Origin of the sequence: Bacillus cereus group sp. BceL291 (assembly GCF_051776705.1) — a bacterium.
Classification (GTDB): domain Bacteria; phylum Bacillota; class Bacilli; order Bacillales; family Bacillaceae_G; genus Bacillus_A; species Bacillus_A cereus.
Map to the genome: position 1 here is coordinate 57,672 of NZ_JBPWAP010000005.1, position 57,671 is coordinate 115,342.

Below are 57,671 nucleotides of genomic sequence, written 5' to 3' on the forward strand. Positions count from 1 at the left end.
TGCAAGGGTAGATATGTATAACTATCCAGAAACAATCGTGAATAATGGGATACACCCTGGTAACGAATATACAGTTTCTGCTCACTTTAGAACGTCTATGATAAATGGTGTACGTAAAACAGGGAAACCACGTTTACAAGTATGCTGCGTTAAATTCCGAGACAATGTAAGTTACGATATATGGAATGAACAAAAGATGGACTTTCCTGAGCCGTCTACATTCTACGGAGAAATCAGAAGATATTCTTTTACTTTCAAAGTTCCAACAAACTATATTCCGCAACAACACGCATTGATTATTAAAGTTTGTTCTGGAAATGCTGACATGAGACAAGGGACAGCGATTTGTGTAAGTGGTGTAACGCTATACAGTGGCAAATATGCATCTATGTATAATTGGGATCGTGCTGCAGCAGAAAGAGCAGATGGCATTCAGCCGTTTAACGCACTTGCTGTAGGTGGTGTAAATAATAATATATCTCCAGCACCAGACGGACAAACGTTTGATATAAGTACTGAAAAAGAAGTGAAAATCTTTAGGAATATACGAGCAATGCAGGGAATTAATTTAGGTGGCGGTGGATTTCAACAATGGGGTCATATTCGTTTTACAGACGGTAATATGGGATCGGGTTTTTATGCGAGTACTCCAAGTGGTTGGAAATTTAATGCACTTGGATAGAAAGGAGAAGTAAGAATGAATGAGAATCAAATGATGCCACTTCAAGCAGGTGAAAGCTTTCCTTTTATGGGGAGGCTGGTGGATGCAGAGCGCACAGAGACAGGGATTTTTGTTCAAATACCTGCTGATATGTTAAATAATGCAGGTCTTCTAAATGGTGTTAGCAGGGTTGAAGTATGGAGAGAGATGGATGGGACAGTAAAGTTTCGAATTGCTACGCTGTGTGAAATATGTAAACGCGGAGCGCGTCTGTACACACTGGATATGGGATTTGCGAAAAAGAATATTTGTTTAGAGTGTTATGCATCACTTACAGGGAATTACCCATCTCAAGAACCGCCAACATCAACTAATGAAAATAACACACAAACAGAGCAGGAGCAGCAATAGCTGGTCTTTTTTTTATTGCTAAAAAAGGAGATGAAAAGATGGATCGTATTGATGTATTGTTAAAAGCTTTTATTGCCACTTTCGGTGGCTTCTGTGGTTACTTTTTAGGAGGGTGGGATACAACATTGAAAGTTCTAGTAATCATGGCAGCAATCGACTATATAACGGGAGTAATTGCAGCAGGATATAACGGAGAGTTAAAAAGTAAAGTTGGTTTCAAAGGCATCGCCAAAAAGGTGGTGCTTTTTCTTTTAGTTGCAGCAGCTACTCAAGCAGATGCAATTGTGGGTTCGAATAGTGCTCTTCGTGAAGCAACAATCTTTTTCTTTATCGGAAATGAGTTGCTTTCACTTTTAGAAAATGCAGGGCGTATGGGAATACCTTTGCCTTCAGCTTTAACAAATGCAGTCGAAATTTTAGGTGGTAAACAAAAACAAGAAGAGAAAAAGGGAGATGTTCTATAATGGAAATTAGAAAAAAATTAGTTGACCCAAGTAAATATTGTATAAAGTGTCCTTATACAATGAATCCGGAATTCATTACAGTTCACAATACTTACAACGATGCTACAGCAGAAAACGAAGTAGCTTATATGATTCGTAATGATAATCAGGTTTCATTTCATATTGCAGTAGATGATAAAGAAGCAGTACAAGGAATCCCTTTAGAGCGTAACGCCTGGCATACTGGCGACGGTAATGGGAATGGTAATCGTAAATCTATCGGAGTTGAAATTTGCTACTCTTTAAGCGGTGGAGATAGATACTATAAAGCGGAAGACAATGCAGCTATCGTTGTAGCTCAACTAATGAAACAGTACGATATTCCAATTAATAAAGTCCGTACACATCAATCATGGAGTGGGAAGTACTGTCCTCATCGTATGTTGGCAGAAGGACGTTGGGATAGCTTTATTGAGAGAGTCCAAAATGCATACAATGGAGGTAATAAAGTAACTCCTACGCTTATTCCACCGTCAACTAACGGGACAGGTATTGCGTATATTGAGGGGAATGGCATTAACCTGCGTAAAGGTCCAGGTACTGGATACGGGGTTATTCGTCAATTAAGTAAAGGTGAGTCCTACGAAGTATGGGGACAATCAAATGGATGGCTAAACCTTGGTGGCGATCAGTGGATTTATAATGATTCATCATACATTCGTTTTACTGGAGAAAGCACACCAACAAGTTCGCAATCCGTCAATAAAGGCGTAGAAATAGTTACTATTACAGCAGATGTATTGCGTGTTCGTAGAGGTCCAGGAACTAATTATGGCATTGTAAAAAATGTGTACCAAGGAGAACAGTATCAGTCGTGGGGATATAGAGATGGTTGGTATAATGTGGGTGGAGACCAATGGGTTTCAGGTGAATATGTGAAGTTTGAAGATTAAAGTAAGAGCCGTCATAATGACGGCTTTTTTTATTTTATAGCAATTATTTAACTACTAACTATTGATTTGAATAAACAGCTATGGTATAATTATATATGTAAGGGAGGTGAGAAACATGGATTGGGACTTAACAGAAAAGGTTCTTAAAAATCTAGCTTACATAGTAGGCATGGTGGTAGGAATGATAACAGCAAAGAAAAACTTAAACGATATGAAAGATAGAAAGGAGAAGAAAAAGGAAGAAGAAATAGAAAAACGCCTAGCCCGCAAGACTAGACGCAAATAATACAACGGGGGAAGAAATTCCCCCAACCTTAAAAAATATTATAACATGATTACAAAATTAAACAAAATCCAATCCATGTAAAAATGAAGTTAGATCGAAATACTTTGGTATTAGCATTATTTTTAGTATTAGTGGTTACAGTAACAAACTATAAGAAGCCTGAAGTAAGTGACTACTTAGGAATTGCTTCCACAATAATTTTAGCTATAGCGCTTGTTATTAATTTAATTTCTCTATGGAAAAAAGGCAGGGAAGAAAAATGAGTATGGACTATAAAATAAGTCGTGAAGAAATAGAAAAGTTAGTTAATCAAGTAGTTTTAACAGCAAATGAAACCGTAAATTTATTAGGTGTCACAACCCAAAGATTACATGTACTTGTAAAACAAGGGCGAATTGTTCCTATTAAAGTAGTTGATAGGGTTTCGTTGTACTTTCGTGAAGATGTGGAAAAACTGGCTGAAGAATTAGGGCAATTAAGAGAAAAATATCGACCATATGAATAATTTGAAAGCCAACTCTCTTATGAGTCGGCTTTTTGTTGTTATGTAGCTAGAATTTACTTTTAGATAATGCTTTTAATATAGGATTAATGATTTTACTAAGTAAACGAAAAGCATTGAAGATTGAACGAGTAATTGTCATAAATTTAGAGTTCTTTTTCATTTAATATGTACCGCCCTTAAAATTCAATTATAGATCAGAAATTTTTCTAACTTCTTTTTCCTTCGCTTTAAATTCCTTTTTATATTGCTTGTAATCTTGTTTACTAACTCTAAATTTTTCACCAGTAGCCACATTTTTCACTAAATATGTTTTAGTTATTGAGAAATAATAGATTAAAAATAATATACAAGATATCGAGAAAGTCGGAATACCTAAGATAAACGCTATAATAAATAACACTATATCCAATCCTGTAAACATTCGTTGCAAGACAATTCTCTTTCCAGCAGCGGCTTCCGATTGCTGTAATTGTTGCATGCGTTGTAGTGATGCAATAGTATCATAACTCATGAAAAAACCTCCTTGAAAAATAATACCTAAATCATACCAATTTCATGCAACAACTGTAAATATTACATTCCCATAAATTCCTTATCGAAATAGAACTTGTCCATTAATTTATTTACAATTCCGTTGAAATAAGCGAATGTACCTTTCTTCATTTTTACTCCAGATTTAATTTTCATAACAAACTCTTTAATAGCTTTTAAGCCAATAGTAAGTTCCTGGTCTTTAGTAAATGCTTTATCACCTGTAGAGAAGTTTGTAACTTTATTACACTGTCTTACGACCTTCCACAGTTCTTGAATTGTTTTAGATTCACTGTAAAAAGAGCTAACTAAAGAAATAAAACGTTCTGGTACCCAGTGAGCAACAAAGTCAGCTTGTTCAATATTCTCTTTTGGAGTATTGCTATTCTCATTACTATTACGTTTGTTTATATCTTTTATATTTTGTTTTAATGAAACAGGTTTTGTTTTAATGGTAGGACACTTTGTAGGACTTTTTGCATCTGCCTTGTTGGACACTTCTTCCACAATTGGTTGAATGATAATAGCATTAGAAGTTTGAAGCATGTCCTTTTTACGCTTCATTGCTATTTGTTTAATCATCTCTAAATCCACAAGCTTCTTCATTAAACGTTGTACAGTTTTATATGAAACTTCCATCTTTTCGGCTATTCTATTTTTGCATAGGAAACTAACGCCTACATATTTGCAGCTGTGGCGTTTTAAAATTTCAAGTAATGTAATAAGTTTAGATTGTACATCCGTACGCTTAATAGACATACGGATATCATCTCTGTATGTACGTATAGTTTTGTTTAGTTCTTCCACATCGTTGAATGATGATAAGTTGTGGAAGGATTCTTTAGTTGCGATAACATCGATACGTTTTCTTTCCATATTATACGTCTCCTTTGTGGAAACAAAAAAGCAACGTCACCAATTTGGTAAACGTTGCTGAATAAACCCTGCATGATGTAAAATAATTCATGAGAGTATAGCAAGTGTTTACCTGGCGTAATCAGGTGGACGGTATATAGAGTGTTGGTAGCACTTTATATACAGGCTGTGCTCTTTTGTTTTGTCTCGAATTCTTTCGGTATTCAAGACTGGCCACTTGCGGGGCTGGGAAAACAGAGATGTTGTTTTACGGAATTAACGAAGCGCTTCAAAAAGGAGAAAGAGTTTGTATCGCAACGCCGAGAACGGATGTTGTTCTGGAATTAGCACCGAGATTGCAAGAAGTATTTCCATATGTAAAGGTAGCGGCTTTATATGGAGGGAGTGTGGATAAAGAAAAAGATGCAGTACTAGTCGTTGCGACTACGCATCAATTATTACGTTATTATAGGGCGTTTCATGTCATGGTTGTAGATGAGATAGATGCGTTTCCATATTGTGCAGATCAAATGTTACAGTACGCGGTAAAACAAGCGATGAAAGAAAAAGCGGCGCGTATTTATTTAACTGCGACTCCAGATGAAACGTGGAAGCGAAAACTTAAACAAGGTAAACAAAAAGGTGTTATTGTTTCTGGACGATATCATCGTCATCCTTTGCCAGTTCCTTTATTTTGTTGGTGCGGGAATTGGAAAAAAAAACCTCATTCATAAAAGAATTCCTCGAGTTTTACTACAGTGGTTACAAACATACTTAAATAAAAAATTCCCTATTTTTTTATTCGTCCCCCATGTGCGATATATAGAAGAAATAAGCTTGTTGTTAAAACCATTAAACAATCGAATTGAAGGTGTACATGCAGAAGATCCAGGGAGAAAAGAAAAAGTAGCGGCTTTCAGAAAGGGAGAAATCCCATTATTAGTTACAACGACAATTTTAGAGCGAGGCGTAACGGTGAAAAATTTGCAAGTCGCAGTTTTAGGGGCGGAAGAAGAAATATTTTCAGAAAGTGCGCTCGTACAAATTGCGGGCCGAGCAGGGCGGAGCTTTGAAGCACCGTATGGAGAGGTCATTTATTTTCACTATGGCAAGACAGAGGCGATGGTGCGCGCGAAAAAACATATTCAAGGTATGAATAAAAATGCGAAAGAACAAGGATTGATCGATTAATGCATTGTTTACTTTGTGATGAGTGTTTTGTAGAAAAGATTAGTTGGTACACTTTTTTTGTAAAGTGTCATAGAAAATATATATGTGATAGATGTGAGCAGAAACTTTCCTATATTATAGGAGAAATTTGCATGGAGTGCGGGCGACCTTTAGAATTTGTTCCTGCCTCATTTCAAGAAGACGGTATTTGTATAGATTGTATAAGGTGGACGAAAGAGGAGAAGTATCGTTCTTTTAAAAACCGTTCGTTATATATGTATGATGATGAGATGAAAGAAATAGTAGCACAGTTTAAGTTTCGGGGGGATGCGGAGTTAGTGCACATTTTTTATCGTCCTTTTCGAAGTTTATTTCAAAAGTATTTTGCCAATGTTTCAACCGTTATCGCTGTTCCGCTTAGTAAGGAAAGGGAAATTGAACGTGGTTTTAATCAAGCTGAGTTATTAGCAACTTGTTTGCCTGTCAAAATTTCTTATCCATCATTAAGAAGAAGGGAAACAGAAAAGCAAAGTAAGAAGACACGTAAAGAAAGGGTGTCAGGAAGCAATCCTTTTTATTTTCAGGGAGAAGAGATGTTTTCTGAGCAACATATTTTACTCGTTGATGACGTGTATACGACAGGGATTACAGTTAGGCAAATCGGAAGTTTGTTATATGAAAGAGGGGCAAGAGAAGTATCTAGTTTGACACTTTGTAGAAGTTAATATGGCAGTGTCGAAAGGGATAATAAAAAGGCGATAAGTCTTCTTTGACTTCATATGTTGTCATTCGTTATAGTCAAAATATGGGGCGAATGCCCTGATTTTTAGAGTGAAGGGAATGGAATGAACATGCAAGGAAGAGTGAAATGGTTCAATGCAGAAAAGGGATTTGGGTTTATTGAGCGTGAAGATGGTGACGATGTATTTGTCCATTTTTCTGCTATTCAACAAGATGGATATAAGTCATTAGAAGAAGGGCAACAAGTAGAGTTTGACATTGTAGATGGAGCACGTGGACCACAAGCAGCTAATGTTGTGAAACTGTAGGGTATATTGTTTTTGGAAGAGAAAGCTGCGTTTGTGGCAACGTTATATATATGTAGTAGAACCTCTTGTTTTTCGCAAGGGGTTTTTGTTATAGGATAAGTTGTCAAAAAGTTGTTTCTTTTCTGTAACGAATTGTCCACAGTTATATTCGTTATTCACGATGTTAATAGGATAAAATAAAGATAGAAACGATGCATCTTTTCATTTCAACAAAAAACGATAAAAAAATCGCAATTCCACTAATTTTTTTAAAAAAGTTAGAAGGAGTTTTTAAGCCAATGTCGAAATTATAATACATAGGCTTGAAAGGAGGAATTCATCTATGAAATTCAACATTCGTGGTGAAAATATTGAAGTAACTCCAGCATTAAAGGAATATGTAGAGAAAAAACTAAGTAAGTTAGAGCGTTATTTTGATACATTCCCAGAGATTAAAGTTAATTTAAAAGTATACTCTGACAAGCAACGTGTCGAGGTAACAATACCATTTACTGATTTATTACTTCGTGCAGAAGAAACTAATAGCGATATGTACGCTGCTATCGATTTAGTAGTTGATAAAATTGAGCGACAAATTCGTAAACATAAAACAAAAGTAAATCGTAAGTTACGTGAGAAAGGTTCTATGAAAACGAACTTTATCCTTCCAGAAGCAGTAGCTGTTTTGGATGAGGTAGAAGAAGATGAATTAGAACTTGTACGTACAAAACGATTCGATTTAAAACCGATGGACGTTGAAGAGGCAATCCTACAAATGGATATGCTAGGACATAATTTCTTCGTCTTCACAAATGCTGATACAAACGAAACTAATGTTGTATATGGCCGTAAAGATGGGAAATACGGTTTAATCGAAACTAAATAATAATTCGAAAGCGCAGCCGAAATGGCTGCGCTTTTTTTGTATTTTTCGCAGCAAGGTTAAAAAAGTTTTATAAGTAGCCGATTTCATTAAGAAATGATTTTTAGGCGGTATTTCCTCAAAACAGCAGGAGAAAATTCGAAATTTAGAGAGGTGAGTTACTCTTTATTATTTGGAACAAGCATAGGAATATAGCTACCTTTACAAGTAATTCTTTGCTAGGGATATAGTATTGTTTTTAAAAATTTAACGAAATGTTCGCAAGTGTAAAAGTAATATTAAATATTCTGAAATCCATTGAAGGTGTGTTGAGGTGTTGTTACCATAATATTGTATTATATTGATTTTGTTCCTTCAGTGGAAAAATACAATCAATATAATGCTACAAATTATCGGAGGTGCTTTTAGTGGGCATTAAGAAAAAAAGTCGTTTTATGTTTGGATCTGTTTTATCGTTAGGTATTTTAGCTAGTACTTTCGCTTTAACCGAACCGGCTAAGGCTAGTACAAGGGATGACCATGTGAATTTTACCTTTAGACTTTGGAGTCCATATGATTATACTAATGCACGTCCTAAAGAGACGCCTACCTCTATGTATATGCGTGTGAAGAGCAGTGAGAAGGGCGGAGGTTCTTTCAATGTTTGGACAGAAGCAGATAAAAATAAAAATGCAGAAGATAGAAAATGGGTAAATGTTTCAGGTAAGCATGAAGGAACAGTGATACCAGGTAGAACATATCTTTTTAAAAATTAAGCATATGAAAACCATGGGAAAAATGTGCCTGTGAGATTTGGTGGTTATTCTAGAGAAAATAATGCTTATCCTACTGCTTGGAGTCCTGATAGTGTAAGACCTAGTGGACCTTACATTGAATATTGATTTAGAAATTATAAATTGAAATTATTTATTTTATAGTGCTAGAAAAAGTCGTATAGTTTCAAATCCGGATTATACGACTTTTCCTGCTATTTCATTTTTAAAATAGGAGGAGCTGTAATGAGGTTTATTTCAAAATATATTTTAGTTTGTTTTTTTATATTGAGTATTAGTTTCTTAGTTTCTTGTCAAAAGAAAGTAGATGAACCTATTGTACATATTGAAGATACTTTAACGGAAAAAGATAATTTGAAAAGTATTGAATTAAAAGGAATTAACAAAAATACTATTTTTGAACAAGTGTTTTTGGAAAGTGAAAATGGTGATGATTTCTTTCAAGGACAAATAGAAAAAAATGATAGTTTAATAGAGGATAAGCTTTCAAATAAAAAATTGAAATTAGGAGTTATACCAGAAAATTATTATGTTTTTTTGACGGGTGTTACGAATAAGAAAAAACCAACGTATCTCTTGGGACGGATTGAACAAACTGATGGAGAAGTAATTCAGTGGAAACAAGAAGTTAAGAGTGTAAAAAGAAAAGGCGCAAATGATGTTTATCAGTATGAAGTTGAGTTTCCTAAATTTGAAGGAGAGAGAGCAAATGTTTCTTTTCGTTACATTTGGTTAAATAAAGAAAAGAAATGTTATGGTGTTGCGGATCAATTGTTCATATTAAAAAAGATTTAAATTTAATGGTTTATGGAGGAGCTATAGATGAGTTACTTTTTAGGAAGGATTTTAAAAGGTAGGATGTTTTGGTTGTCTTTATTTATTATGTTAGTAATTGTTATTGCTCAATATATTGCTATGTTTGTGACAACTAAAGGATTTAACGATGCTGGGATTATAAAGGTATCCCCATATTTATCTAATATTTTATATTTTAATAGATTATCGTTTTATAGTGAGTTTTATTTACTTATATTTCCTATGCTTTCCGCAATGGCTGTAGCAGGGATTTATAGAATTGATAAAAATTATGGATTTATTTATCCTGTTATTTCTAAGATGGGAACATGTTATTATTTTAAGCTGCTTTATTTTATTAATTTTATTGTATCTTTTTTTATTATAAGTGTCCCTTTACTATTTAATTTTTATTTATATGTGATGAATTATCCAACAGTTGCTCCGCATCCAATATTAAATTATATGGCTTCTACTGTTTCGCCAACAGCTCAATTTCATATAGTTTATTATAAGTACCCTACTTTATATTTTCTAATGTATGTATTTTTAAATGGTTTATACGGTGCGGTTTTTTCGAGTTTAGCTTTATCAGTTTCGTTTTTTATAAAACGAGTTTATTTTATTTATTTAGTTCCATTTATTTTACATATTTTTTGGCTTGGTATTGGAAAAGGGATTCTCAATCCTAAAGATTATTTAATTAAAGATTTTGGCTTTTTTGAATTACAAATTTTTCTTAGTGTACTGTTATGTATTTGGTTTTGTTCTGTAGTTCTTTATTTACGGGGGAGTAGGAAGCATGTTCTTTTATAATGTTATGAAAGAAACTATAAGGATGAAATATGTTTGGTTAAGTATTCTTTTTGTACTTAATGTTAGTATCATTGGTTGCTTGTTCAATTATTTTGAACCCGGAATTGTAAAAGAGAAAATGAACGAATTGGAAGCTTTGTATAAGGTTATGTCGTTGTATAATTTGTCGACTATATTTATTCCTTTAACAATTGTTTTTTCTGTATATTCTATGTCGAACTTTTTTAGTATTTATGTTGTTTACAGAGTGAATAATGCATTGAAATTAGTTTCTATATATTATTTAAAATTATTCGTTTTTGTTTACTTTTTTGCTGGGAGTATGATTTTACAGTTGTTTTTGATGTCAACTATGATGGCTGTAACTAGTGTTGATGTAAATTATCCATTATTATTTTGCATTCAATTATTTGCGAGTGTTTTTATATGTATGATAAGTGCTTTATTGCAATTATTTTTACCTAGTTTACTTGTAATAATATGTATGATTACTGCTGTTTTATTAGATAGATTTATATTACATGGATTTTTATTTACAAATGTTTTTTATATAAATGTCTTTGAAGATGCTACTGGTTTATTTATACGCTTATTTGGCTGTTTTTTTATCTTTTTTATAAGTGTATGGATTTTATCTAAAAAAAGTTATATTTCTATGAATGATGAGACAGAGGTGGTCTAGTTTACATTATGATCTTATATTATTTGTTAAAAAGAGATTTATATGTAAGGTTTCGAGATTCCATCAAGATAATGGCTTTTTTATTCTTAATTTACGCTATTATTGCAATTGCTTTTTTATACAATCAGCCTCTTAGTAATGGTAAAGAATCTGTATTAGTAGATGTTACCTTTTATCGATTTTTTCATGGAGTAGACTTTGTGGATTTATCTTATTTTTATAAGGAGGGGCGATTTTCTATCCCTTTTTATTGGATATTCTTTCAAATCACTCCTTTGTTGCTTGTAGGGAATTTTGCTTTTTCAGATATTCAACAGAATGGTCTTTATTTATTTCCTCGTGTTAAGAAGAAGCATTTTCTATGGTTAACGAAAATACTATCTTTGTTTTTTTATATAATTATTATTTGGATTGTTATGTATTTTATTTGGTTTAGCGCTTACTATTTGCTTTCTTTAGGCGAGTATAATTTTTTGAATTTATATAGTCAATTTCCTTATAAGATATTAGGTACTATGCTAATTCAAATAATTATAAGCTTTTTATTAGCTTTGATTTTTGAGTTTTTAACTTTTTATATACCAATAATTATTGTTTTTGTACTAATGTTGTTGTACCTATTTTTGTCTATTTTCTTTCATAGTATTTATTTTTTAGGATCTTTTGTTATGCCAAATCGTTGGTATTTTGTTGATCACAGTTCAATTCAATTGACTTTAGGTAATAATCAATCTATTCAATATAATGATTTACTTCTAATAGGAGTAGTAATTGTTGTTGTAATGATTTTATTAGGCAGTTTTTGTTTTAAAAAACTAGATGTGATAGGTGAATAATTTATGGACAATTATATTAAATGTGAATGTATGACGAAAAGATTAAAAGGAAATATTGTGTTAGATAATATTAGTTTGTCAGTAAAAAAAGGCGAATTTTTAGTTTTGAAGGGGCATAATGGCTCTGGTAAAACGATGATTTTACGCGCTATATCAGGGTTAATGCGTTTGAGTTCTGGAGTTGTTTATGTAGATAATGAAATGATTGGAAAACAAAAGCAATTCCCTGATTCTATGGGGATATTGATTGAATATCCGAGTTTTATTCCAGGGTATACTGGTTTTCAGAACTTGAAATTTTTATCATCGATTAACAATAAAATCTCCGATGAGGAGATTTATAATATTATTCAAAGGGTTGGACTTGATAAAACAGATAAGAGAAAGTATAAAAGATACTCTTTAGGTATGAAACAACGTTTAGGGATAGCGCAAGCTTTAATGGAACAACCAAAATTACTGTTATTAGACGAGCCAACTAATGCTTTAGATAGTGATGGGATAAAAGATGTTTTAGATATTTTGAAAGTAGAAAAAGCCAAGGGAACGACTATTGTTGTAGCCAGTCATGATGTGCATGTTCTAGATAATGAAATGGTAGATCGTATTGTACATGTTAATAATGGAAAGTTGGTAGATTAAGAGTGACGAGAAAACATATCTTAATAAGTATTGGATTGTGTCTGTTGCTATGTATATTTGCTAGTTTATTTAGATTTAAAACATTAAATCTAAATAATGAATCTTATAAAGTGGTAAAAGATGAGTTTTTATCTAATAGAACTTTTGAAGATGAGCGAGGAATTACGTTTCATGCACTTGATCCTCTTGATCCTACAAAAGTTTATGATCCCTATGAAGACCGTGAAGTAGTGACGTATGTGTTACCTTTAGATATTACAAATACAACAAATCGAGATATTAACTTGCTTAGTAATAAGTCTATTTCCGATACAATGTTTTATTCTAAAATAGGTGAGTTTTATAATTTAATCCCTTATTCAATGGAATTACCTAAAAAATATCAGTTTGATCCTGTAATACCTGCTGGTAAAACAGTACGAGGGTATATAGGGACAAATTATTTTATAGGAGATGACCCTTATAAAAATTATAAAAACTTTTCAAATGAATCAACTAAAGTGAAATTCATTTCTTGTATAAAGGATAAGAAAGGGAAATATCATGAATTAGAAATACCGATAAATTAATAAAATTTATGATTGATACAGCTATATTTTAATGGTGTTTGTAGATCTTGCAACATAACAATATCTTTTAAAGTCGGAGTTTTTTTGTAGGTGTAAGTATCTATGGATGCTGCACCTGCAAAGTTTCCGGCTTTTTGTAATTGTCGATTTAGATTTTATTAAGGAATTTCTGGTAGTCATATTCTTTAAAAGGAAACTTGAAAGAATATGACTTAGATTTAATACGAAATTTGTAACGTGAAATTGAAATAGCGAGACAGAGAAAAGGAACGTAACAAATGAAATAAAAACTTTTTCTGAATATAAGGCCCGACATCTTGCCGATTGTTGTCATAGTTATGAGACAAGTGTTACAATTATCATTAGGTATATACATTTTAGTTTTTTTAATTAGGAGAAAAATTGGCATAACATACATTTGATTTTTATAACGACTGATTGTAATAGAGAAAAAGAAAACAATCGGAAGTTTTATTTTAATAAAAAGAGGAGCGTATTTCCTATGATCGGTATTTTAAAAAAGGTGTTTGATGTAAATCAACGCCAAATTAAACGTATGCAAAAGACAGTTGAGCAAATTGATGCATTAGAGTCATCTATTAAGCCACTAACTGATGAACAATTAAAAGGAAAGACGCTTGAATTTAAAGAACGTCTAACAAAAGGTGAAACAGTAGATGATCTACTACCTGAAGCTTTTGCAGTTGTTCGCGAAGCGGCAACTCGTGTTCTTGGAATGCGTCCATATGGCGTACAGTTAATGGGTGGTATTGCCTTACATGAAGGGAATATTTCTGAGATGAAAACGGGTGAAGGTAAAACGTTAACATCTACATTACCTGTATATTTAAATGCTTTAACAGGAAAAGGTGTTCATGTTGTTACAGTCAATGAATATTTAGCACAACGTGATGCGAGCGAAATGGGACAACTTCATGAGTTCCTTGGCTTAACGGTAGGAATTAACTTAAATAGTATGTCACGCGAAGAGAAACAAGAGGCTTATGCTGCTGATATTACGTATAGCACAAATAATGAGCTTGGATTCGATTACTTACGTGATAACATGGTTTTATATAAAGAGCAGTGCGTTCAACGTCCACTTCACTTTGCTATTATCGATGAAGTCGATTCTATTTTAGTCGATGAAGCACGTACGCCGCTTATTATTTCAGGACAAGCTCAAAAATCAACAGAGCTATACATGTTTGCAAATGCATTTGTTCGTACGTTAGAAAATGAAAAAGATTATTCATTTGATGTGAAAACGAAAAATGTAATGCTAACAGAAGATGGTATTACGAAAGCAGAGAAAGCTTTCCATATTGAAAACTTATTCGATTTAAAACATGTAGCACTTCTTCACCATATTAATCAGGGACTTCGTGCACACGTTGTTATGCACCGTGATACAGATTATGTTGTACAAGAAGGCGAAATCGTAATTGTAGACCAATTCACTGGTCGTCTTATGAAAGGTCGTCGTTATAGCGAAGGATTACACCAAGCGATTGAAGCAAAAGAAGGTGTAGAAATTCAAAATGAAAGCATGACGCTTGCAACAATTACATTCCAGAACTACTTCCGTATGTATGAAAAATTATCTGGTATGACTGGTACAGCGAAAACAGAGGAAGAGGAATTCCGTAACATTTACAATATGAACGTTATTGTAATTCCGACAAACAAACCGATTATTCGTGATGATCGTGCCGATTTAATCTTTAAATCAATGGAAGGTAAGTTCAATGCTGTTGTTGAGGATATTGTAAATCGTCATAAACAAGGGCAACCTGTTCTTGTAGGTACAGTTGCAATTGAAACGTCAGAGCTTATTTCAAAAATGTTAACGCGTAAAGGTGTACGTCATAACATCTTAAATGCGAAAAACCATGCTCGTGAAGCAGATATCATTGCAGAGGCTGGTATGAAAGGTGCTGTAACAATCGCGACGAACATGGCAGGTCGTGGTACAGATATTAAGCTTGGAGACGATGTGAAAAACGTTGGTTTAGCAGTTATCGGTACAGAGCGTCACGAAAGTCGTCGTATTGATAATCAGTTACGTGGTCGTGCTGGTCGTCAAGGGGACCCTGGTGTTACGCAGTTCTACTTATCGATGGAAGATGAATTAATGCGCCGATTTGGTTCAGATAATATGAAAGCAATGATGGACCGCCTTGGTATGGATGATTCTCAGCCGATTGAAAGTAAAATGGTTTCTCGTGCGGTAGAATCTGCACAAAAACGTGTTGAAGGAAATAACTATGATGCACGTAAGCAGTTACTGCAATATGATGATGTACTTCGTCAACAACGTGAAGTTATTTACAAACAGCGTCAAGAGGTAATGGAGTCTGACAACTTACGCGGCATTATTGAAGGTATGATGAAATCTACAGTAGAACGTGCTGTTGCCCTTCATACACAAGAGGAAATTGAAGAAGATTGGAACATTAAAGGTCTTGTTGACTACTTAAATACAAACCTTCTTCAAGACGGAGATGTAAAAGAAGAAGAATTACGTCGCCTTGCTCCTGAGGAAATGAGCGAACCGATTATCGCGAAATTAATAGAGCGATACAATGAAAAAGAAAAGCTTATGCCAGAAGAGCAAATGCGTGAGTTTGAGAAGGTTGTTGTATTCCGCGTTGTAGATACGAAATGGACAGAGCATATTGATGCGATGGATCACCTTCGTGAAGGTATTCATTTACGTGCTTACGGTCAAATCGATCCACTTCGTGAGTACCAAATGGAAGGGTTCGCGATGTTCGAGTCAATGGTTGCTTCTATTGAAGAGGAAATTTCTCGTTACATTATGAAAGCTGAAATTGAACAAAACTTAGAACGTCAAGAAGTTGTTCAAGGTGAAGCTGTTCATCCTTCTAGCGATGGCGAAGAAGCAAAGAAAAAGCCAGTTGTAAAAGGTGACCAAGTGGGCCGCAACGATTTATGTAAATGTGGTAGTGGTAAAAAATATAAAAACTGCTGTGGTATCGTTCAGTAATATAGGACGGTAGCTTTGGCTGTTTTGCAAACTTTTATATCAAAAATGTATAATTAAGAAGGATTAAACTCTCTCCGTAATAAGTGGAGAGAGTTTCCCTTGTTTTCATACGAAAGTAACAGCAATTACATAGAGGTGAAGGAAATGGAATTAGTAGAAATTAGACAGGAATTAGAGAAAATGGCTAAGCGATTAGCGGCTTTTAGGGGGTCTCTTTGACCTCCCTACTAAGGAGAAACAAATTGCAGAATTAGAAGAAAAAATGATGGGCGCAGGATTTTGGGATGACCAACAAGGCGCACAAGCTGTAATTAATGAAGCGAATGCGTTAAAAGATATGGTAGGAAAGTTCCGTCAGTTAGATGAGACGTTTGAAAATTTAGAAATCACGCATGAGCTTTTAAAAGAAGAGTATGATGAAGATTTACATGAGGAATTAGAATCAGAAGTAAAAGGCTTAATTCAAGAAATGAATGAGTATGAGCTTCAGTTACTATTAAGTGATCCTTATGATAAAAATAATGCGATTTTAGAATTACATCCAGGTGCAGGTGGAACTGAGTCACAAGACTGGGGTTCTATGTTATTACGTATGTACACACGCTGGGCTGAAAAACGCGGATTCAAAGTAGAAACGGTTGATTATTTACCAGGTGATGAAGCTGGTATTAAGAGTGTAACTTTATTAATTAAAGGTCATAACGCTTACGGTTACTTAAAAGCAGAGAAAGGTGTACATCGTCTTGTACGTATTTCACCATTCGATTCTTCAGGGCGCCGTCATACATCGTTCGTATCTTGTGAAGTTGTACCAGAGTTCAATGATGAAGTTGAAATCGAAGTACGTACAGAAGATTTAAAAATTGATACGTACCGAGCAAGTGGAGCTGGTGGGCAGCACGTAAATACGACAGATTCAGCAGTTCGTATTACACATACACCGACAAATACGGTTGTAACATGTCAGTCGGAGCGTTCTCAAATTAAAAACCGTGAGCATGCGATGAAAATGTTAAAAGCGAAATTATATCAAAAGAAACTAGAAGAGCAACAAGCAGAATTAGATGAAATTCGCGGAGAGCAAAAAGAAATCGGATGGGGTAGCCAAATCCGTTCTTATGTATTCCACCCGTATTCTCTTGTAAAAGACCATCGTACAAATACGGAGGTTGGTAACGTACAAGCTGTTATGGATGGAGAGATTGATCCATTTATTGATGCTTACTTACGTTCTCGCATCTAATAAGCGAAAAAAAGCCAACGAAATTGTTGGCGCATGCTGAGGACAATAGAGGATATAAAGAATTTGATTTTATTTTTATAGATGAAGTAAAGAGGAAGAGAAGTTGGAAACGACAACTTCTCTTTTTGATGGGATTATATGTAGATTACAATGCTGTATATTGTTTTGTAAAAAGTAGAGAATAGTAAAATAGAGTGGTAATAGGGTAAAGATTTATATAGAACTTTTCTAAATTTCCTTTTAAAAAGGATACTTTATAGAAGTTTTTTAAGTTGTTCACAGAATTGAAACAACTTATGAAAGCTTTATTTTATCAAGGTTCTCACTGTATTTTTGAGGAATATAAAATACACCTTAGTTTTTCTATATAAAGATAATGCTTATAATGAAAATGAGTGTGTTAGGAATAAAAAGAATATCAACAATAGGGAGCGATAGAAGTGAAAAAGAAATTGTTGGCTATTGCGCTAGGGACATCGGTTGTTTTTGCTTTAGGAGCATGCGGAAATAAAGAAGAGAGTAAGTCTTCGAAACAGTCTGCAAGCACAGACAGCGCAGAACAAATTTTCCAAAGAAGTTGTGCGGGATGTCACGCAACAGATTTATCAGGGGCAACTGGACCTGATTTAAGAAAAGTAGGCGGTAAGTACGACGCTGCAGATATCGAAGAGATTATTAAAAAAGGCCGTGGTTCAATGTCACCAGGACTTATTCAAGGTGAAGATGCAAAAAAAGTATCTGAATGGTTAGCTGAACATAAATAAAAAAGGTGAAATGGGCGAGTTGATAATATAGTCAGCTCGTTTTCCTTTTTTCTGGTATGTAACATAACTGTAACAAAAATGTATCCAAATTGGAAACCGTTTGATGTTACAATGGGGTTTGTAGAATTTTGCTGAAATATATTACATAGAGTGGTATTGCTTATGAGAAAGCATAAGTAAACTACCTTCAACAAGGATGACTAAATGAAAATGAAGGATGTCTTTTATTTTCAGATGTACAGAAAAGTATTTCGAAAAAAATCATTAAGTATTGGGTGATAAATAATGATAAAAATGACGAATGTTTATAAGGAGTACCCGAATGGTATGAAAGCCATTGCTGGTCTTACAGTTAACATTAAACAAGGTGAATTTGTATACGTAGTTGGACCGAGTGGAGCCGGGAAATCTACATTTATTAAAATGATGTATCGTGAAGAGAAACCATCTACAGGATCTATTAATGTAAATGGACTTACTATCGAAACATTGGCAGAAAGAGACGTTCCGTATTTTCGTCGTCAATTAGGCGTAATTTTCCAAGATTTTAAATTGCTACCTAAATTAACGGTATATGAGAATGTTTCGTTTGCTTTAGAAGTAATTGAAGAAGAACCGGATGCAATTCGTGAGCGTGTAACAGAAGTTCTAGGTCTTGTAGGCCTTGAAGATCGTGCAGACGCACTTCCAAGTGAGCTTTCAGGTGGGGAGCAACAACGTGTGGCTATTGCAAGAGCAATTGTAAATAGACCAAAGGTTGTAATTGCCGATGAGCCAACAGGTAACTTAGATATTGAAACAGCTCTTGATATTATGAATATTTTTACTCGCATTAATGAGCGCGGCACAACAATCGTTATGGCGACGCATAATGCAGATATCGTAAATACAATCCGTCATCGTGTAATCGCGATTGAAGGCGGAAAAATTGTTCGAGATGAGATTGAGGGAGGATACGGATATGAAGGCTAAGACCCTTAGTCGACATTTGCGAGAAGGTGTAAAGAATCTATCACGTAACGGATGGATGACATTTGCTTCTGTTAGTGCAGTAACAGTTACATTATTACTTGTAGGTGTCTTTTTAACAGCGATTATGAATATGAACCATTTTGCGACGAAAGTAGAGCAAGATGTAGAGATTCGTGTACACATTGATCCAGCTGCAAAAGAAGCGGATCAAAAGAAATTAGAAGAAGATATGAGTAAGATTGCAAAAGTAGATTCTATTAAATATTCTTCTAAAGAAGAAGAGTTAAAACGTTTAATTAAAAGCTTAGGTGATAGTGGAAAAACGTTTGAGTTATTTGAACAAGATAACCCACTTAAAAACGTATTCGTTGTAAAAGCAAAAGAACCAACCGATACAGCGACAATCGCGAAGAAGGTTGAAAAAATGCAGTTTGTTAGTAATGTTCAGTACGGAAAAGGACAAGTTGAACGATTATTTGATACTGTAAAAACTGGTCGTAACATTGGGATTGCGTTAATTGCTGGTCTTTTATTCACAGCGATGTTCTTAATCTCTAATACAATTAAAATTACAATTTATGCTCGTAGTACAGAAATTGAAATTATGAAACTTGTTGGTGCAACAAACTGGTTTATTCGTTGGCCATTCTTGCTAGAGGGATTATTCTTAGGAGTATTAGGATCAATTATTCCAATTGGCCTAATTCTAATTACGTATAATTCGTTGCAAGGTGTGTTTAATGAAAAACTTGGCGGAACAATTTTCGAGCTTCTACCATACAGTCCGTTCGTATTCCAATTAGCTGGTTTACTAGTGTTAATCGGTGCTTTAATCGGTATGTGGGGAAGTGTAATGTCAATTCGTCGCTTCTTAAAAGTATAAAAAGTTGCAAACATAATTCGTACAAGCTTATCATATAGTAGAAATAGGTAAAGGCATCACACACTGTGTGATGCCTTTTGCTACACCACCTGTGTGTTTTGGAAAGGGGAATTCCGCATTGAAACGTAGAGTTGCAATTATTGGAATGGTTGTTGCATTTTTAATTGGTGCTGGCGGAATGTTTGCAGGCATGTCTGTATTTGGGGTTAACCCATCAGAAGTAACGCAAACAATTTCGAGTGGGAATGCTAGCACTGCGCAAGGGAATTTGGCAAAAATTAATGAGGCGTATGCACTAATTGATTCACGTTATGTGGAAGACGTGAAAGATGAAAAGTTAGTTGAAGGTGCAATACAAGGTATGTTGTCTACGCTGAAGGACCCTTATTCCACGTATATGGATAAAGAAACAGCCAAACAGTTTAGTGAATCGCTTGATCCCGAATTAGAGGGGATTGGGGCTGAGGTGAACAAGACGGACGGTAAGCTTATTATCGTATCGCCAATTAAAGGTTCACCAGCAGAAAAGATAGGAATTAAACCGAATGACCAAATTTTATCTGTAGATGGAAACAGTGTGAAAGACTTATCACGTGAAGAAGCAGTATTAAAAATTCGTGGTAAAAAGGGAACGACTGTCGCAATTGAAATTAAACGTGCGGGAGTAACTGATCCGATCGTATTTAAAATTAAGCGTGAAAAGATTCCAATCTTTACAGTATTTAGTTCTGTGAAGCAAGAGAGTGGAAAAGATATCGGTTATATGCAAATCACTTCTTTTGCTGAAAATACAGCGAAAGAATTTAAGGATCAGTTAAAAGAGTTAGAGAAGAAAAATATAAAAGGCTTAGTTATTGACGTACGTGGTAATCCTGGTGGCTATTTAAATAGTGTAGAAGATATACTAGGGGAAATTATGACGAATAAAAAGCCGATGCTACAAGTAGAGCAGCGAAATGGTGAGAAGAAGAAATTCTCTACGGAACTGAAAGAGAGAAAACCATATCCAATTTCAGTATTAATTGATAATGGAAGTGCTTCTGCTTCAGAGATTTTAGCGGGTGCGCTAAAAGAAGGAGAAGGATACGATTTAATTGGTGAAAAGACATTTGGTAAAGGTACTGTCCAGCAAGCTGTTCCATTTAAAGACGGCAGCAACATTAAATTAACGATGTTTAAATGGTTAACACCGGATGGGAACTGGATTCATAAAAAAGGAATCGCGCCAACAGTAGAAGTGAAGCAACCAAATTATTATCATGCGACACCAATTCAAATTGAAAAAACACTTTCATACAATTCAAATGATGTACAAGTAAAACATGCTCAAGAAATGCTTAAGAGCTTAGGGTATGTACCAGGTCGTGAAGATGGATACTTTAGTAAAGAGACAGAATCGGCTCTGAAAGCATTCCAAAATGCAAATGAGATGGAAGCGACAGGACAGCTTGATAAAAAGACAGCTGAAGCGATTCAAACTAAAATTATCGAAAAAATTCGTTCTGGAGAAAATGATCTACAATTACAGTCAGCATTAAAATTAATGGCAAAATAAGAAGAAATACAGGCAGTTTGCTGCCTGTATTTTTTTGTGTTAAACAAACGTTTGTTTAGTTATGATAATATAAAAAGAAAGAATGATATAAATGGTGGTGAATGAGTTCATGGAGGCGTGGATTTTTGAAATAATGCGGGCAGTTGGACGTTTTTTCTTACACCCTGCTGTCTATATATTTGTAATAAGTAGTATCTTCGTTGGATACTTACGTATGTTAAGAGAACGAAAAGATTTTTCTTTTAAAGTTTATGATATTTGGTTTGAACTGCGAACCTCTCTATTTGCAGGGATTGGATACGGATTAGTAGTATCTATTGTTACGATTGGGCTTGGACTTGTTGTTTCTAAAGCAAGCTTATGGGCCATTTTAATTTGGACGTTACTATTTGGATTAACGGCTATGTATCGATATTTATCGGCAGCTTATACATTTAGCATTGCGATTGTATGTGTTCTATTATCTTCTAAGCTACCAGTTTCCTTTTTACAGCTTCGAGAAGGTGAAGAGAGTACCATTGTATCCCTTGTTATTTTACTAGGCGTTATGCTTATTGTAGAAGGCTTATTGATTTCTAAAAACGCAGTAGGATATTCGACGCCGAGGATTAGGAAGGGGAAGCGTGGATTAAAGATTGGTTTACACGAATCAAAGCGTTTATGGATCGTTCCTATTTTTATTCTTGTACCGGGTGATGCGGTAACGCAGTTTATTTCATGGTGGCCTGTCGTTTCAATCGGTTCAAATACATATTCTCTATTCCTCGTTCCATTTTTAATTGGATTTATGAGAAAGATTAAAAGTTATGAGCCGACGGAAGCCTTATTATTTACAGGAAGACGTGTTTATGGATTAGCAGGACTTGTGCTCGTTTTAGGAATCGCAAGTTATTGGTGGCACGTACTTGCAATTATCGCGATGGGAGTCGCAATGCTTGGGCGTTTCACAATCTCGATGCAAGAGAAAATTGCCGATGAAACAAGACCAGCATATTTTGCTGCACGCAATGATGGGCTCGTTGTACTAGATACAATTCCAAATACAATTGGAGCAGAGCTAAAGTTACTGCCTGGAGAAATTATTACGAAAGTAAATGGAGTTATTCCAAAAAGCGCTGAGGAATTTTATGATGCGCTTCAAACGAAGACGACAGGAGCATTTTGTAAATTAGAAGTATTAGATACAAATGGTGAGCTTCGTCTTGCACAAACTGCATTATATGCTGGTGGGCATCACGAATTAGGTATTGTATTCGTTGAGCAGGAGCACGAGTGGGATTCGGAAGCGATGTAATAGAAGGAAAGGTATCACCTTGTGGTGGTACCTTTTTTGTTTTTGGGGGAGGGGAGAGTAGTTAGTAAATGAAATTTATATCGGCGATTATCCGAATATATCAGCGTAACTTGAAATATATCGGCGATTTTGCAAATATATCAGCGCAACTCGAAATATATCGGCGATTATTCGAATATATCGACTTTCCAGCAAAAAACGACAACTATCGCAAAGCTTATTTTCAGTTTCATAGACGGATAACTTGAATAATTATTTGATAATGGTTATCATTTAGGGAGTCTTTTTAATTTTGGAAAATGGAGGTAAGATATGCTGCGTAAATTTTTCTCGTACTATAAACCGTATAAAGGTTTATTTATACTCGACTTTTCTTGTGCGGTTGTCGCAGGATTATTAGAACTCGGCTTCCCGCTTATCGTAAATCAATTTATTGATAAGTTATTGCCAGGGCAAAACTGGACGCTTATTTTATGGGCTTGTTTCGGTTTACTCGCAGTTTATATGTTAAATGCAGGCTTACAATATGTCGTTACATATTGGGGACATATGCTTGGTGTTAACATTGAAACAGATATGAGGCAGAAATTATTTGATCATATTCAAAAGCTATCATTCAGATTTTTTGATAATAATAAAACTGGTCATTTAATTTCACGCCTTACAAACGATTTAATGGAAATTGGGGAAATTGCGCACCATGGACCAGAAGATTTATTTATCGCCGTAATGACTTTAGTTGGGGCATTCTCATTTATGATGATGATCAACTGGAAGTTAGCGTTATTAACGTTCTTCGTCATTCCATTCCTATTATGGTTAGCGCTTTACTTCAATAAAAAAATGACAGGTACATTTAGGCGTTTATTCTCAGACGTTGCTGATTTTAATGCATGCATTGAGAACAATGTTGGGGGAATTCGTGTTGTACAAGCATTCGGAAATGAAAAGTTTGAGAAAGAGCAATTTGCTGTTAACAACGCTCGTTTCCGTACAACAAAATTAATGGCGTATAAAATTATGGCGTTAAATTCGTCGATTAGTTATATGCTCATGCGTCTCGTAACGCTCTTCGTCTTAATATGCGGTACATGGTTTGTTCTGCAAGGAGAATTAACGTACGGTGGATTTATCGGATTCGTTCTATTAACGAATATTTTCTTCCGCCCAATTGAAAAAATTAACGCGGTAATCGAAAGCTATCCGAAAGGAATCGCCGGTTTTAAAAGATATGTAGAGCTTCTTGAAACAGAGCCTGACATTGTAGACTCTAAAGATGCAATGGAAGTTAAACATGTACATGGTGATATTCAATATAACAACATTACGTTCGGATATGAAAATAAAGAACCGATTTTAAATGAAATTAGTTTGAAAATACATGCAGGTGAAACAGTTGCGTTCGTTGGACCATCAGGAGCTGGGAAAACGACTTTATGTAGCCTATTACCACGTTTTTATGAGCAATCATCTGGATCAATTCAAATTGATGGAATTGATACGAAAGATATGACATTATCTTCACTTCGTAAGCAAATCGGAATCGTGCAGCAAGATGTGTTCTTATTCTCAGGAACGATTCGTGAAAACATTGCTTACGGAAATTTAAAGGCATCAGAGGCTGAAATTTGGCAGGCAGTAAAACGTGCGCAGTTAGAAGATTTAATTTACTCACAGCCGGACGGTTTAGATACTGTTATCGGTGAGCGCGGCGTGAAACTTTCAGGTGGACAAAAGCAGCGTCTAGCTATTGCTCGTATGTTCTTAAAAAACCCACCAATTTTAATATTGGATGAAGCAACTTCTGCACTAGATACAGAGACGGAACTTGCGATTCAACAATCGCTTGCTGAACTATCTGTTGGTCGTACAACATTAGTTATCGCTCACAGACTTGCAACGATTAAAAATGCAGATCGCATCGTCGTTGTAAATAAAGATGGCATTGCAGAACAAGGTTCACATAATGAATTAATTGAGCAAGGCGGAGGATACAGTAGGTTATACGAAGCTCAGTTTAGTTCGTAAATATAATTTGTACTGAATTAGTGCACCATAAGTAGGTAAAAATCTCATATGGGAGGCTATAAAGTATGATTGTAACAACAACGTCTACAATTCAAGGAAAAGAAATTATTGAGTATATCGATATCGTCAATGGAGAAGCGATTATGGGTGCGAATATCGTTCGTGACCTTTTCGCTTCTGTTCGTGACGTTGTCGGTGGTCGTGCTGGCGCTTATGAAAGTAAATTAAAAGAAGCACGCGACATCGCAATGGAAGAGATGAAAACTTTCGCAAGACAAAAAAATGCAAATGCAATTGTTGGTATCGACGTGGATTACGAAGTAGTTCGCGAAGGTATGTTAATGGTTGCGGTGAGCGGGACTGCTGTCCGCATATAAAGTAAAAAGCCGTGCTGATGCACGGCTTTTTACTTTGTATGTCGAAGTTTCAATATTTCTTGGGAAATGTGGAAGGCCCCGTCGATATATAGGGAAGACATTAGAGCGCTTCTTTACATTTTTGAATTTGAGTTAATAATTTTGCGTATTCTTGTTCGAGAGATGTGATGTCATCGTGATGATTTGGAATGGAAATCCGGCCGATGACTTCTGTTAATTTTGTTTGTAATCGTAACAATTCTTGCTCAGTAGCGTTTACAGAAGCTCCGGTGGTTCTTTTTGTGTATTGCTCGTAATTACCGTGGAAGATTCTTGGTTCACTCTCATCTACTTGTAGAATATGGTCTGCAACAGAGCGAATAAAGGCACGGTCATGGCTAATGAAAAGTATTGTGCCAGGATATTCTTGTAACATGGTTTCTAATTCTTCTTGCGTTGCTAAGTCTAAATAGTTTGTCGGTTCATCTAGCAGAAGCATATTATAGTTTCCTAAAAATACTTTTGCGAGTGCAACCTTCATTCGTTCACCCCCGCTTAGAACATGCACAGGTTTATGAACATCCTCACGGCGGAATAGAAGTCGTGCAAGTATTGTGCGAACGAATGCTTCTGTATAGTTTGTTTCTTCTAGAACATTTTCTAAAATGGTTTTATCTGTTTTTAAAATAGATAATGTTTGTTCGAAGTATCCAATTTTACAACTTTTCGATAGCTGCATGCCACGCTCGTTTGTGAGAAGCATGTTGAACAAAGTGGTTTTGCCGCTTCCATTTGCCCCTAAAACGGCAAGCTTTGCACCAGGGGCAATAGTTCCATTCATATTTTTAAATAGTGTGCGGTCGCCTATTTTCTTTGTTGCTTTATTGAATTGTACTGCCACCTTACTATGAATGGGAGTATGGTATTGCACGTCAAATTGAGCTTGAGAAAGATCCTTTGGCTTTTCCTTCTTTTCTAGTTTTTCGAGACGTGTCTCTAATGCCTTCGCTGCTTTGCTAACCTGTTCTTGGCCATGAGCCCCACTTAACCTATAAAGTCTAGATTCAGATGAACTGAACCGCGTTGGGATTTTTGTCATGTTAGAAGCACGTTGCTTTCTTTGTAGAATGGACTGTTCTAAACGATTTTTTTCTTGTACATATTGCTCATATTCTGCTTGTTTTTGTATTCGTTCACGTTCTTTTTGTTTTCGATAGTTTGAATAATTCCCTTTGTACTCTTGAATAGTACCGTCTTCAATTTCAATAATTTTGGTACATATATTATCTAGAAATTCACGATCATGCGATATTAAAACAAGTGCTCCTTTATAAGACGAAAGTGCCTTTTCTAATTGCTCTGTACCGACCATATCTAAGTGGCTTGTTGGTTCATCAGCGAATAAAATGCCTGCATTTTGTTCGAGAGCATGGGCGATCTTTAGCCGCATTCGTTCACCGCCGCTCATTGCGTCGGTAACGTTTGAAATACTCCATTTTCCTTTTGCAAGAGAAGAAGCAGTTTCCGGTAGTTCTTCGCTAAGCTGAGGAATGATGCTGATAGAACTATGATGAGTTACTATGCCTCTGTCAGCTTCTATTTCTTTACTTAATATTTGTAATAACGTAGATTTACCAGCTCCGTTGACTCCGACAATTCCTATGCGATCCTGTGCTTGAATTTCCAGTGATGGTAATGTAAATAGTGTGCGATCACCAAAGCTCTTTTCAATATTACTTGCGAATAAAATAGTCATAAAAAACCCTCCCTAGTTTCACTAGAGAGGATAAACGTCGCCCTTGTATGTAAAAAATCGTACATAAATAAACGATTTTTTACATGATCGTTTCGAAAGAAAGTATCGACAAATGGACAGACTAATCCCCTGCTAGTTTTCATCATTTTTGTTCACTATTTGTGATGGATGAAATAAATAAGAGAATTAGAACTTCATTGGTCAAAGTACCTTCCTTTCATAATATTACTTTTATTGTATGCGCATACAAAAGGGTTTGTCAAACTTATTTCTGTTCGCTATTTTTGAATGTATCATTATACAATTGTGCTTTTGCCAGCGCCTCAGCATCGTTTTTAATTTCATCCAGTCCATTCGCATTCCCGATAACATAACCTTCAAATGAAGAGCCAACAAAATCAAAGATATATTGGAATTGAGCAATAAGCGGTAATGCTTTTACCTTTGGGTTGTCCCCGCCAACGATGACAACATACATTTTTTTGCCTTTCATTTTTTCTTTGAAATGAAGGGATGTATCGCGCAAGCTTTGTGACCAGCGATCAACAAAATTTTTCATATGTCCACTCATTCCGTACCAATATAATGGTGTAGCAAAGATAATCGTGTCGTGTTCTAGCATGCGTTTCGTTAACTGCTCATAGTCATCATTTACGGATTGGAATCCTTCTGCATCATGACGTTGGTCTGTAATAGGATAGACGGTATGATCACGCAAATAAATTTGTTCTGTTTCAATGTCCTCTATCATCATATGTGTTAAAGCTTCTGTATTTCCGTTTTGTCTTGAACTGCCATGTATAACAAACATGTAATCATCCCTTTTCTTTTGCATGTTTTAGGAGTGAAACGTGTTTTTGCAAATTCGTTTGGATGTTGGAAAGCAATGAGATTTGCTTTGTTACTTCATTGAGTTTATCTTCGTAAAGCGTAAGGATACTGCTGCACGGATTGTCGTACAGGTGCGGTTCAATTTCAAGGCAGCGCAGCATCCTTGCCGTCTCTTCTAAATTTAAGCCAATTTGTAAGTACATTTGAATAAGCTCCACTTTTTCGATGGCACTTTCATCAAAATCACGGTAACCATTCGCAAGGCGCTTAGAAGGGAGTAAGCCCTTTTCTTCGTAATGTCTTAGTGATCTTTCACTAACGCCAGTTTCTTTTGATAATTCTCCAATTCGCAATGTATTTCACTCCTTTTACATGTATTGTAAACCTTCACACTAATGTGAAGGTCAACTCTGTTTTTTCGCAAAAGAATCTACATGATTTAAGAACACTTGAATGGCTTTAGATGGAATGAAATATTTACCGCGCACGATGGAGAACGGACGGATTAGTTGTTCATTTGGAACTTCGACGTGGAATAGTTCTTTTGCTAATAGCTCTTTCCGTACAGTCCAATCAGAAAGGATAGCGATGCCAAGCCCGGCACTAACAGCTTCCTTTACGCTTTGGATACTACTGAATGTAAAGAATCGTTTCATTTTTAAATGGTGTTGATGAATAAAGCGGTCACTATAAGCGCGTGTACCAGAACCACTTTCTCTTAATACCCATACTTGATCTTGGAGTGTACTTTCATTTATTTCATTTGTGCGGAGTAATGGATGATTTGGCGGGACGACGAGCTTCATTTCATCTTGCATAAATGTTTCAACATCTACGTCGGCGTATACGACTTGTCCTTCCACTAGGCCGATATCAATTTGATTAGAGCGAAGGCTTTGCAAAACGTCTTCTGTATTTGAGATGAAAGTATGAACTTCGACGTGTGGATTTTCATTCGCATAGTTAGCCAGTATTTTTGGAAGTAAGTATTCGCCAATTGTAAAACTAGCACCAATGCGAAGTGTTCCTGTTACAACGTTATGTAGTTCATTAATTTCTTGTTTAGCATCTTCGTAAAGAGAGAGCATTTGCTTTGCATGTATATATAATATGTTTCCAGCTTCAGTAACTTGGACGTGCTTCGGGGAGCGTTGAATAAGTGTAGTGCCAAATTCGTTTTCTAAGTTGCGTATATGCATACTTACTCCAGGCTGTGAAAGGTTTAATAATTCTGCTGCACGGGAGAAGTGTTTCTGTTCAACGACAGTAACAAAAATTTTTAAAATGTCTACGTTCATATAATGGGCTCCTTTCTTTTTCTATTATCTTATCATAAGTATTTCTAATGATAGAGATTTGGTATTGGTATTAAACTTATTATAGAAACTCTCTTATAATGTAAGTAGAAAGAACATGCATGTTCCAATACGATTATTGGAGTGGTTCAAAATGGAACAAACACTTGTTATACAAAAGAAGAAGCGTTTTGGATTTTCGCAAGGAATTGGGATTACATTATTAATCGCAATTGCCGCGAAATATTTAGCAGAGCTTCCATTTTTAAATATTATGGGACAATTAGTAATTGCTATTCTAATTGGGATGGTTTGGCGTGCGGCAATTGGAGTCCCTCAAGATGCGATTGCAGGGACGAACTTTGCGAGTAAGAAGTTGCTGCGCTTTGGAATCATCTTACTTGGAATGCGATTAAATCTTGTTGATATTGCGAAGGCAGGGCCCAAAGTATTGGTCATCGCAGCGGTTGTTATTACATTTACGATTTTCGTTGTATATGGACTAACGAAAGTATTTAAGGTAGAAAAGAAACTTGGGATTTTAACAGCATGTGGTACAGCAATTTGCGGGGCGGCAGCGGTCGTGGCAATTGCGCCGCAAGTGAAAGCAAAAGATGATGAAACGGCAGTTGGGGCTGCAATTATTGCTATTTTAGGTACGATATTTACGCTTATTTATACGTTATTATATCCAGTGCTTGGCCTATCTCCATATGGTTACGGTGTATTCTCAGGGGCCACGCTGCATGAAATTGCTCATGTTATCGCAGCCGCGGCGCCAGGAGGAAGTACGGCTATAGACATCGCAGTTATCGTGAAGCTAACGCGCGTTGCAATGCTCGTACCAGTAGCAATTTTAATTGGATTATGGTTTGGAAAGAGTGAAGGAAGCAAGGAAAAAAGATCGTGGCGCGACCTTCCAATTCCATGGTTCATTTTCGGATTTTTAGCGATGAGTGCCGTGCATTCGCTCGGGATTATTCCAGAAGTTGTTGCGGGATACATTGTTGTCATTGCTTATATGCTAATCGCAATGGCGATGGCAGGACTTGGTTTAAATGTAGAGTTTAAAACGTTCCGTAAGTTAGGAAGCAAAGCGTTCGTGGCGGGGCTGATTGGCTCGGTTTGCTTATCGGTTCTTGGATACGTTCTTGTATATGCGCTAGGATTTATGTAGTAGAGGAGAAAGCTGTTCCCGAAGGTATTTGGGGACAGCTTTTTCTTATGATTATAGTAGCGCTACGGATGTCGATATTTGTCGGTAAGTCGATATATTTGAAAAATCGCCGATATAAATGGAGTTGCGCTGATATATTTGGGAAATCGCCGATATAATTTAAGTTGCGCTGATATAAATTGAATTACTCTTGTACTTTATTAGAGTAGGTGTTCAGTGAAACGTTTTTCTAAAATTTGTAAAGATATCTTTACTTATAACTGGAAAATATTTATAATTTAAGTAAAGATATCTTTACTTTTGAAGGTGGAGCCTATGGGTGTAAAAAATAAAATAAAAGAGTTAAGAAAGCAAAATCATATAACGCAAGTTGAAATGGCAAAGGCGATGCAGGTGACGCGGCAGACGATAGTGGCGATTGAAAACCATCATTACAATCCGAGTCTAGAGTTATCTTTAAAAATCGCCAAGTATTTTGGAGTGAAGGTGGAGGAAATATTTACGCTGGAGTAAGGAGAAAGAAAATAAATGATAAGCTTGAGAGATTTCAATTAGAGTAAACGTTTAAATATATAAGGATTGGTTTTGATTTATTAATTAGTATCGCATCAACGAGCGTGTTAGCAACAAGGAATAATAGATAGAAAAAGGGGAACTGGGATGGGATTACCGGTGTTATGTGTCGCTACAGCTATATTTTCGCTTCTTTGGGGAATGCAAAACTTTTCTCGTAATCCAGTGCCGAGCATTTGTATTATGATTGGTACTGTAGGTTTATCGTATTATTTATTATTATTAGCCCATTATCATAAAACGGCAACGAGTGTTGTTGTTGGAGCAGTTATTTTATTTTGTGGGCGCGCCATACAAAAGGGGTTATTTCCATAAAAGCTGTTTATACACTTTGTATAAACAGCTTTTTGTATTTTTTTTACAAAACGCTTGAAAGTTACGTAACGTCATCTTTTATAATGAGAGGGAAGAGGTGATGGTAGTGATTTCAATACAAGAATTGACGAAAGAAACAGGGGTTACAGTACGTACACTACGTTATTATGATCAAATAGATTTATTAAAGCCGAGCGGAAAAACAGAGGGTGGACATCGGTTATATAGTGAAAATGACGTTATTCGTTTGCAACAAATTTTATTTTTGAAAGAAATGGGATTTTCATTAAAAGAAGCTGCGAATATGTTAGTAAAAGGTGAGCTGGATTTAAAAAATTCGCTTGAAAAACAACTTCGGTTTGTACAGGAAGAACAAAAGAAATTTAATCGAATGGAGCGTGTTTTACAAGCAGTTGTTTATTCGGTAGATGTAGAGGGAGAACTTGATTGGAAAGTTATGTTTGAACTTATTCAGCTTTCAAAACAGTCTCCTCGTATACGTGAAATATTTCAAAATGAAGTATTTTCAAAGGAAGAACAAAAATTGCTTCAGAATTTGCCAAATATGAGTGAGGAAGATCCGAATGTTTTAGAATGGGTAGATTTATTAAAGCAATTACGTACTTTTATGAAAGACGGTAAAGAAGTCGCAAGTGATGAAGTACAAGAGGCAACGAAGAAATTAATGCAGAAATGTTTAGAAATGGCTAATGGTGACGAAGCGTTTTTAGATAAGTTATGGGAAGTTAGAAAATCGAAGGAAGATTCACAGAAAATGAGCATGTATCCAATTGAAGAAGAACTTTTAGCATATATGGATGAGGCTTTTCGTATTTATGATGAAAGGGAGAAGGATAAATGAGTATACTCGCAGAATATCGTTGGTATTTTTTAATTGGGGCAGAAATTGTATTTTGGTTATCAGCTATCGGTTTCTTTTTACTTCGCTACGGATTCCGTTTGAAAAGAGCGAGTTTTATTATGGGGATTGTACTCCTCGTAAATGAAGTATTTATTTTAACTTTAGGGGTAGTGGACTATTATCAAACAGGAAAGTTCTCTAACTTTCAGATTATTACTGTAATCATTTTATTATATGCAGTTTTCTACGGGAAAAAGGATTTAAAGAAGCTTGATATATTTGTACAAAAATCAGTTGCGAAATGGCGTAATGAACCGGCGCCTATTATTGAAGAACAGGTAGAATTAACAGGTATGGCCTATGCAAAGCAGGAAATAAAAAATTGGGTATTACATCTTGTTTTATTCATTGGTGTGCACATATTCTTTTTCTTCGCGTATGGATTTATTCCATTTGAACAATGGGGTAATTGGTTAGAATCGGGAATCGTTTTAAATAAAGCTGCAAGTCGCGTGAGTCAAGTGTGGGCGATTATATTTTTAGTTGATACAGCGATTTCATTTTCATATGTGATTTTTCCGAAGAAGGAGAAAGGAAAAGAAAAGCTACTTTCATAATTGAAGTAGCTTTTCTGGTATACAAATAATTTTTATAGGAGAGGATGACAATAGGAAAAAGAACCAGTTTTATAAGTCTATTTCTCTTTAGTTTAGTAGCATGTTCACCATCTAGCACTACAATTGATAAGAAGAATGATGTCATTGTAAAGGGAGCAGGAATTCTCAATCTAGATAAATTTGAAAAGTTCGTTTTGAATGTCGAGCAAAGGGAAGTTGATAAAATAAGAATTGTACAGTATACCCTTGAAGGGGACCCGATTTTTCAAACGTTAGAGTATAGTGGGAACGATATATTTTATGTGTCAGATAATAGAAAAGACAAATTTGCTGGGAAGGATAAAGGGTTACATAAAGATAGTTGTAAAGGTATTGTTAAAGAGCAGCGCGAATCAGAAAGTACTTATCGGTTAATAGATTGTATGAATGAAGCTGGGCGCAATGGATATGACTTAGTATATGTACCTAAAAAAAAGAATTAGTAGAGGAAGGAGGTATTTACTCCTTCCTTTTTCTATGTGTATATTGTCGAAAACTTTACCGAATATCTGTTCGTTTTTTTAGGTTTTTTATAGGTATTCGTGGTAAAATAATAATACAGATTTTTATGAGGAGGTCGGATTTTCTTGGAACGTCAATTTGAAATTGTCTCAGCGTATTCCCCGCAAGGTGATCAGCCGGTAGCTATAGAGAAGCTTGTAGAGGGAATTAATAGTGGAAAGAAAAAGCAAGTGTTGCTTGGAGCGACAGGAACGGGTAAGACATTTACGATTTCAAATGTCATTAAAGAAGTGCAAAAGCCAACACTTGTTATGGCTCATAATAAAACGTTAGCAGGGCAGTTATATAGTGAGTTGAAAGACTTTTTCCCGAATAATGCAGTTGAATATTTTGTTAGTTACTACGATTATTATCAGCCAGAAGCGTATGTACCACAAACAGATACGTTTATTGAAAAAGATGCGCAGATTAATGATGAAATTGATAAATTGCGTCACTCGGCAACGTCTGCATTATTTGAACGGGACGATGTAATTATCGTTGCGAGTGTTTCGTGTATATATGGCTTAGGTTCTCCAGAAGAATACCGCGAGCTAGTTGTTTCGCTTCGAGTTGGTATGGAAAAAGACCGTAATCAATTGCTTCGTGAACTTGTTGATGTACAGTATGGACGTAATGATATTGATTTCAAGCGTGGTACATTCCGTGTACGCGGAGATGTAGTTGAAATCTTCCCAGCATCACTTGATGAGCATTGTATTCGAATTGAGTTTTTCGGTGATGAAATCGATCGTATTCGTGAAGTAAATGCGTTAACAGGTGAAGTATTAGCAGAACGTGATCATGTAGCAATCTTCCCAGCATCTCACTTCGTTACACGTGAAGAGAAAATGAAGGTCGCTATTGAAAATATAGAAAAAGAATTAGAAGAACGTTTAAAGGAGTTAAATGATAACGGTAAGTTGTTAGAAGCGCAGCGTATAGAGCAACGTACACGTTATGATTTAGAAATGATGCGCGAGATGGGCTTTTGTTCAGGTATTGAAAACTACTCCCGTCATTTAACACTTCGTCCAGCGGGGGCAACGCCGTATACGTTATTAGACTATTTCCCGAAAGATTTCTTAATCGTTATGGATGAGTCGCACGTATCAGTACCGCAAGTAAGAGCGATGTATAACGGTGACCAAGCACGTAAACAAGTGCTTGTGGATCATGGATTCCGTCTGCCATCAGCTTTAGATAATAGACCGCTCATGTTTGATGAGTTTGAGGAGAAAACGAATCAAGTTATTTACGTTTCAGCAACGCCAGGACCGTACGAGTTAGAGCAGTCACCAGAAGTAATAGAACAAATTATTCGTCCAACAGGGCTTTTAGATCCACCAATTGATATACGACCAATTGAAGGGCAAATTGACGATTTATTAGGAGAAATTCAAGATCGCATTGCAAAAAATGAACGTGTATTAATTACGACTTTAACGAAGAAAATGTCAGAGGATTTAACGGATTACTTAAAAGATGTAGGAATTAAAGTTAACTATCTTCACTCTGAAATTAAAACGTTAGAACGTATTGAAATTATCCGTGATCTTCGCCTCGGTAAATTTGATGTACTTGTCGGTATTAACTTATTGCGAGAAGGATTAGATATTCCGGAAGTATCACTTGTAGCTATTTTAGATGCTGATAAGGAAGGATTTTTGCGTTCAGAACGTTCATTAATTCAAACAATTGGTCGTGCCGCGCGTAATGAAAACGGCCGCGTTATTATGTATGCAGATCGTATAACGAAATCTATGGGGATTGCGATTGAAGAAACGAAGCGTCGTCGTAGTATACAAGAAGCTTACAATGAAGAGCATGGTATTACACCGAAAACGATTCAAAAAGGCGTTCGTGATGTTATCCGTGCAACGACAGCAGCTGAAGAAACAGAAACATATGAAGCAGCACCAGCTAAGAAGATGACGAAAAAAGAGCGTGAAAAAACAATTGCGAAGATGGAAGCAGAGATGAAAGAAGCAGCAAAAGCGTTAGACTTCGAGCGTGCAGCTGAACTAAGAGATTTACTATTAGAATTAAAAGCGGAAGGGTGAAAAAAGTGAGTAAGAGCAAGGATTTTATCGTTGTAAAAGGTGCTAGAGCACATAACTTAAAAAATATTGATGTAACCATTCCGAGAAATCAGCTTGTCGTTGTAACGGGATTGTCTGGTTCGGGGAAATCATCATTAGCATTTGATACGATTTATGCAGAAGGGCAGCGCAGATACGTAGAATCATTATCTGCGTATGCGCGCCAGTTTTTAGGACAAATGGATAAGCCGGATGTGGACACGATTGAAGGATTGTCACCAGCGATTTCAATCGATCAAAAAACGACGAGTCGTAATCCACGTTCAACTGTCGGAACGGTAACGGAGATTTATGATTATTTACGTTTATTATTTGCGCGAATTGGTACGCCAATTTGTCCAAATCATGGGATTGAAATTACATCACAAACAGTAGAGCAGATGGTAGACCGTGTTCTTGAATATCCTGAACGTACGAAATTACAAGTGTTAGCTCCTATCGTGTCTGGGCGTAAAGGTGCACATGTGAAAGTACTTGAAGATATTAAGAAGCAAGGATATGTTCGTGTACGTGTTGATGGTGAAATGCTTGATGTATCTGAAGATATTACGTTAGATAAAAATAAGAAGCATTCCATTGAAGTTGTAATTGACCGTATTGTTGTAAAAGAAGGAATCGCAAGCCGTCTTGCTGATTCACTTGAAAGTGCATTAAAGCTTGGCGGAGGCCGAGTGTTAATTGATGTAATGGGAGAAGAGGAACTTCTATTTAGTGAACATCATGCTTGTCCGCATTGTGGTTTTTCAATCGGAGAATTAGAGCCGCGTATGTTCTCATTCAACAGTCCGTTCGGAGCATGTCCTTCTTGTGATGGACTTGGTTCAAAGCTAGAGGTAGATTTAGAGCTTGTTATCCCGAACTGGGATTTATCATTAAATGAACATGCAATTGCACCTTGGGAACCGACAAGTTCACAATATTACCCGCAACTTTTACAATCTGTATGTAATCACTACGGCGTTGATATGGATGTGCCTGTGAAAAATATACCGAAAGATTTATTTGATAAAGTGTTGTACGGAAGCGGGGAAGAGAAGGTTTATTTCCGCTATGTAAATGAATTTGGTCAAGTAAAGGAAAATGAGATTTTATTTGAAGGTGTTATTCCAAACATTGAACGTCGTTATCGTGAAACGAGCTCCGATTACATTCGTGAGCAAATGGAAAAGTATATGGCAGAACAAGCTTGTCCGAAGTGTAAAGGTGGACGCTTAAAGCCTGAGAGCTTAGCTGTATTTGTTGGCAATAAAACGATTGCTGACGTAACGAAGTATTCAGTTCAAGAAGTACAAGAATTCTTCTCGAATGTAGAGCTAACGGAGAAGCAACAAAAAATAGCTCATTTAATTTTAAGAGAAATTCAGGAGCGCGTTGGGTTCTTAGTGAACGTTGGTTTAGATTATTTAACGTTAAGTCGTGCCGCAGGAACTTTATCAGGTGGTGAGGCGCAGCGTATTCGTTTAGCGACGCAAATTGGTTCTCGTCTAACTGGCGTACTTTATATTCTTGATGAACCTTCAATTGGTTTACACCAGCGTGATAACGATCGTCTTATTCGTACATTGCAAGAAATGCGCGATTTAGGTAATACGTTAATTGTTGTTGAACATGATGAAGATACGATGATGGCTGCTGACTATTTACTTGATATAGGGCCTGGTGCAGGTATTCACGGTGGACAGGTCGTTTCAGCAGGGACGCCGGCTGAAGTGATGCAAGATGATAATTCATTAACAGGGAAGTATTTAAGCGGTAAAGAGTTTATTCCAGTTCCACTTGAAAGACGTAAAGGTGATGGACGTAAAGTAGAGATTGTCGGCGCAAAAGAGAATAACTTAAAGAATGCGAAAATGTCATTCCCACTTGGTACGTTTGTAGCGGTAACAGGGGTATCTGGTTCTGGTAAAAGTACGATGATTAATGAAATACTATATAAATCGCTAGCTCAAAAGTTATATAAAGCGAAAGCGAAGCCAGGTACTCATAAAGAGATTAAAGGTCTTGAACATTTAGATAAGGTAATTGATATTGATCAATCACCAATCGGTCGTACACCACGTTCTAATCCAGCGACGTATACAGGTGTATTCGATGATATTCGTGATGTGTTTGCACAAACGAATGAAGCGAAAGTGCGCGGATATCAAAAAGGACGTTTCAGCTTTAATGTAAAAGGTGGACGTTGTGAAGCGTGCCGTGGTGATGGAATTATTAAAATCGAAATGCACTTCTTACCAGACGTATACGTTCCGTGTGAAGTTTGTCATGGTAAACGTTACAACCGTGAAACGTTAGAAGTGAAATATAAAGATAAGAATATTTCTGAAGTGTTAGGGATGACAATTGAAGATGGAGTAGAGTTTTTCGCTAATATCCCAAAAATTAAGCGTAAACTTCAAACGCTTGTAGACGTTGGGCTTGGTTATATGAAATTAGGTCAACCAGCAACAACATTATCTGGTGGGGAAGCACAGCGTGTGAAATTAGCCTCTGAATTACACCGTCGTTCTACAGGACGTACGTTATACATTTTAGATGAACCAACGACTGGTTTACATGCGCATGATATTGCACGTCTTCTAGAAGTGCTGCAACGTCTTGTTGAGAGCGGTGAGACGGTACTTGTAATTGAACATAATTTAGATGTGATAAAAACAGCTGATTATATAGTTGACCTTGGACCAGAGGGTGGAGATAAAGGTGGACAAATCGTTGCTTCCGGAACGCCAGAGCAAGTAGTGAAAGAAGAGCGCTCGTACACAGGTAAATATTTAAAAGAGATTTTAAATCGTGATAAAGCAAGAATGAAAGAGAAAATAAAAGAAGTAGAATTATCGCAATAAGTTTATTGATGAAAACCGGGTGGAAATGACGCTCGGTTTTTATTGTATAGGGGGAGAAGATGAAGTTTTTAGAGGTGTTAAGGAAGAAAAATATGAAAGTAAGAGAGTTTCAAAGTTGGGGTGTATATTTTCGAAAGCGCTGGGAGGATCACTTTGCAAATCATTTAAGTGATGAAGAAAAAGAAGACATTTTTCTTTATGGAGATAAGTATGGATGTGGGTATCTTTGGCACATATTTAGTTATGAGAAAAAGAAGTGTTTAGAGAGTAAAGAAGCAAAGAACGCGTTTCATAATGAAGTGAAAAAGGATTGCTACATTTTCTACCAACACTGTGATGAGGTACTGTTAATAAAGGATGCGAGTTTGTTACATATGGATGATATATTGTGTGAGAGGGACGATATGTATAAGGGTGATATCTATATTGTAGATAAGGAGTTCACTTGGACTTTTGTAAAAACTCATGAACATAGATGGTGCGGCCCTTATTTTACTAAGAAATGTTAGTAGGTATACAAGCATGAAAGATAGAATAAGTTGATATAAGTATTCGTATCATACTTGCGTTTCTTATCTATTAGCGTATGATGAAATATATATGTTTAAAAGGATGTGTAACGAAATGAGATGGATTGTATCACTTCTTGTAAATAGCGTTGTGTTAATCGCTGTATCGGGACTTTTAAAAGGGATTGCACCAGATGCATTTTACGTAGCAAATATACAAACTGCAATTATTGCGAGTATTATATTGGCGGTTTTAAATGTGTTCGTAAAGCCATTTTTAATTTTAATTACGCTACCAATTACTGTTGTAACTTTCGGCTTCTTCTTAATTGTTATTAATGCGATTACGTTAAAAATAGCAGATTCATTATTAGGAGATGCTTTTAATATATCAGGATTTGGTGTAGCGATTGTTGCGGCAATTTGTATTTCAATTTTTAATATGATAATTGAAAAGGCAATTGTTGAGCCTCTATATGAAAAAAAGAGAAAGTGACAAAAAGAAAAACATTTCATTATTCGTATGAAATGTTTTTTTCTATTTATTAGAAACCGTATTTCTTGTTTTCAGAAAAAAATGGTACAATATCCGATAGAATGGAATTTTACATCAAACGAGACTGAACCCGCAGCGGAGTGGAGGTTTATACATATGCCGAAAGTAAGAACAAAAGATTTAATTGAACAATTTCAATTGGAGTTAATCAGTGGTGAAGAAGGTATTCATCGTCCAATTGATACAAGTGATTTATCACGACCTGGAATTGAAATGGCAGGATTTTTTACATACTATCCAGCAGATCGTGTGCAGCTTCTTGGTAAAACGGAGCTTACTTTCTTTGACACGTTAACGTCAGAGCAAAAACAAGAGAGAATGAAAGCGCTTTGTACTGAGGAGACGCCATGTATTATTGTAACTCGTAATCAAGATGTACCAGATGAGTTATTACAAGCATCACGTGAATCAGGTATGCCTTTATTACGTTCTTCTCAAACGACAACGAGATTATCAAGTCGTTTAACAAACTATTTAGAAGGTAAGTTAGCACCAACAACAGCTGTGCATGGTGTGTTAGTAGATATTTACGGCGTTGGTGTTTTAATTACAGGTCAAAGTGGTGTTGGTAAAAGTGAGACAGCTCTTGAGCTTGTAAAGCGTGGTCACCGTCTTGTTGCGGATGATAGTGTGGAAATTCGTCAAGAAGATGAAGACATGTTAGTCGGAAGTTCACCAGATTTAATCGAGCATTTATTAGAAATTCGTGGTCTAGGTATTATTAACGTTATGACGTTATTCGGTGCAGGGGCAGTACGAAATTATAAGCGTATTACACTTGTTATTAATCTTGAAATTTGGGATCAAAAGAAAAATTACGATCGCTTAGGTCTTGATGAAGAGAAGATGAAAATTATTGATACAGAGCTTACGAAGATTACACTTCCAGTTCGTCCTGGTCGAAACTTGGCTGTTATTATTGAAGTAGCAGCGATGAACTTCCGTTTAAAACGTATGGGAGTCAATGCAGCACAGCAGTTCTCTGAACGATTAATGAGTGCAATTGAGTTAGGAAATCAGGAGTAAACTTTGGAGAGGGAGGTCATATACATATGCTGTTAGCTTCTGTACCACAGCTTGACCGTGTAGCTATCCAACTTGGGCCGTTTCCTGTGTATTGGTACGGGATTATTATCGGTACAGGTGTGCTATTAGGTCTTTGGCTGGCAACTCGCGAGGGAGAAAGGCTAGGTATTCCAAAAGATACATTTGTTGACCTTGTATTAATTGCAGTACCGATCGCTATTCTTTTTGCGAGAATGTACTATGTTATTTTTGAATGGGAATATTACGCACAAAATCCGAGTCAAATTATTAATATTCGTCAAGGCGGTTTGGCGATTCATGGTGGTTTAATCGGAGCTGTTATTACCGGAATTCTTTTTGCGAAGCGACGCGGGGTTTCCTTCTGGAAGTTGGCTGATATTGCTGCACCAAGTATTTTACTAGGACAAGCAATTGGCCGATGGGGAAACTTTATGAACCAAGAGGCGCATGGTGATGAAGTAACGAGACAGTTTTTAGAAGGTCTTCATTTACCGGATTTCATTATTAATCAAATGTATATTGAGGGTGTGTACTATCATCCGACGTTTTTATATGAATCATTATGGAATTTTGCAGGCGTAATTTTACTACTTGCATTAAGAAAAGTGAATTTACGTCGCGGGGAGTTATTCTTCACATATTTAATTTGGTATTCAGTAGGACGCTTCTTCGTAGAAGGCTTACGTACAGATAGTTTAATGCTAGGACCACTTCGTATTGCACAAGTAATGTCAATTGGACTTGTTGTTATTTCTATTATTTTCATTATTGTGAGACGAAAAATGGGGCAAGCTGATAAAAGATATTTAGAAAATTAGAGACAAGTAGCATCTTATTATAAGATGCTGCTTCTTTCATATTCAGGAAGGCGAAAGGACTAAGGCGATGAGAATAAATACCGTGTTATTTGATTTAGATGGAACTTTAATTAATACAAATGAACTTATTATTTCTTCGTTTTTACATACTTTAAATACATATTATCCAAATCAATATAAGCGTGAAGATGTGTTGCCATTTATCGGTCCATCTTTGCATGATACTTTCAGCAAGATTGATGAAAGTAAGGTTGAAGAGATGATTACTAGCTATCGGAAATTTAACCATGATCATCATGATGAATTAGTAGAAGAATATGAAACTGTATATGAAACAGTTCGAGAGTTGAAGAAGCAAGGTTATAAAGTTGGTATTGTTACAACGAAAGCGAGACAAACCGTTGAGATGGGATTACAGTTGTCAAAGCTTGATGAATTTTTTGATGTTGTCGTGACAATTGATGATGTAGAGCATGTGAAACCACATCCGGAGCCACTTCAAAAAGCGCTTGAATTATTAGATGCAAAACCAGAAGAGGCATTGATGGTTGGGGATAATCATCATGATATTGTCGGTGGTCAAAATGCGGGGACGAAAACAGCTGCGGTTTCATGGACGTTGAAAGGTAGAGCGTATTTAGAGGCTTACAAGCCGGACTTTATGCTAGATAAAATGAGTGATTTGCTACCGATTTTGTCTAATATGAACCGTTCATAAAGGTCCAAGTAAGTTAGTAGAGGAGCGAGCTAAGTGCGACGGACAACGCGCTATCCTGTTTCAGGAGAAAATTCGTTATGGAATGTGTATAAAACAGTGTCTTTTTGGAAGGTAATGAAAAACTTTATTATTATCCAAATTGCGCGTTACACGCCATTTTTATCCGTAAAAAATTGGTTGTACCGCACTTTTTTACGGATGAAAGTAGGAAAGAAAACATCATTTGCGCTTATGGTAATGCCGGATATTATGTTCCCAGAAAAGATAACTGTGGGAGAGAATTCGATTATTGGCTATAACACAACGCTTTTAGCACATGAATATTTAATTCGTGAATATCGACTTGGCGAAATCGTCATTGGAAATGAAGTAATGATTGGAGCGAATGTAACAATATTACCAGGTGTGAAAATTGGAGACGGTGCGACTGTCTCAGCTGGCACACTTGTTCATAGAGATGTACCGAGCGGTGCTTTCGTAGGTGGAAATCCAATGCGTATTATTTATACGAAAGAGCAAATGACCGCAAGAGAAGGTTCATGGTGAAAATGTAACATTTCTCCTCTTTTTTTATGAATAAAAAGGAAATAATTGAGTATAATATACTGTTTTGTTTTTTACGGAATCGTTTATACTTATAGATAGAAGAATGTGTGAACGAAGAAAACAAAAAACTGGAGGATATATGGGGAAAAATCAAAGGATATATAAGGAGAACGGACAAGTTATCTCTTTTAATCAATTAGCGGACTTCTTTTATAAAAAAGGGATGAGAGCTTACAAAGGACAAAAATTGCAAGATGCAATTAAATATTTTCGAAGAGCGGCACAAAGTGAGAAGGAGCCGTTTATTTTATGTCAATTAGCATCAGTATTATCTGAGGCTGGTGAATATCAAGAATCGAATCAAATCTTCTTAAAGTTAGTTAGATCTAATCCAGAACTTGAACAGTGCTATTATTTTATTGCAAATAATTATGCATATATGGGGTTATTTCAACAGGCGAAGAAATATGCAGATCGTTATTTAGAAGTTGCAAAAGAGAAGGAATTCGTAGAAGATACATTAGAACTTCTTGAGATTATGGAAGAAGAAGCAATGGGTGCGGAAGAGATTGAAGATGAAGATGATTTAATTGTTATGCAGGAAGAAGCGAATCGCTATATTCGTAATGGACAATTGGAAGAAGCAATTGCTACATTAGAAATTGTTACGAAAGATTATCCGGAATTTTGGTCAGGTCATAATAATTTAGCCATTGCACATTTTCAATCTGGTAATGTAGACAAAGCACTGAAGTTAACAGAAATGATTTTAGAGAAAAATCCTGGCAATATACATGCGCTTTGTAATACGCTTATTTTTCTATATTCAATTGGAGAGCATAAACAAGTAGAGGCATTAGCGGGACAGCTAGTTTCGGTATATCCGATTTCATTTGAACATCGTTTGAAACTGGGAACTACACTCGCAACAATTGGTTATTTCGAGCATGCATATAAGTGGTTCAAACTATTAAAGCGTCAAGGATATGAGGGAGACGTTAGTTTTTATTATTGGTTTGCATATTCTGCGTATATGGTGAAAGACCAGCAACTAGCTGAAAAAATGTGGCAATATGTCGTGGAATTACATCCTGATAAAAAGGGAAAAGAACCGTGGAATGCGCTGAATTTAGCAGATGAAGGGCAAAATGTGTTATTTGAAGAATTACGAAAATCATTTCAGCAAAGTGCGACGCTAGAAGAACAAATGCTAGCTTTATATTTAATGAATGAATTGTCAACGCCGGAGAAGGTTGGATTCTTCTTTGATATAACGCAAGCGAAGAACGGTGTTCCCATCGTATCGCAACTTGCAAAGTACTTCTTTTTACTTAATAGTCATAAGAGTATTCCAGCTGATTTACAGCAATTTGAGCAGTGCGCGAGAATTGCGGATGCATTATACAATTATACGAAAAAAGATGATGAATTAATTGAAGAGTGTTTACACTTTTGGTTTTGTACGTTCATACGTTTATATACATCTGGAGACATATTTACAAATGTGTACGGCTGGTCAGCTGCGATTGAATACATTGTACGCGGCGAACAAGGAAATAAAATGACACAGTCGGAGCTTGGAGATGTATATAATGTATCTGTAGCGACTGTCCGAAAGTATGTGCAAGCTGTTAAGCGTACGCACACATAAGATAAGCAAATCATTGGGAAAAAAATGATGCTAACAGTATAATGAGGGTAACTTAATTGTGTAGGAATGGATAGGAGTGAATAGTGTGTCAGAAGAAAAAATTTATGATGTCGTTATTATTGGTGCAGGACCAGCTGGTATGACAGCTGCAGTATATACATCTCGTGCAAATTTAAGCACATTAATGCTTGAGCGTGGTATTCCAGGTGGCCAAATGGCAAACACGGAAGAAGTAGAAAACTACCCAGGTTATGAGTCTATTTTAGGACCAGATTTATCAAATAAAATGTTTGAGCATGCGAAGAAATTTGGTGCTGAATATGCATACGGTGATGTGAAAGAAGTCATCGATGGTAAAGAATACAAAACAATTATTGCTGGTAAAAAAGAATATAAAGCACGTGCAATTATCGTTGCAAGCGGTGCAGAGTATAAAAAAATTGGTGTACCGGGTGAAACAGAACTTGGCGGCCGCGGTGTATCATATTGTGCAGTATGTGACGGAGCATTCTTTAAAGGAAAAGAGCTTATCGTAATTGGTGGCGGAGATTCTGCTGTTGAAGAGGGTGTGTTCTTAACACGCTTCGCATCAAAAGTAACGATCGTTCACCGTCGTGACACGCTTCGTGCACAGAAAATTTTACAAGACCGTGCTTTCCAAAACGAAAAAGTAGATTTCATTTGGAATCACACTATAAAAGAAATCAACGAAGCAAGTGGTAAAGTAGGAAGTGTAACACTTGTGGACGTAAATAGTGGAGAAGAGAAAGAAGTCAAAACTGACGGCGTATTTGTATACATCGGTATGTTACCTTTATCAAAACCATTTGTTGAACTAGGTATTACAAATGAAAATGGTTACCTTGAAACGAACGAGCGTATGGAAACGAAAATCCCTGGTATTTTCGCAGCTGGTGATGTTCGTGAAAAAATGCTTCGTCAAATTGTAACTGCAACAGGTGACGGTAGTATTGCAGCGCAAAGTGCACAACATTACGTAGAAGAATTATTAGAGGAATTAAAAACTGTATCAGAAAAATAAGGGATAATATACCTTGTGAGAAGAAAGCTACCGACAGGAGCTTTCTTCTTTTTTTATGTGAAAATGTCAAAGTTTTGTCAAAAAATATAAGGATTATAAGCTTTCTTATTGATATACTGGACTTTACGGAAAAAATCACTATAAGAAATGAGGAATTTATTCAGCATGGAATGGCGTAATATATATCGTGGATTTTGTATGGGCGTTAGTGATTTAATTCCTGGTGTGAGCGGCGGTACAATCGCTGTTGTGTTAGGGATTTATGAACAATTGCTTGCGGCAATTAGTGGATTCTTTAGTCGTGAATGGAAAAAACATTTAGGATTTTTAATTCCCCTTGCAGCTGGTGTGGCAGCGGCATTTTTAACGTTAAGTCACGTTATTAAATATTTACTTGCAAATCATTATGAACCGACTCAATTTTTCTTCCTCGGTTTAATTATTAGTATATTACCGATGTTAATGAGGGAAGCTGATGCAAAGTCGTCGTTTAAAGGTAAGCACATCGTTTTATTAATAGTTGCAGCAATTCTTGTTGCGATTACAGCTTTCTTTAAACCAGATAAGGCAGCAGATCCAATTACGACTTTAACAATTTTAAATGCAATTGGTTTATTTTTCGCAGGATGGATGGCTAGTATGGCAATGCTGCTTCCTGGGATTAGTGGATCGTTTATTTTATTAATTATTGGTGTGTATCCAACAGCAATTAACGCTTTAACTACACTTAACTTACCTTTAATCGTGGTTATCGGTGCTGGTGTTATGGTTGGATTTGTTGTAAGTAGTAAAGGCATTAGTTTTTTATTAGATCGTTATAAAAGTATGACATTTGCGGCAATTATTGGACTTGTAATCGGTTCGATTGTGATTGTATTCCCTGGGATTCCGACTGGTGGATTTTCAATTATAAGTTCAATCATTACCTTTATTTTAGGATTTGCGATTGTTACTTATTTCGGTAAGAAATAAGGGCTTTAATCCCCTTGGCGATAAAAATCGTTAAGGGGATTTTTCATGCTATTCATTAAAAGTCTAAGCATTTACATTGCTTGTTATAGAAAGCTTTTTTAAAATTGCTGAGTAGCATATGCTTAGCGAAAGAGGACTGGCTCCTTCGTTGTAGCAAACTGTTTTTGATAGTATAATGAAAGAAGTATGCAGTGAGGAATTTTACTGCAAGTAGCTGAGGTGAAGAAACATGCAAAGAGTGACAAACTGTGTGTTAATTAGAGATAATGAAGTACTCTTACTCCAAAAACCTCGCCGGAATTGGTGGGTTGCACCAGGCGGGAAAATGGAGCGTGGTGAGACTGTAAGAGATTCCGTTGTTCGCGAATATCGCGAAGAAACAGGTATTTATTTGAAAAACCCAGCGTTAAAGGGGGTCTTCACCTTTGTCATCCAAGAAGGTGATAAAGTTGTTTCTGAATGGATGATGTTCTCCTTTTTAGCGACAGATTTTGCAGGAGAAAACAAACTAGAGAGCGAAGAAGGCATCATTGGTTGGCATACATTTGATAAAATTGATGATTTAGCAATGGCGCCAGGAGATTATCACATTATTGATTATTTAATTAAAGGAAATGGCATAATCTACGGTACATTTGTATATACCCCAGATTTTGAGTTGCTTTCATATCGATTAGATCCGAGTTAAACCGTCAAGGAGAGGATACGATGACAGAGAATAATGATATAAAAATGGTAATTATTACAGGGATGTCTGGAGCTGGAAAAACAGTAGCTTTACAAAGTTTTGAAGATTTAGGATATTTTTGTGTAGATAATTTACCACCGATGTTATTGCCAAAGTTTATTGAGCTTATGGCGGATTCAAAAGGGAAAATGAATAAAGTGGCACTTGGTATTGATTTACGTGGCCGAGAGTTTTTCGAACATTTATGGGGAGCACTTGATGATTTATCAGAACGTACATGGATTATTCCTCATATTTTATTTTTAGATGCGAAAGATAGTACGCTTGTAACTCGTTATAAAGAAACGAGACGTTCGCATCCACTTGCACCAACTGGTTTGCCGTTAAAGGGAATCGAAGCAGAGCGCAATTTATTAACAGATATGAAGGCACGAGCGAATATTGTGCTTGATACATCGGATTTAAAACCGAAAGAATTACGTGAAAAAATTGTTCACTTGTTCTCAACAGAAACTGAGCAAGCATTTCGTGTAAATGTTATGTCATTTGGATTTAAGTACGGTATTCCAATTGATGCAGATTTAGTATTTGATGTTCGTTTTTTACCAAATCCATATTACATTCCACACATGAAGCCATTAACAGGACTAGATGAAGAAGTTTCTTCGTATGTACTGAAATTTAATGAGACACATAAGTTTTTAGAGAAGTTGACGGATCTGATTACTTTCATGCTGCCTCATTATAAAAGAGAAGGCAAAAGTCAACTTGTAATTGCAATTGGATGTACAGGTGGACAGCATCGTTCTGTTACGCTTACAGAATACCTTGGGAAACATTTGAAACCAGAGTATAGTGTTCATGTATCTCATCGTGATGTGGAGAAGAGAAAGGGCCATTAAGGGATGAAAAAAGAGAGAAAACCTAAAATTGTCATCATGGGAGGCGGAACTGGACTCTCAGTTTTATTAAGAGGATTAAAGCAATATCCTGTTGATATTACAGCAGTTGTTACAATCGCTGATGATGGTGGCAGTTCGGGTCGATTACGTGATGAGCTAGAAATTCCACCTCCAGGTGACATCCGTAACGTACTTGTTGCGTTATCGGATGTAGAGCCACTGGTGGAAGCTTTATTTCAGCACCGTTTCACAACAGGAGACGGACTGAAAGGTCATGCGTTAGGAAATCTATTATTGGCAGGTATGACCTCGATTACAGGAGACTTTTTCCATGCAATTACAGAAACAAGTAAAGTATTAAATGTCAGAGGACGTGTATTACCAGCAGCGAATCAAAGTGCGGTACTTCATGCGGAACTTGAAGATGGGGAAATTGTAACAGGTGAATCAAAGATTCCTTATTACGGAAAGAAGATTAATCGTGTCTTTTTAACTCCAGAAGATGTAGAGCCATTGCATGAAACGTTGGCTGAGATTAAACGAGCTGATTTACTTGTTTTCGGTCCTGGCAGTTTGTATACGAGTATATTGCCCAATTTAGTTGTTAACAAAATTGGAGACGCTGTTCTTGCTGCAAAGGCGAAGAAGGTATATGTATGTAACGTTATGACACAAGCGGGTGAAACGATGGGATATACTGCTTTTGATCATGTGCAGGCGTTACACGATCATTTAGGGCAACCATTTATCAATACTGCAATTGTAAATAACCGTGAGATTCCTTGTGAATTACGTAAGTTATATGATGAAGAAATGTCTACACCAGTTGTAGTGGATGAAGAACGTTTTGTTGAAAATAATATTGATGTTATTCAAGAGGGATTAGCGAAGTATGATGATCATGTTGTAAGGCATGATACGTTAAAGTTAGCTTCCATTTTATATTCATTGTTATAAATATGCGTTGCCTCGTTTGAGGTAGCGCTCCTCATTCATATAGGACAAGAATTTTGTTCCATAATAATCGTATAAGGAGGTGTTGACTGTGTCATTTGCATCAGAAACAAAGAAAGAGTTGACGAATCTTGAGATGAAGGAATGCTGTGAGAAAGCAGAATTATCAGCGTTACTTCGAATGAACGGGTCGCTTTCTTTTTCAAACCGTCGTCTATCTATCGATATTCAAACGGAAAATGCGGCAATTGCAAGAAGGATTTATACGCTTTTGAAAAAAGGATATGACGTGACGGTAGAATTACTTGTTCGTAAAAAAATGCGATTGAAGAAAAATAATGTATATATTGTGCGGCTTGTTGAGAAGTCTCGCGAAATATTAGCTGATCTTCATATTGTTCGAGATGACTTTTCATTTATTCGAAATATATCACAAGAATTGATTGAGAAGAAGTGTTGTAAACGATCGTATTTACGCGGAGCATTTTTAGCAGGTGGTTCAGTAAATAACCCAGAAACATCATCTTATCATTTAGAAATCTTTTCGTTATATAAGGAACATAATGATGCTATATGTGAACTGATGAACGGATTTGATTTAAATAGTAAGACGCTGGAGAGAAGAAAAGGGTACATTACGTATTTGAAAGAAGCAGAAAAAATTACAGAGTTTTTAAATATTATAGGTGCTCATAATGCACTTTTAAGATTTGAAGATATTCGAATCGTACGTGATATGCGTAATTCTGTAAATCGTTTAGTGAACTGCGAAACAGCTAATTTAAATAAAACAATTGGTGCAGCACTAAGGCAGATTGAAAATATTCGTTACATTGATGAGACAGTTGGTCTTGATATATTGCCGGATAAACTACAAGAGATTGCACAATTACGAAGAGATTATCAAGATGTAACATTGAAAGAGTTAGGTGAGATGGTATCCGGGGGGAAGATTAGTAAGTCGGGTATTAATCATCGTTTGCGTAAAATCGATGAAATTGCAGAGAAATTACGCGCGGGGGAAACGGTAGCAAAAAAATAAGAGGTTAAAGGGGAAATGGAGCTGTGGTTCAAAAACGAGTTCAGGTTTCATTAAAAAACGGTTTACAAGCACGTCCGGCTGCGTTGTTTGTACAAGAGGCAAATCGCTTTCATGCAGATATCTTCATCGAGAAAGATGGAAAGACAGTAAATGCAAAGAGCATAATGGGGATTATGAGCTTAGCAATTGGAACTGGAAGCATGATAACAATTACAACAGAAGGTTCAGATGCAGAAGAGGCTTTAGAAGCATTAGCTGCATATGTACAATAAAAAGCTATCGCGTATATGCGATAGCTTTTTTGTTGTCTGTGCGAATTAGCGAGGAGGGGTATTTAAGGGGTACGTGCTTGTCGAGAATTGTCGGTAAGTCGATAAGTTATGTCGAAACGTCGATATATTAAAATAATCGCCGATATAATCGGAGTTGCGGTCGATATATTTGAAAAATCGCTGATATATTTAGAGAGATACTGGATGGGGTATGTGAGCGGGGAACAATATATAAAAGAAGCGCCCAATTATAGGGCGCTTCCACTTTTAGTTGTATCCAGCTCCAGCGACCTGCGATTCTAAACGAGCCGCTTTCGCTTTTAGTTATTAACGATTTGTAAAGATTTTATCGATTAAACCGTATTCTAAAGCTTTTTCTGCTGTCATGAAGTTGTCGCGGTCTGTGTCGCGTTGTAGTACTTCAAGTGGTTGACCAGTGCGGTCAGCAAGAATTTGGTTTAGTTTTTCACGTAAGAATAGGATACGTTTTGCAGCGATTTCGATTTCAGTCGCTTGACCTTGTGCTCCGCCAAGTGGTTGGTGAATCATTACTTCACTGTTTGGAAGTGCATAACGTTTTCCTTTTTCACCTGCTGCAAGTAAGAATGCACCCATAGATGCTGCCATACCGATACAGATTGTTGATACTTGTGGTTTAATAAACTGCATTGTATCATAGATTGCCATACCTGCTGTGATAGAACCACCAGGGCTGTTGATGTAGATGTGAATATCTTTTTCTGGATCTTGAGATTCCAAGAATAAAAGCTGGGAAACGATTGAGTTAGCTACGTTGTCATCAATTGCACTACCAAGCATAATGATGCGGTCTTTTAATAGTCGAGAGTAAATATCGTAAGCGCGTTCTCCACGATTTGTTTGTTCAATTACTGTAGGAATTAAATTCATCTGTTATTTCCTCCTTATAAAGCTTTCTTAGTCTTATAATACAATTATGGTCAATAAAGGTCAAACGAAACCACTTTAAATCAAAAAAATATGTAGTTGTACCATGAAATATTCGCTATGTTTTCGAAATTCCCTGCTTATGTATCTTCAACATCATAACCGAATTACATAAATTTAAACGTTATGAAAACTGGAGAAAAAAGAAAAGAACGCCTTTTAACTGAAGCGTTCTTTCGATAATTAGTCTTTTAAAAGATAGGTTACTTTATTTAAAATCTTTTCGATTTGTTTCGCGTTTTTACTATACATTTCACTTGCTGATTTCGACTTTGTTTCTAAGGAAAATAGTTCAAGATCAGCATGACATTTTTTTAAAGATGCTAATAATAAAGGTTTGTTTTGAGGAGAAGGCATTTGGAGTTTGTCATTGTAAATGTCGATAGTAAGTTGTCCGTATGAATCCACTTGACCGAGGAAGACATTTTCAATAACAACACCGAGTTTTTCTAATTCTGAATGTAGCCAAGCGCGGTTATGTCCGCTTGCTGAAAGAGGTTCATCTAGTACATTTCCATCCATAATAACAGTTTGTGGTTCTTTCTCGTTTGGTACTTTTAAACCGATGTCTTTTGCTGTAAGTGGCTGGGAATCTTTCTTTAATAATACATTTAATTCTCCGCTCGGTTCTAAGACAGCAAATTCGACTTCAGCTACGCTGAACGCACTTTTTCCACGGAGAAGTTCCAGTAATTCGTCACTCGTATATTTTTCTTTCTTTAAGTTATCTTCGAGTATCTTTCCGTCTTTTATTAATACGGTAGATTTCCCTTCAAAGAAGTCCCGAGCTGTTTTGTTCTTTAAAGAGAGGATTCCTGTTAAAAAAGGTACCACAGCGAAAATGAGTATCGCAAAGACGCCGTGAAAAAATTTTGAATCGAGCCCTGTAGATACTTGGGCAGCGATGTCACCAATCGTCATTCCGGCTATGTATTCAAAAAAGGAAAGCTGAGAGATTTGTCTTTTCCCTAACCATTTCGTAATAGCGAATAAAATAATTAATATGAATACAGAGCGAAGAATGACAAGTGTCCATTCCGGCAGGTGAGACATAGTCGTTTCCTCCAGTCTACTTAAAACCCTTTATATTGAGGTTCTTCACGTTCTAATACTGAAATTCTATCCTTTAAATCAGCGATGACGCTGTCCATTTCTAACATACATTCATGAAATACGCGTTTTGATTCTTCGTCTTGTGAATTTAATGAAAGGGAGCTTAAACTTGCTTGAGCGCCCCTTACACTAGCAAGGCAAGTTTTTACGCTAGCGATAACAGTCATATAAACACCTCTTATCCTTTCGGTTTGAATAACAATGCTCCAATGAAGCCGAAAATAATAGCCGCTGATACACCGGCGCTCGTTACTTTAAACATGCCGGTAATAACGCCAACGATGCCATGTTTTGCAGCTTCTTCCATTGCGCCATGAACGAGGGCATTACCAAAGCTTGTAATAGGTACAGTTGCCCCGGCTCCAGCGAAATCAATTAATGGCTCATACAAATTAAATCCATCTAATATAGCTCCAGCAACAACGAGTGTTGCCATTGTATGAGCAGGTGTTAGTTTGCCGACATCAAACATAAGTTGGCCGATTACACATATGAGTCCGCCAATGACGAAAGCCCAGAAAAAAATCATTGCGTTGCACCTCCAAATTCAATCGAAACGGCGTGAGCGATACACGGAATCGTTTCTTCTTGTTGGAATGTAAGTGGAGATAGTAAAGCACCTGTCGCAACGACAAGTATTTTTTTGAACTCTCCTCTTTTCATTCGGTTTAATAAATGACCGTACACGACTGTTGCAGAACATCCAGGTCCGCTAGCACCAGCTATGACAGGTTGTCCTTCTCTATAAATGATAATTCCGCAATCTTGAAATTGTTCGCTCGTTACTTTCGTTCCGTGTTTATGTAGTAAGTCATAAGCAATTTCGCGTCCTACATGTCCGAGATCGCCTGTTACGATTAAATCGTAGTAAGAGGCATCAATTTGACGTTCACGTAAATGGGCTTCAATTGTATCAACTGCAGCTGGAGCCATTGCGCCTCCCATATTAAACGGATCCGTTAATCCCATATCAACCACTCGGCCGATTGTTGCAGAGGTTACTCTTGGACCGTGTCCAGTATCGCTTAAAATAGCGGCTCCTGCTCCGGTTACTGTCCACTGTGCAGTAGGCGGCTTTTGTCCACCGTATTCGGTAGGGTAGCGGAATTGTTTTTCTACAGCTGTATTATGGCTTGAAGCTCCAGTTAATAAATATTTTGCACCTTTTGCATTTACGATACTTGCCCCAAGTGCTAAACCTTCCATAGAAGTAGAGCAAGCCCCGAATAATCCGAGATAAGGAGTCCCAAGTGTGCGGCAAGCAAAGCTTGTTGGAGTAATTTGATTAATTAAATCTCCTGCGAGTACGAATTGAATATCATCTTTACGAAGTTCTGCTTTTTCAGTAGCGCGACTACAAGCTTCTTCGAATAAAATCTTATGTGCTTTTTCATAGGAATCTTGTCCGAGCCATAAATCTTCATGAAGGATATCGAAGTCTTCTGGGATGTTCCCCTTTGCTTCAAATGGTCCACCGACAACCCCTGTTGAAATAATGACTGGTTTGTTTTCAAATACCCACGTTCGGTGTCCTTGTAACATTTATAGCCCTCCCCATTGAACGAGAATAGTTTTAATAAGTGCGATGACGAAAGCGGAAAATACACCAAATAAAATAACAGAACCAGCTAGTTTAAACATATTACCGCCGACACCAAGTACAAAACCTTCCGTTCGGTGTTCAATACACGCGGAGATAACAGAGTTACCAAATCCAGTGACAGGTACAGCTGTTCCAGCACCTGCAAACTGACCGAGACGATCGTATACACCGAATCCGGTTAGCAACATTGAGATAAAAATGAGAGTTGCGACTGTTGGATTTCCTGCTGAGCGTTCGGTAAAATCGAAATACGTAATATAAAAAGTTGATATCAGTTGCCCGATTAGGCAGATAAAACCACCAACGAAAAAGGCCTTTAAACAATTTTTTAGAACAGGGCGTTTCGGTTCGCGTTCTTGCTCAAATTTTTTGTATTCCTGTTGTACAGGGGTTAAGTTTTTATCTTTACTTGACATTGCAATCCTTCCTTTTCTATTCGAAAGCGTTAAGTGTTAGATTCCATTTCTGATCCGATTAGCTTTAACTGTTTTTTGATCTCATCTTTAGATACTTCTTTTTTCTTAATTTTGTTTGCAAGCTTTTCGAGTAACATAAAGATTTTTTTATCTGTACTAACACGAACATCGAAAGTAGGATATTCATCACTTAGTTGCTTTTGAAGTTTCTTGCGCAAAGGTTTTAATCCAAACCTTTCATGATGCTCAGGTATAACCGCTATGTAGAGATCTAAATTTGAATTCACTGCTGCGCTTTTTATAATTTCATCCATAGCGAGGGCCTTTTTCTTAGCTCCTTGCGATATAGATTGATTAAAGGATTCTGTACTCATCTTTGTTAATTTTGGACCCTTTTCTTTTTCTGTTCGTTTTGTTTCTTCTTTCTTTACCTTTTTATCTAATGGGCTATGATCACAACCGGTAAAAGAACTAAATAGAAGTATAAATAACGCGGTTATAAGTCCAATCTTTCGCATAATCATCATTCCATTTCTATTGCAATATGTAATGTGATAGAAAAAGGATGACTGCATATCATCCTTTTTCTATTTCACAGCAAGACTGATTCGTTATTGCTGTGAGTATTGTGGTTCTTCTTGTTGGACTTCTTCAACACGTGGGTTTAAAGAATCGATAATCGTTTGTGTTTGCTGCGCAGCTGTTTGGAAAAGTTGCTTAGCTTGTTGGTTATCCGTATCAAGAGCGAATCCCTCTAAGCTAGCTTGTGCACTTTTTAATCCAGAAACAGTCTGCTTTAATTTTGTAATTACAGTCATTGAATGAAGCCCCCTTTGGAATATCAATTCAAAGATTATAATTTGTGAGTTGGGGAGAATTTATGATTGGAAAATTTAGGGGTGGAATGGATTTTATATGCTTTTAGCTAAGATGCATAAGGTATTACGGGGATATTTTTATTGATTTAGATGGATTTTATTGCTATTATTATGAGAAGAAAATGAAGTGTTTTCTATAATCATGCGCCCATAGCTCAGTCGGATAGAGCGGTGGTTTCCGGTACCACGTCTGCCGGGGGTTCGAATCCCTCTGGGCGCGTCAAAAAGTCCTAACTTACGTTTTGTAGGTTAGGACTTTTTTTATTTACCTCTTGTTATATCTGATAATAAGATTTACTATTAGTACTTGATAATAATTTTTAATTTTATTATTTTCTTTCAATATTATTCAAATTTCGGTTGTAAGTTGTAAATCTCATTAATACATATAAATTAATAATATTTTGGAATGGGTGTCTGCGTGAGGATTCTCCTTTTACCAAACTTATTGTACAATAGAAACAAGGGGGAGATTAGTTTGAAGGCAAGTCTTTTACAAGAACAAAGCTTACGTTTGGCAATGACACAAGAGTTAAGGCAAGCGATTACAATGCTCCAGTATAATGTACAAGAATTATCGGAGTTTTTGTATGAGCAATCGTTAGAGAATCCCCTTATTGAGTTAGGTGGTTTTGAGAGGGAGAAGAAAAAGAGCTCTAACAACAGTAAAAGTACCAGCAAACAAGTCGAGAATCAGATGGAGATCTACAGTGTGGATTCTACAACGATTCAGCAACATTTATTAAATCAAATACAGTATTATAAAATAGATGAAGAAGAGCGAAAAGTAGCTTCTTTCATTATTATGAACATGGATGGAAATGGATATTTACAAGAAACGAATGAAGAGTTAGCAGAGCTCCTTTCTGCACATATTCATGTAGTCGACCGTTCTGTAGAGCTTGTCCAATCACTGGAGCCAGCAGGGGTAGGGGCGCGTAATATTCAGGAATGTTTAACCTTACAATTGAAGCGCTTACAAAGACGTAATGGATTAGCAGAAGAGGTTGTAGAAGATTATTTCGCTTATTTTGTGAAGAAAGATTGGCGAAAGCTCATTCAAGTGTTGAAGTGTAGTAATGAGGAATTGCAGATTGCGGTAAATTGTATAACGTCATTACAACCAAAACCAGGTCTTGCGTTTTCTTCAGATAAACCACTTTACATTGTACCTGATATGGCGGTGAAAAAAGATGGCGATCGCCTCGTTTTACAAATGAATGAGAGAAATATGCCGAGAATTGAAATTCATTCTGAATATAGTGCGCTTCTTAATAATAGTGAAAGTGAAGTAGCATCTTACGTATCAGAAAAGTATCAGCATGTGCAGTGGATTATGCGCAGTTTGAAGCAGAGAAAACAGACATTGCTGCAAGTAATGACTATTATTATGGAAAAACAACGTGATTTCTTCTGGAAAGGTCCAGAGTATTTAAGACCTCTCGCTTTAAAAGAGGTAGCGGAAGAGTTAAGTGTGCATGAATCGACAATTAGTCGTGCGACGCGAAATAAATATGTGCAAACACCACACGGTTTATTTGAGATGAAATCGTTCTTTAGCAATGCCGTTTCGACGACTGAAGATGAAGCAGTTTCTACAAAACGTGTAAAACAATTTATTCAAACGCTAATTGGGGCAGAGGATAAGAAAAAGCCACTTTCAGATCAAAAGATTTCAAAATTATTAGAAGAAGAGCATGAAATTGTTATTTCTCGAAGAACAGTGGCGAAGTATAGAGAACAAATGCATATCCCAGCTTCGTCATTACGAAAAACGATCGGATAGGTGAAGAAGATGAAAGTTGTACTGTATACTAAAAAAGATTGTGGCCTTTGCGTGAAGGCGAAACAAGTTTTACAGGAAGTACAATGTGAATATTCTTTTCAAATCGAGGAAATAGATATATATGAAGATAATGACCTTTTAGAAAAATATCACTTAATGATTCCGGTTGTAGAAATGGACGGAAAACAAGTAGAATATGGTAACATTCACAAAGGTGTCATAATAAACTATATAAAGAATGCAGTTAAGAGTTGAATAAGTTTCTATCTCCTGTTACAATAATACACGTAGCAGGGATTATTTTTTTAACCTATGTGGGACACAAAATGTCACTACGGGACGTAAAGTGACCACGAGGGAAAATGAACCGATGTAGTGAGGAGAAAAGATATGCGCTCATGGATTCAGAACACAAAAAAATTATTACCCGATCTGCTACCTGTTATGCAAACGAGAATGCAAATTCTTCAATACATTAGGCTCATGCAGCCGATTGGAAGAAGAAACTTATCAGCAAGTCTCGGTATGACAGAACGAGTATTGCGAAGTGAAGTTCAAGTTTTGAAAGAACAAAACTTAGTTCACGTCGCTTCTTCTGGAATGACTTTGACAGAAGAAGGAACAGCTTTAGTTCTTGCTTTGGAAGACTTTATGAAAGAAATTTCCGGGTTAAAGGTTTTAGAAAAGCAACTTAAGGAAACATTAGACTTGGATGAAGTTTTCGTTGTCCCTGGTGATAGTGATGAATCACCTTGGGTCAAACTGGAGATGGGCCGTGCTTGTGTGACTTGTATAAAAGACCGTCTGACAGCGAATAATATCGTTGCTGTGGCTGGAGGAACTACGCTAGCTGCTGCTGCGGACATGATGCAACTTGATTGCAAAGATTTACATATGCTGTTTGTCCCAGCACGTGGTGGAATTGGAGAAGGTGTGGAATTAGAAGCCAATACCATTTGTGCCAAGATGGCGCAAAATACGATGAGTAATTATCGCTTATTGTATGTTCCAGACCATGTTAGTAGCGAAGCATATGCGTCTATTGTGACAGAGCCTTCCGTGAAAGAAGTTCTTGAGTTGATTCGATCTTCCAATATCGTCATTCATGGAATAGGTGATGCGTTAACAATGGCACGTCGCAGAAGTACTTCAGAAGCAGATTGGTTAAAGATTCAGGCAAGCGAAGCAGTTGGCGAAGCTTTCGGTTACTACTTTAATGAAGAAGGAAATGTTGTTCATAAAGTAAGAACAGTTGGTATGCAATTAGAGGACCTACAAAATGTATCTCATGTTGTTGCAGTCGCTGGAGGTTCTTCAAAGGCAAAAGCAATACAGGC

Annotated in this window: 63 protein-coding genes, 1 tRNA gene and 3 pseudogenes (2 of these 67 cut by a window edge); 52 read left to right on the forward strand and 15 right to left on the reverse strand. The window is 36.4% G+C overall.

What is annotated here, in order from left to right; translation table 11 throughout:
* From ACS2CR_RS06065 to ACS2CR_RS06090, 6 genes are all read left to right on the forward strand, one after another.
* On the forward strand, positions 1–682 hold the end of the coding sequence (locus ACS2CR_RS06065) for a phage tail spike protein (protein ID WP_153602762.1). It extends 4,166 nt beyond the left edge of the window; 682 of the gene's 4,848 nt are visible here — the last part of the coding sequence; its start codon lies beyond the left edge, outside the window; its stop codon occupies positions 680–682.
* A 15-nt stretch (positions 683–697) separates the two neighbouring features.
* Positions 698–1,072, forward strand: coding sequence for a hypothetical protein (locus ACS2CR_RS06070; protein WP_016084518.1), 375 nt, complete (start codon positions 698–700; stop codon positions 1,070–1,072).
* Positions 1,073–1,110: 38 nt separating this feature from the next.
* Positions 1,111–1,536 (forward strand): phage holin family protein, encoded by a 426-nt coding sequence (locus tag ACS2CR_RS06075; RefSeq protein WP_016084519.1) that lies wholly within the window; start codon positions 1,111–1,113, stop codon positions 1,534–1,536.
* Positions 1,536–2,468, forward strand: coding sequence for an N-acetylmuramoyl-L-alanine amidase (locus tag ACS2CR_RS06080; RefSeq protein WP_309567775.1), 933 nt, complete (start codon positions 1,536–1,538; stop codon positions 2,466–2,468). Before ACS2CR_RS06075 ends, ACS2CR_RS06080 begins: the two co-directional genes overlap by 1 nt.
* A gap of 115 nt (positions 2,469–2,583) precedes the next feature.
* A complete protein-coding gene (locus ACS2CR_RS06085) occupies positions 2,584–2,754 on the forward strand; it encodes a hypothetical protein (RefSeq protein ID WP_309567774.1) in 171 nt (56 codons plus the stop codon).
* 265 nt (positions 2,755–3,019) lie between these two features.
* Positions 3,020–3,259: a helix-turn-helix domain-containing protein gene (locus tag ACS2CR_RS06090; RefSeq protein WP_033690498.1), complete on the forward strand. Its 240-nt coding sequence runs from the start codon at positions 3,020–3,022 to the stop codon at positions 3,257–3,259.
* A 187-nt stretch (positions 3,260–3,446) separates the two neighbouring features.
* On the opposite strand, the gene ACS2CR_RS06095 is transcribed toward ACS2CR_RS06090, so the two are convergent.
* Both ACS2CR_RS06095 and ACS2CR_RS06100 read right to left on the reverse strand, forming a co-directional pair.
* Positions 3,447–3,770, reverse strand: a complete 324-nt coding sequence (locus ACS2CR_RS06095) for a hypothetical protein (RefSeq protein ID WP_000119478.1) — start codon at positions 3,768–3,770, stop codon at positions 3,447–3,449.
* Between the two features lie 62 nt (positions 3,771–3,832).
* The gene (locus ACS2CR_RS06100) at positions 3,833–4,666 is read right to left on the reverse strand and encodes a helix-turn-helix domain-containing protein (RefSeq protein WP_153602623.1); all 834 of its coding nucleotides are present in this window, start codon (positions 4,664–4,666) and stop codon (positions 3,833–3,835) included.
* Positions 4,667–4,878: 212 nt separating this feature from the next.
* On the opposite strand from ACS2CR_RS06100, the pseudogene comFA reads away from it, so the two are divergent.
* The 11 genes and pseudogenes from comFA to ACS2CR_RS06155 form a co-directional block, all read left to right on the forward strand.
* Positions 4,879–5,836: pseudogene (gene comFA, locus ACS2CR_RS06105) on the forward strand (ATP-dependent helicase ComFA); the annotation flags it as partial.
* Positions 5,836–6,540, forward strand: a complete 705-nt coding sequence (locus ACS2CR_RS06110; RefSeq protein WP_033668092.1) for a ComF family protein — start codon at positions 5,836–5,838, stop codon at positions 6,538–6,540. The pseudogene comFA and the gene ACS2CR_RS06110, both read left to right, overlap by 1 nt.
* A gap of 126 nt (positions 6,541–6,666) precedes the next feature.
* Complete coding sequence (gene cspC / locus ACS2CR_RS06115; protein WP_001990088.1) at positions 6,667–6,864, forward strand: cold shock protein CspC; 198 nt, start codon at positions 6,667–6,669, stop codon at positions 6,862–6,864.
* A gap of 322 nt (positions 6,865–7,186) precedes the next feature.
* On the forward strand, positions 7,187–7,729 hold the full coding sequence (gene hpf, locus ACS2CR_RS06120; RefSeq protein WP_000671186.1) for a ribosome hibernation-promoting factor, HPF/YfiA family: 543 nt from the start codon (positions 7,187–7,189) through the stop codon (positions 7,727–7,729).
* A 404-nt stretch (positions 7,730–8,133) separates the two neighbouring features.
* A pseudogene (locus tag ACS2CR_RS06125) lies at positions 8,134–8,607 on the forward strand (hypothetical protein).
* Between the two features lie 117 nt (positions 8,608–8,724).
* Positions 8,725–9,294 (forward strand): hypothetical protein, encoded by a 570-nt coding sequence (locus ACS2CR_RS06130; protein WP_001211057.1) that lies wholly within the window; start codon positions 8,725–8,727, stop codon positions 9,292–9,294.
* A 27-nt stretch (positions 9,295–9,321) separates the two neighbouring features.
* Positions 9,322–10,110 carry a hypothetical protein gene (locus ACS2CR_RS06135; protein ID WP_053514255.1) on the forward strand — a complete coding sequence of 263 codons (789 nt, stop codon included), beginning with the start codon at positions 9,322–9,324 and terminating at the stop codon, positions 10,108–10,110.
* Positions 10,097–10,792 (forward strand): hypothetical protein, encoded by a 696-nt coding sequence (locus ACS2CR_RS06140; RefSeq protein ID WP_053514256.1) that lies wholly within the window; start codon positions 10,097–10,099, stop codon positions 10,790–10,792. Before ACS2CR_RS06135 ends, ACS2CR_RS06140 begins: the two co-directional genes overlap by 14 nt.
* A gap of 71 nt (positions 10,793–10,863) precedes the next feature.
* Entirely contained in the window at positions 10,864–11,628 is a 765-nt protein-coding gene (locus ACS2CR_RS06145) for a hypothetical protein (protein WP_053514264.1), read from the forward strand.
* Positions 11,629–11,631: 3 nt separating this feature from the next.
* On the forward strand, positions 11,632–12,270 hold the full coding sequence (locus ACS2CR_RS06150; protein ID WP_053514257.1) for an ATP-binding cassette domain-containing protein: 639 nt from the start codon (positions 11,632–11,634) through the stop codon (positions 12,268–12,270).
* Positions 12,271–12,311: 41 nt separating this feature from the next.
* Entirely contained in the window at positions 12,312–12,839 is a 528-nt protein-coding gene (locus ACS2CR_RS06155; protein WP_053514265.1) for a hypothetical protein, read from the forward strand.
* Here the strand turns inward: ACS2CR_RS06155 and ACS2CR_RS06160 are convergent.
* Positions 12,836–12,985, reverse strand: a pseudogene (locus ACS2CR_RS06160) (tyrosine-type recombinase/integrase); the annotation flags it as partial. The gene ACS2CR_RS06155 and the pseudogene ACS2CR_RS06160 sit on opposite strands and share 4 nt — an antisense overlap.
* A gap of 356 nt (positions 12,986–13,341) precedes the next feature.
* Here ACS2CR_RS06160 and secA point away from each other — a divergent pair.
* From secA to ACS2CR_RS06205, 9 genes are all read left to right on the forward strand, one after another.
* Positions 13,342–15,849 carry a preprotein translocase subunit SecA gene (gene secA / locus ACS2CR_RS06165; RefSeq protein ID WP_000579388.1) on the forward strand — a complete coding sequence of 836 codons (2,508 nt, stop codon included), beginning with the start codon at positions 13,342–13,344 and terminating at the stop codon, positions 15,847–15,849.
* A gap of 144 nt (positions 15,850–15,993) precedes the next feature.
* A protein-coding gene (gene prfB, locus ACS2CR_RS06170) for a peptide chain release factor 2 (RefSeq protein ID WP_096001716.1) occupies positions 15,994–17,092 on the forward strand; the annotation gives its coding sequence in 2 pieces (ribosomal slippage) (positions 15,994–16,065 and positions 16,067–17,092; 1,098 coding nt in all).
* 440 nt (positions 17,093–17,532) lie between these two features.
* Entirely contained in the window at positions 17,533–17,856 is a 324-nt protein-coding gene (cccB, locus tag ACS2CR_RS06175) for a cytochrome c551 (protein ID WP_000727971.1), read from the forward strand.
* Positions 17,857–18,141: 285 nt separating this feature from the next.
* The gene (gene ftsE / locus ACS2CR_RS06180) at positions 18,142–18,828 is read left to right on the forward strand and encodes a cell division ATP-binding protein FtsE (protein WP_000594321.1); all 687 of its coding nucleotides are present in this window, start codon (positions 18,142–18,144) and stop codon (positions 18,826–18,828) included.
* Complete coding sequence (gene ftsX / locus ACS2CR_RS06185; protein ID WP_000645027.1) at positions 18,818–19,711, forward strand: permease-like cell division protein FtsX; 894 nt, start codon at positions 18,818–18,820, stop codon at positions 19,709–19,711. Before ftsE ends, ftsX begins: the two co-directional genes overlap by 11 nt.
* A 118-nt stretch (positions 19,712–19,829) precedes the next feature.
* Positions 19,830–21,266 (forward strand): S41 family peptidase, encoded by a 1,437-nt coding sequence (locus ACS2CR_RS06190; protein ID WP_000830313.1) that lies wholly within the window; start codon positions 19,830–19,832, stop codon positions 21,264–21,266.
* Positions 21,267–21,375: 109 nt separating this feature from the next.
* Positions 21,376–22,560 carry a PDZ domain-containing protein gene (locus ACS2CR_RS06195; RefSeq protein ID WP_000388615.1) on the forward strand — a complete coding sequence of 395 codons (1,185 nt, stop codon included), beginning with the start codon at positions 21,376–21,378 and terminating at the stop codon, positions 22,558–22,560.
* Between the two features lie 312 nt (positions 22,561–22,872).
* A complete protein-coding gene (locus tag ACS2CR_RS06200; RefSeq protein WP_053514258.1) occupies positions 22,873–24,588 on the forward strand; it encodes an ABC transporter ATP-binding protein in 1,716 nt (571 codons plus the stop codon).
* A 65-nt stretch (positions 24,589–24,653) separates the two neighbouring features.
* Complete coding sequence (locus ACS2CR_RS06205) at positions 24,654–24,965, forward strand: heavy metal-binding domain-containing protein (protein WP_000637523.1); 312 nt, start codon at positions 24,654–24,656, stop codon at positions 24,963–24,965.
* Between the two features lie 100 nt (positions 24,966–25,065).
* Here the strand turns inward: ACS2CR_RS06205 and abc-f are convergent, their stop codons facing one another.
* The 4 genes from abc-f to ACS2CR_RS06225 all read right to left on the reverse strand — a co-directional run bounded on the left by abc-f (position 25,066) and on the right by ACS2CR_RS06225 (position 28,829).
* Entirely contained in the window at positions 25,066–26,700 is a 1,635-nt protein-coding gene (abc-f, locus tag ACS2CR_RS06210) for a ribosomal protection-like ABC-F family protein (protein WP_000153778.1), read from the reverse strand.
* A gap of 265 nt (positions 26,701–26,965) precedes the next feature.
* Positions 26,966–27,511, reverse strand: a complete 546-nt coding sequence (locus tag ACS2CR_RS06215; protein WP_000497612.1) for a flavodoxin family protein — start codon at positions 27,509–27,511, stop codon at positions 26,966–26,968.
* Between the two features lie 4 nt (positions 27,512–27,515).
* Positions 27,516–27,884, reverse strand: a complete 369-nt coding sequence (locus ACS2CR_RS06220; protein ID WP_001219199.1) for a MerR family transcriptional regulator — start codon at positions 27,882–27,884, stop codon at positions 27,516–27,518.
* Positions 27,885–27,935: 51 nt separating this feature from the next.
* A complete protein-coding gene (locus ACS2CR_RS06225) occupies positions 27,936–28,829 on the reverse strand; it encodes a LysR family transcriptional regulator (RefSeq protein ID WP_001099987.1) in 894 nt (297 codons plus the stop codon).
* A gap of 151 nt (positions 28,830–28,980) precedes the next feature.
* On the opposite strand from ACS2CR_RS06225, the gene ACS2CR_RS06230 reads away from it, so the two are divergent.
* The 22 genes from ACS2CR_RS06230 to ACS2CR_RS06335 all read left to right on the forward strand — a co-directional run bounded on the left by ACS2CR_RS06230 (position 28,981) and on the right by ACS2CR_RS06335 (position 49,572).
* A complete protein-coding gene (locus tag ACS2CR_RS06230; RefSeq protein ID WP_000438437.1) occupies positions 28,981–30,003 on the forward strand; it encodes a YeiH family protein in 1,023 nt (340 codons plus the stop codon).
* A gap of 315 nt (positions 30,004–30,318) precedes the next feature.
* A complete protein-coding gene (locus ACS2CR_RS06235) occupies positions 30,319–30,516 on the forward strand; it encodes a helix-turn-helix transcriptional regulator (protein WP_000538364.1) in 198 nt (65 codons plus the stop codon).
* Positions 30,517–30,663: 147 nt separating this feature from the next.
* Positions 30,664–30,891 carry a hypothetical protein gene (locus ACS2CR_RS06240; protein ID WP_000524141.1) on the forward strand — a complete coding sequence of 76 codons (228 nt, stop codon included), beginning with the start codon at positions 30,664–30,666 and terminating at the stop codon, positions 30,889–30,891.
* Positions 30,892–30,991: 100 nt separating this feature from the next.
* Entirely contained in the window at positions 30,992–31,753 is a 762-nt protein-coding gene (locus ACS2CR_RS06245) for a MerR family transcriptional regulator (RefSeq protein ID WP_000260337.1), read from the forward strand.
* Positions 31,750–32,370, forward strand: coding sequence for a hypothetical protein (locus tag ACS2CR_RS06250; RefSeq protein WP_153602624.1), 621 nt, complete (start codon positions 31,750–31,752; stop codon positions 32,368–32,370). Before ACS2CR_RS06245 ends, ACS2CR_RS06250 begins: the two co-directional genes overlap by 4 nt.
* 44 nt (positions 32,371–32,414) lie before the next feature.
* Positions 32,415–32,852, forward strand: coding sequence for a DUF4362 domain-containing protein (locus tag ACS2CR_RS06255; RefSeq protein WP_016110955.1), 438 nt, complete (start codon positions 32,415–32,417; stop codon positions 32,850–32,852).
* A 144-nt stretch (positions 32,853–32,996) separates the two neighbouring features.
* Positions 32,997–34,973: an excinuclease ABC subunit B gene (gene uvrB, locus ACS2CR_RS06260; protein ID WP_000441053.1), complete on the forward strand. Its 1,977-nt coding sequence runs from the start codon at positions 32,997–32,999 to the stop codon at positions 34,971–34,973.
* Between the two features lie 5 nt (positions 34,974–34,978).
* On the forward strand, positions 34,979–37,855 hold the full coding sequence (gene uvrA, locus ACS2CR_RS06265; protein ID WP_309567773.1) for an excinuclease ABC subunit UvrA: 2,877 nt from the start codon (positions 34,979–34,981) through the stop codon (positions 37,853–37,855).
* A gap of 59 nt (positions 37,856–37,914) precedes the next feature.
* Positions 37,915–38,364, forward strand: coding sequence for a DUF4275 family protein (locus ACS2CR_RS06270; RefSeq protein WP_053514260.1), 450 nt, complete (start codon positions 37,915–37,917; stop codon positions 38,362–38,364).
* 115 nt (positions 38,365–38,479) lie between these two features.
* The gene (locus ACS2CR_RS06275) at positions 38,480–38,860 is read left to right on the forward strand and encodes a phage holin family protein (RefSeq protein WP_001267308.1); all 381 of its coding nucleotides are present in this window, start codon (positions 38,480–38,482) and stop codon (positions 38,858–38,860) included.
* A 156-nt stretch (positions 38,861–39,016) separates the two neighbouring features.
* Positions 39,017–39,946, forward strand: a complete 930-nt coding sequence (hprK, locus tag ACS2CR_RS06280; RefSeq protein WP_001127250.1) for an HPr(Ser) kinase/phosphatase — start codon at positions 39,017–39,019, stop codon at positions 39,944–39,946.
* A gap of 26 nt (positions 39,947–39,972) precedes the next feature.
* Positions 39,973–40,785 (forward strand): prolipoprotein diacylglyceryl transferase, encoded by an 813-nt coding sequence (lgt, locus tag ACS2CR_RS06285; RefSeq protein ID WP_000922848.1) that lies wholly within the window; start codon positions 39,973–39,975, stop codon positions 40,783–40,785.
* 67 nt (positions 40,786–40,852) lie between these two features.
* Complete coding sequence (ppaX, locus tag ACS2CR_RS06290; protein ID WP_002097946.1) at positions 40,853–41,503, forward strand: pyrophosphatase PpaX; 651 nt, start codon at positions 40,853–40,855, stop codon at positions 41,501–41,503.
* 33 nt (positions 41,504–41,536) lie between these two features.
* Positions 41,537–42,049: an acyltransferase gene (locus ACS2CR_RS06295; RefSeq protein WP_001255070.1), complete on the forward strand. Its 513-nt coding sequence runs from the start codon at positions 41,537–41,539 to the stop codon at positions 42,047–42,049.
* Positions 42,050–42,188: 139 nt separating this feature from the next.
* Positions 42,189–43,700: a tetratricopeptide repeat protein gene (locus ACS2CR_RS06300; RefSeq protein ID WP_000517720.1), complete on the forward strand. Its 1,512-nt coding sequence runs from the start codon at positions 42,189–42,191 to the stop codon at positions 43,698–43,700.
* A gap of 85 nt (positions 43,701–43,785) precedes the next feature.
* Positions 43,786–44,742 (forward strand): thioredoxin-disulfide reductase, encoded by a 957-nt coding sequence (trxB, locus tag ACS2CR_RS06305; RefSeq protein WP_016110952.1) that lies wholly within the window; start codon positions 43,786–43,788, stop codon positions 44,740–44,742.
* Positions 44,743–44,907: 165 nt separating this feature from the next.
* Positions 44,908–45,714, forward strand: coding sequence for a DUF368 domain-containing protein (locus ACS2CR_RS06310; protein WP_000455196.1), 807 nt, complete (start codon positions 44,908–44,910; stop codon positions 45,712–45,714).
* 229 nt (positions 45,715–45,943) lie between these two features.
* A complete protein-coding gene (locus ACS2CR_RS06315) occupies positions 45,944–46,402 on the forward strand; it encodes an NUDIX hydrolase (RefSeq protein ID WP_001190080.1) in 459 nt (152 codons plus the stop codon).
* A gap of 20 nt (positions 46,403–46,422) precedes the next feature.
* Positions 46,423–47,304, forward strand: coding sequence for an RNase adapter RapZ (gene rapZ, locus ACS2CR_RS06320; RefSeq protein ID WP_000138459.1), 882 nt, complete (start codon positions 46,423–46,425; stop codon positions 47,302–47,304).
* Between the two features lie 3 nt (positions 47,305–47,307).
* The gene (locus ACS2CR_RS06325) at positions 47,308–48,261 is read left to right on the forward strand and encodes a gluconeogenesis factor YvcK family protein (RefSeq protein WP_000712186.1); all 954 of its coding nucleotides are present in this window, start codon (positions 47,308–47,310) and stop codon (positions 48,259–48,261) included.
* Positions 48,262–48,349: 88 nt separating this feature from the next.
* Entirely contained in the window at positions 48,350–49,300 is a 951-nt protein-coding gene (gene whiA, locus ACS2CR_RS06330; protein ID WP_000006560.1) for a DNA-binding protein WhiA, read from the forward strand.
* A 23-nt stretch (positions 49,301–49,323) separates the two neighbouring features.
* Positions 49,324–49,572 (forward strand): HPr family phosphocarrier protein, encoded by a 249-nt coding sequence (locus ACS2CR_RS06335; protein WP_000250307.1) that lies wholly within the window; start codon positions 49,324–49,326, stop codon positions 49,570–49,572.
* A 327-nt stretch (positions 49,573–49,899) separates the two neighbouring features.
* Here the strand turns inward: ACS2CR_RS06335 and clpP are convergent, their stop codons facing one another.
* The 8 genes from clpP to ACS2CR_RS06375 all read right to left on the reverse strand — a co-directional run bounded on the left by clpP (position 49,900) and on the right by ACS2CR_RS06375 (position 54,488).
* A complete protein-coding gene (clpP, locus tag ACS2CR_RS06340) occupies positions 49,900–50,481 on the reverse strand; it encodes an ATP-dependent Clp endopeptidase proteolytic subunit ClpP (protein ID WP_001049162.1) in 582 nt (193 codons plus the stop codon).
* A 240-nt stretch (positions 50,482–50,721) separates the two neighbouring features.
* On the reverse strand, positions 50,722–51,591 hold the full coding sequence (locus tag ACS2CR_RS06345) for a DUF421 domain-containing protein (RefSeq protein ID WP_000018924.1): 870 nt from the start codon (positions 51,589–51,591) through the stop codon (positions 50,722–50,724).
* A gap of 20 nt (positions 51,592–51,611) precedes the next feature.
* Positions 51,612–51,818: a DUF1657 domain-containing protein gene (locus tag ACS2CR_RS06350; protein WP_000215909.1), complete on the reverse strand. Its 207-nt coding sequence runs from the start codon at positions 51,816–51,818 to the stop codon at positions 51,612–51,614.
* Positions 51,819–51,829: 11 nt separating this feature from the next.
* Positions 51,830–52,180, reverse strand: coding sequence for a stage V sporulation protein AE (gene spoVAE, locus ACS2CR_RS06355; RefSeq protein ID WP_000575919.1), 351 nt, complete (start codon positions 52,178–52,180; stop codon positions 51,830–51,832).
* Entirely contained in the window at positions 52,177–53,193 is a 1,017-nt protein-coding gene (gene spoVAD / locus ACS2CR_RS06360) for a stage V sporulation protein AD (RefSeq protein WP_000938972.1), read from the reverse strand. Before spoVAD ends, spoVAE begins: the two co-directional genes overlap by 4 nt.
* Positions 53,194–53,670, reverse strand: a complete 477-nt coding sequence (gene spoVAC / locus ACS2CR_RS06365) for a stage V sporulation protein AC (protein WP_000095408.1) — start codon at positions 53,668–53,670, stop codon at positions 53,194–53,196.
* Positions 53,671–53,699: 29 nt separating this feature from the next.
* Complete coding sequence (locus ACS2CR_RS06370) at positions 53,700–54,188, reverse strand: YhcN/YlaJ family sporulation lipoprotein (RefSeq protein WP_001226064.1); 489 nt, start codon at positions 54,186–54,188, stop codon at positions 53,700–53,702.
* A 93-nt stretch (positions 54,189–54,281) separates the two neighbouring features.
* Positions 54,282–54,488: a DUF1657 domain-containing protein gene (locus ACS2CR_RS06375; protein WP_000216166.1), complete on the reverse strand. Its 207-nt coding sequence runs from the start codon at positions 54,486–54,488 to the stop codon at positions 54,282–54,284.
* A gap of 204 nt (positions 54,489–54,692) precedes the next feature.
* On the opposite strand from ACS2CR_RS06375, the gene ACS2CR_RS06380 reads away from it, so the two are divergent.
* The 4 genes from ACS2CR_RS06380 to cggR all read left to right on the forward strand — a co-directional run.
* Positions 54,693–54,768: transfer RNA gene (locus ACS2CR_RS06380), tRNA-Arg, on the forward strand.
* 258 nt (positions 54,769–55,026) lie between these two features.
* Entirely contained in the window at positions 55,027–56,334 is a 1,308-nt protein-coding gene (rpoN, locus tag ACS2CR_RS06385) for an RNA polymerase factor sigma-54 (RefSeq protein WP_053514352.1), read from the forward strand.
* A 9-nt stretch (positions 56,335–56,343) separates the two neighbouring features.
* Complete coding sequence (locus ACS2CR_RS06390) at positions 56,344–56,589, forward strand: glutaredoxin family protein (protein WP_000869730.1); 246 nt, start codon at positions 56,344–56,346, stop codon at positions 56,587–56,589.
* A gap of 135 nt (positions 56,590–56,724) precedes the next feature.
* Positions 56,725–57,671, forward strand: partial view of a gapA transcriptional regulator CggR gene (cggR, locus tag ACS2CR_RS06395; protein ID WP_001258185.1) — the 5' portion only. Its footprint extends 82 nt past the window's final position; the window shows 947 of its 1,029 coding nt (coding positions 1–947); it begins with the start codon at positions 56,725–56,727; its stop codon lies off the right edge, out of view.

Coding starts and splice junctions, on each gene's coding strand:
- ACS2CR_RS06070 (WP_016084518.1), top strand. CDS start 698: ATGAATGAGAATCAAATGATGCCACTTCAAGCAGGTGAAAGCTTTCCT.
- ACS2CR_RS06270 (WP_053514260.1), top strand. CDS start 37,915: ATGAAGTTTTTAGAGGTGTTAAGGAAGAAAAATATGAAAGTAAGAGAG.
- ACS2CR_RS06130 (WP_001211057.1), top strand. CDS start 8,725: ATGAGGTTTATTTCAAAATATATTTTAGTTTGTTTTTTTATATTGAGT.
- ACS2CR_RS06230 (WP_000438437.1), top strand. CDS start 28,981: ATGGAACAAACACTTGTTATACAAAAGAAGAAGCGTTTTGGATTTTCG.
- ACS2CR_RS06090 (WP_033690498.1), top strand. CDS start 3,020: ATGGACTATAAAATAAGTCGTGAAGAAATAGAAAAGTTAGTTAATCAA.
- ACS2CR_RS06195 (WP_000388615.1), top strand. CDS start 21,376: ATGGAGGCGTGGATTTTTGAAATAATGCGGGCAGTTGGACGTTTTTTC.
- ACS2CR_RS06085 (WP_309567774.1), top strand. CDS start 2,584: ATGGATTGGGACTTAACAGAAAAGGTTCTTAAAAATCTAGCTTACATA.
- ACS2CR_RS06075 (WP_016084519.1), top strand. CDS start 1,111: ATGGATCGTATTGATGTATTGTTAAAAGCTTTTATTGCCACTTTCGGT.
- secA (WP_000579388.1), top strand. CDS start 13,342: ATGATCGGTATTTTAAAAAAGGTGTTTGATGTAAATCAACGCCAAATT.
- spoVAC (WP_000095408.1), bottom strand. CDS start 53,670: ATGTCAAGTAAAGATAAAAACTTAACCCCTGTACAACAGGAATACAAA.
- ACS2CR_RS06345 (WP_000018924.1), bottom strand. CDS start 51,591: ATGTCTCACCTGCCGGAATGGACACTTGTCATTCTTCGCTCTGTATTC.
- ftsE (WP_000594321.1), top strand. CDS start 18,142: ATGATAAAAATGACGAATGTTTATAAGGAGTACCCGAATGGTATGAAA.
- ACS2CR_RS06350 (WP_000215909.1), bottom strand. CDS start 51,818: ATGACTGTTATCGCTAGCGTAAAAACTTGCCTTGCTAGTGTAAGGGGC.
- hpf (WP_000671186.1), top strand. CDS start 7,187: ATGAAATTCAACATTCGTGGTGAAAATATTGAAGTAACTCCAGCATTA.
- ACS2CR_RS06370 (WP_001226064.1), bottom strand. CDS start 54,188: ATGCGAAAGATTGGACTTATAACCGCGTTATTTATACTTCTATTTAGT.
- ACS2CR_RS06100 (WP_153602623.1), bottom strand. CDS start 4,666: ATGGAAAGAAAACGTATCGATGTTATCGCAACTAAAGAATCCTTCCAC.
- ACS2CR_RS06275 (WP_001267308.1), top strand. CDS start 38,480: ATGAGATGGATTGTATCACTTCTTGTAAATAGCGTTGTGTTAATCGCT.
- ACS2CR_RS06145 (WP_053514264.1), top strand. CDS start 10,864: ATGGCTTTTTTATTCTTAATTTACGCTATTATTGCAATTGCTTTTTTA.
- ACS2CR_RS06245 (WP_000260337.1), top strand. CDS start 30,992: ATGGTAGTGATTTCAATACAAGAATTGACGAAAGAAACAGGGGTTACA.
- abc-f (WP_000153778.1), bottom strand. CDS start 26,700: ATGACTATTTTATTCGCAAGTAATATTGAAAAGAGCTTTGGTGATCGC.
- ACS2CR_RS06375 (WP_000216166.1), bottom strand. CDS start 54,488: ATGACTGTAATTACAAAATTAAAGCAGACTGTTTCTGGATTAAAAAGT.
- ACS2CR_RS06205 (WP_000637523.1), top strand. CDS start 24,654: ATGATTGTAACAACAACGTCTACAATTCAAGGAAAAGAAATTATTGAG.
- ACS2CR_RS06215 (WP_000497612.1), bottom strand. CDS start 27,511: ATGTTTGTTATACATGGCAGTTCAAGACAAAACGGAAATACAGAAGCT.
- ACS2CR_RS06225 (WP_001099987.1), bottom strand. CDS start 28,829: ATGAACGTAGACATTTTAAAAATTTTTGTTACTGTCGTTGAACAGAAA.
- ACS2CR_RS06140 (WP_053514256.1), top strand. CDS start 10,097: ATGTTCTTTTATAATGTTATGAAAGAAACTATAAGGATGAAATATGTT.
- ACS2CR_RS06325 (WP_000712186.1), top strand. CDS start 47,308: ATGAAAAAAGAGAGAAAACCTAAAATTGTCATCATGGGAGGCGGAACT.
- lgt (WP_000922848.1), top strand. CDS start 39,973: ATGCTGTTAGCTTCTGTACCACAGCTTGACCGTGTAGCTATCCAACTT.
- spoVAE (WP_000575919.1), bottom strand. CDS start 52,180: ATGATTTTTTTCTGGGCTTTCGTCATTGGCGGACTCATATGTGTAATC.
- hprK (WP_001127250.1), top strand. CDS start 39,017: ATGCCGAAAGTAAGAACAAAAGATTTAATTGAACAATTTCAATTGGAG.
- ACS2CR_RS06235 (WP_000538364.1), top strand. CDS start 30,319: ATGGGTGTAAAAAATAAAATAAAAGAGTTAAGAAAGCAAAATCATATA.
- ACS2CR_RS06300 (WP_000517720.1), top strand. CDS start 42,189: ATGGGGAAAAATCAAAGGATATATAAGGAGAACGGACAAGTTATCTCT.
- ACS2CR_RS06250 (WP_153602624.1), top strand. CDS start 31,750: ATGAGTATACTCGCAGAATATCGTTGGTATTTTTTAATTGGGGCAGAA.
- ACS2CR_RS06390 (WP_000869730.1), top strand. CDS start 56,344: ATGAAAGTTGTACTGTATACTAAAAAAGATTGTGGCCTTTGCGTGAAG.
- ACS2CR_RS06310 (WP_000455196.1), top strand. CDS start 44,908: ATGGAATGGCGTAATATATATCGTGGATTTTGTATGGGCGTTAGTGAT.
- rapZ (WP_000138459.1), top strand. CDS start 46,423: ATGACAGAGAATAATGATATAAAAATGGTAATTATTACAGGGATGTCT.
- ACS2CR_RS06255 (WP_016110955.1), top strand. CDS start 32,415: ATGACAATAGGAAAAAGAACCAGTTTTATAAGTCTATTTCTCTTTAGT.
- clpP (WP_001049162.1), bottom strand. CDS start 50,481: ATGAATTTAATTCCTACAGTAATTGAACAAACAAATCGTGGAGAACGC.
- cspC (WP_001990088.1), top strand. CDS start 6,667: ATGCAAGGAAGAGTGAAATGGTTCAATGCAGAAAAGGGATTTGGGTTT.
- ACS2CR_RS06240 (WP_000524141.1), top strand. CDS start 30,664: ATGGGATTACCGGTGTTATGTGTCGCTACAGCTATATTTTCGCTTCTT.
- ACS2CR_RS06135 (WP_053514255.1), top strand. CDS start 9,322: ATGAGTTACTTTTTAGGAAGGATTTTAAAAGGTAGGATGTTTTGGTTG.
- ACS2CR_RS06200 (WP_053514258.1), top strand. CDS start 22,873: ATGCTGCGTAAATTTTTCTCGTACTATAAACCGTATAAAGGTTTATTT.
- ppaX (WP_002097946.1), top strand. CDS start 40,853: ATGAGAATAAATACCGTGTTATTTGATTTAGATGGAACTTTAATTAAT.
- ACS2CR_RS06150 (WP_053514257.1), top strand. CDS start 11,632: ATGGACAATTATATTAAATGTGAATGTATGACGAAAAGATTAAAAGGA.
- ftsX (WP_000645027.1), top strand. CDS start 18,818: ATGAAGGCTAAGACCCTTAGTCGACATTTGCGAGAAGGTGTAAAGAAT.
- ACS2CR_RS06110 (WP_033668092.1), top strand. CDS start 5,836: ATGCATTGTTTACTTTGTGATGAGTGTTTTGTAGAAAAGATTAGTTGG.
- ACS2CR_RS06095 (WP_000119478.1), bottom strand. CDS start 3,770: ATGAGTTATGATACTATTGCATCACTACAACGCATGCAACAATTACAG.
- ACS2CR_RS06080 (WP_309567775.1), top strand. CDS start 1,536: ATGGAAATTAGAAAAAAATTAGTTGACCCAAGTAAATATTGTATAAAG.
- ACS2CR_RS06315 (WP_001190080.1), top strand. CDS start 45,944: ATGCAAAGAGTGACAAACTGTGTGTTAATTAGAGATAATGAAGTACTC.
- spoVAD (WP_000938972.1), bottom strand. CDS start 53,193: ATGTTACAAGGACACCGAACGTGGGTATTTGAAAACAAACCAGTCATT.